Genomic DNA, 56,746 nt, shown 5'->3' on the forward strand with positions numbered 1-56,746 from the left:
CCATTTCATGCGCTTCATCGTTTCCAGCTTCTTTTTCCAGGAGCTGCGCCTCAAAACGTTCCCGTTGGTCAATGGGATCGTTCAGCTCGGTAAACGCATTCGCATGCTCCCTTGCGACAATAAACAGCTCAAAGCGATCGGTAAACCGTTCATCCTGCTCGTTTTTCTTGGCCAACGGCGAAATCTCTACCGGATGGCCGTATACGAAAGTAGGCTGGATGAGTGTCTCTTCGATTTTTTGTTCAAAGAACTCGTTTACCACGTGGCCGAAGGTATGGTGCGGTTCGACCTGCACACCATGCTCCTTCGCCAGAGCACGCGCTTCTTCATCGCTCATATGCTTCCAGAAATCGACCCCGACGTGTTCCTTGACCAGATCAACCATGTGTACACGGCGCCATTTCGGTGTCAGATCGACTTCATGTCCTTGATAGTGGACCTTGGTCGTTCCCAATACTTCCTGCGCGATATGGGCGATCAACTCTTCTGTCAATTTCATGATGTCTTCAAAGTCAGCATACGCCTGATACAGCTCGATCATCGTAAATTCCGGGTTGTGACGGGTAGAGATCCCTTCATTCCGGTATACGCGGCCGATCTCATACACTTTCTCCAACCCGCCGACAATCAGCCGCTTGAGGTGCAGCTCAATGGCAATGCGCATATACAACTGCATGTCCAACGCATTGTGATGGGTAATAAACGGACGAGCTGCTGCTCCCCCGGCGATCGCATGTAGCGTTGGCGTTTCCACTTCAAGGAAACCGAGGCTGTCCAGATAACGGCGCATCGAAGTCAGGATGCGGCTTCGTGTGATAAATGTATCGCGAACCTCGGGATTGACGATCAGATCGACGTAGCGCTTGCGGTAACGGGTCTCGATGTCCTTGAGACCGTGATATTTTTCAGGCAATGGACGAAGCGACTTCGTGAGGAACGTAAGCTCTTTCGCCTTTACGCTGAGCTCGCCCGTTTTTGTCTTGAAAACAACACCGCTCACGCCGATCAGGTCGCCAATGTCGCTGATGTTAAACACTTTAAAAGCTTCTTCGCCGACTGTGTCCAGCCTTACGTAGATCTGGATTTGGCCGGAGCGGTCCAAAAGCTGGGCAAAGTTGGCTTTCCCCATATCCCGTTTGGCCATCAGGCGTCCGGCAATGGAGACCGTCGGAGCTTCTTGTTCCAGCTCTTCCTTTGTCTTTTCGCCAAAGCGGCTGACAATATCGGCCGCGTGATCTTTCTGTTCAAACTTCTTCCCAAATGGGTCAAGGCCCCATTCTCGAAGCTGATTCATTTTGTCATGGCGCACTTGCAGCAACTCATGAAGACTTTCCTGTTGCTGTTCTTGCTGCTGTTGGTCTTGCTCGTTATTCATAGCCTCATTCACTCCTTACCATACCTTGGTGACGATTTGGGCGGCTGGATAAATAGCGATACGGCGTACCCTTTTATCAAGGTACGCCTTGTTTCAGCCGATTACAAGTTAATATCGAGAATTTCGTACTGGATAACGCCTGCCGGAACTTGCACGTCGACAATGGATCCTTTTGCTTTTCCGAGCAACGCCTGACCTACCGGAGATTCGTTGGAGATCTTGTTGTTCATCGGATCGGATTCAGCCGACCCCACGATGGTGTACATCACAATGTCCCCGAACTCCAGATCTTTCAGCTTCACTGTCGATCCTACGCTTACGACGCCGGTGTCCACGTCTTCGTTCGTAATGATGCGAGCGTTGCGCAGCATCTTTTCCAGGGTAAGAATACGCCCTTCGATGAATGCCTGCTCGTTCTTCGCCTCTTCGTACTCGGAGTTCTCGCTAATATCTCCATAGCTGATCGCTTCTTTAATCCGTGCTGCAACTTCCTTGCGTTTAACCGTTTTCAAATCTTCAAGCTCTTGTTCGAGTTTTGCCAAACCTTCTGGTGTGAGAATCACTTCTTTTTCCGACATGGTTCAATTCCCCCGTTTAAAATAATTCCTTTCGCACTGGGTAAAGTACAAAGGATTATATGTAGATGCTCTATACAATATACAGGCAGAACGTGAATGCCAAGCTGTCGACTCCAATTGTCATAGGGAAAGCTGCCAGAGTGAACTGGCAGCTTACGTCCCGATAATACGACGTATTATAGGATATGAAGGAACCCTTGTCAATGTTTAGGATACCGTTAGTAGCTCACTGCTTCTTCCTGGGGCAGAGCTGCTTCTTCATCCACATCGTCTGCATGGTTTTCGACCCATTCCACATACTCCGTCAGGACGCGGCGAAGCTCTTCTTCTGTCTCGACAGCGTTGATCAGGTTTTTCGTATGGGTAGAACCCTTTAAGCCTTTGAGGTACCAGGCGGCGTGTTTGCGCATTTCCAGCACGCCTACTCGCGGCCCTTTCAATGCGATCAGCCGCTCGGCATGCAGCATGCAAATCTCCATCTTTTCACGCGGAGTCGGCTCAGGCAGCAATTCTCCCCGGGTGAGATACTGGACGGTCCGGTACAACATCCACGGATTGCCCAAAGCTGCACGACCGATCATTACGCCATCGCAGCCGGTTGTATCCAGCATGCGGCGAGCGTCTTCCGGCGAAGCCACGTCACCGTTCCCGATGACCGGAATGGAGACCGCTTCCTTGACGCGGCGAATCCAATCCCAATCCGCTTTCCCCTTGTACATTTGAACACGGGTGCGTCCGTGAACGGCAACGGCCTTGGCCCCTGCACGTTCTATCGCCTGGGCGTTTTCAATCGCGTACATGTGCTCCTCGTCCCAGCCAAGCCGCATTTTGACGGTAACCGGCTTCTCTACGGCATCCACTACAGCGGAAACCACTTCGTAGATTTTGTTCGGGTCCAGCAGGAGCCTTGCACCGGCATCGCAGCTGACGATTTTCGGAACCGGGCACCCCATGTTGATATCAATGATATCGGCGTTTGTATATTGATCGACATGTTTCGCCGCCGCTACGAGCGTTTCCTTGTCGCCGCCAAAAATCTGCAGGCTTAGCGGTTTTTCGCGCTCATCGACAAACAGCATATCCATCGTCTTCTTGTTTCCGTGCACGATCGCTTTGTCGCTTACCATTTCAGCGCAAACGAGACCTGTGCCAAACTCCTTTGCAATCAAACGAAATGCAGGGTTGCATACCCCTGCCATCGGAGCAAGAACGACGTTGTTTTTCAACTCAATGTTTCCGATTTTCATTTATCATTCAACCTCCTTTTCCCGCAGTTCCGCAGGGAGTCATACACACACCACGGCCCGACGAGTGGATGGAGAGGCTAAGCCCCAAGAAAAAAGTTATTTATTATTTATAGCACATAATTCCTCATAATCAACCTGTAAAGTGCTGGCGATCTTCCGCAACACAGGCTCGGTCGGCATTCGCGTTCCTCTTTCCAGCGATCCGACAAAAGAGAGCGAGACGCCCATCTTTTCTGCCAGCGACTGCTGTGTCAAGCCTTTCAGTTTGCGGAATGACCGGATCCGGTTTCCCAGACGATTGTTCCCCATTTTTGTACCCCCTTGTCATCTTGCGGCAACAACCTGAGGAAATCGTCTAAAGGCCGGTTAAATACAGGCAGCAAGCCACCCTCCAAGACGTCGCGCAAAGGAACGAGCACGAAAGCCCGCTCTGTCATTGCAGGATGAGGGATGGTCAAATGCTCCTGATCCAGCGCTGTGTCTCCGTACAACAGCACATCGATGTCAATGGTCCGTGGCCCCCAACGAATCGTTCGCACACGTCCCAACTCCTGTTCGACTGCCAGTGCACTCTCCAGCAGCTTCTCCGGAGTCAGATCCGTTTCTACAGCAACAGCCATATTCAGAAACGCCTCCTGATCGACAAAGCCGACCGGAGCGGTTTCGTATACAGGTGAAATGCGGACGACCGAAATCCCTTCTCGTCCGTGCAGCTTTTCAACTGCTTGTCGCAAATTATCCGCCCGATCGCCCATGTTGGAGCCGAGCGCCAAGTACGCACGCACCGTCATTAGGCACTACCCTCTCTTTTGCGGCTCATCTCGATGGCAACGGAATCATAGTGGCCGTTGATCGGAGGATCAGGCTTTGTCACCCTGACTTTTACTTCTGAAAACGGAAACGCCTGCAGCAATCGATCCGCAATCCGCGCGGTCAATGCCTCCACCAGGTTGTAACGCTCTTTTTCTACTATTTGTTGCACACAATGAAATACATCGGCGTAATTCACGGTATCGTTTAGGTCGTCGCTTGCTCCTGCCCGGGACAAATCCATAGACAGTTCCAGATCGACATAAAATCGCTGCCCCAGCTTGGCCTCGGCTTCAAACACTCCATGATAACCGTAGAACGCCATTCCATTAAAATAAATTTTATCCAATTAGGCCGCCCCCTTTCAACATCGCGTCCATCATGGCGGTCACTCGCTTCATTTCCTTGACGTCGTGGACACGAACAATCTGGCAGCCCTTCGCTACGCCTAAAGCTACCGTGGCGGCAGTCCCTTCGAGGCGCTCCTCCACCGGCAGATCCAGGACGCGCCCAATCATCGATTTGCGCGATGTTCCCAGCAGGACCGGATAGCCAAGCGCCACCAGGTCATCCAATCGGCGCATCGCCTCGAGATTTTGCTCCAGCGATTTGGCAAAGCCGATGCCCGGATCGAGAATGATCATCTCGTCACGGACCCCCGCTTCCCTGGCAATCGCGACGGACTTACGCAAATCTCTGACCATATCGCTGAAAAAGTGGGTGTAGGCGGTATCCTCGCGGTTGTGCATGAGAATAATCGGCACCTCATGCTGGGCGGCCACTTCTGCGATTCTTCTGTCTTTTTTGGCTCCCCAGACGTCATTGATGATATGGGCGCCGGCACGAATCGCCTGTTCGGCTACCTCGGACTTGTACGTATCGACCGACAACGGAACGGAAAGCTCCTCGACCAACGCACGCACAACCGGAATCACCCTGTCCAGCTCCTCGGCCAGCTCTACGGGAGCCGATCCCGGACGGGTCGATTCTCCGCCGATATCAATGATGTCCGCGCCTGCTTCTACCAGGGCACGCGCCTGGGCTATCGCCCGCTCGATGTCCGTATAGCGGCCGCCATCGGAAAAGGAGTCAGGCGTGACATTTAAAATCCCCATGACGAGCGTCTTTTGTCCGAGCGGCAGCACATGGCTTTTGCAGTGAATGGCTTTTCTTTGCCGAAGCTGGCGACGCATCGCGAGCAGCTCCCGCACTTCCGCAGCCGCTACCCGCAGTCCGTCTGTCTGATCCGGGATGCGTTCGAGCAATGCCTGCCACTGTCCGTATGTACCCTTCATATATAGGTCGGTTAAATCGGGAAGAGCCGGATTGTCGTGCATGACAGCGTCTCCGCCGAGAAGCTGCATCTCTTTTCGCAGCAATGCCGCCTCTTCAAAAGCAAGCCTCTCGACATGAATCTGCAATGGCTCTCCCGCATCGGCAAAACGCTCCCTGTCGGCAGGCTTGACTCCTTGGCAGGCGAGCTCTTCTTCTACTTCCATGCGGTTTTGAGCGTGAATCACGAATGGATTATGAATCATGAGCCTTGCTTCCTTTCGCGTCTTGAATCTCTCGTTGACATGTTGTCTGATAGCATACCATAATTACCCACCACACGCTACAGACTCACGGTACGCCAGGTGCAGCGCCTGCGTATAGCTTCCATAAGCGGCAGGAAGTACCTTTCCATTCACCTCTGATACCGAAACGATCTCCTGGATGGAATTCGTCACAAACGCCTCGCTGGCACTCTCCAGCTCCTCCAGCCGATAAAAGCCCTCTTGCACAGGGATGTCCAGCTTTTGGGCCAGATTCAGCACGTGCCTCCTCGTGACCCCGTCCAGTATGCCCGTTTCGACTGCGGGCGTAAACATGCTGCCGTCTCGAATCCAGAAAAGATTGCTCACGATCCCTTCGGCCAGATAGCCGTCATGGGTCAAAAACAGGCCTTCGACGTCGGTTTGGTTCCCGACCTCCAGACGGGCCAGGGCATTGTTCAAGTAATTGTGCGACTTGAAGCGAACCGGGCCTTCCGCTGTCTGGCGGGGAATCGACAATACTTGCAGCCGCTTCGGACGAGGGGGCAGCGCGATCGGCGGAACGCTTTTTGCAAAAATAAACAGGGACGGACGAGCATATCCTTCCGTCACCAGTCCTACACCCTCGTTGCCTCCCGTTATGCTGATCCGCACGTATGCATCCGCAAGGCCGTTCGCTTTGGCTGTTTGCAGGATGGCCGCCTCCAGCTCTGCGGAGCTCCAGGCATTCCTTATGTGCAACGCCAAAAGCCCGGCGGATAACCGGGCGAAGTGTTGATCCCACAGAAACAGCCGTTCCTGATAGACACGCACAGTCTCAAACAAGCCGATCCCGTACAAAAATCCATGGTCCAAAACAGACACCGCCGCCTGCTCGGCAGGGACGATCTGTCCATTCACATACACGTACATGGCATTCTCTCCCGCTATCCTTCTTGGAGAGCATCATACCATATTTCTCAGCCGATCTGCGCGGTCTCCTCCAGCCGTTTGCGGTGGATGAAACGGGAGATGGTGATCGACATTTCGTACAGAGCGATCAAAGGGACGATCACCAGCACATCGGAGACCAGATCAGGCGGTGTAATCGTGATGGAAATGACCGAAAGGAGAAAATACGCCGGCTTTCGCAGCTTGGCCAGCCGGTGCGGATTGAGAATGCCCAGATGGCTGAGAAACAGCACGATTACAGGCAGCTCGAACAAAAGTCCAAACGGAACGCAAATATTGAGCATGAATGTAAAGTAGTCATTCGCCGTGATGACGAGATCGAAATTGCCGTTGGACAATCCGAGCACAAATTGATACATCAAGGGAAACAATACGAAGTAGGCAAAGCCGAGCCCGATCAAAAACAGGAAAAAGAGCGCCGGTATATACAGCATGGCTACTTTGCGCTCCTGCTCGGTCAGTGCCGGCACGACAAAACGCCAGGCTTGATAAGCGATGATCGGGATGGTGATGGCAATCGCTCCGACTGCGGAAAGCTTGATGTAGATCGACAAAATGTCGTTGGGACCGAGAATCGCCAGCTTTTCCTCCGAACGGCTCGCCAAAAAATGATAGATGTGATCTACGAACAAAAAGCACGTCACGAGACTGATGACAAAGGAAGCCAGAACGATGATCAGTCGGCGGCGCAGATCGGTCAGGTGTTCGAGAAACGGCATGGCTCGCCCCATGGCTCACTCCTCCTCCTCGTGAAAAAGTACACAAAGCCCGGTAAAAATGGCACAATGCGGCTTAAAACGACCGGGTTTTCTCAATATATCCTGCCGGGCAGCGGCAAAGGGCAGTGCGCGCGCGGCACACCACCCTTCTCCCTGCAGATGGTTTAGTTAACTCGATTCAAGGATTCTTCACCGTTTTTGCCGGCAAGGACGACTGCCTTGTCAGGCGTATCCTTGTCCTTCTGCTTTTTCTCGTCGTCCTCGTCCTTGGTCAGATCTTTGGCAGCCGACTTGAATTCGGTCAGGGTGCGCCCAAAGGCTCTCCCGATCTCAGGAAGCTTGCTCGGACCGAAGATGACGAGGGCAATGATCAAAATGAGGATAAGCCCGGGAATACCGATGCTGGACAACATAGCTGGCTACACTCCCTTTTTTAGAAGCCGGTAACAGCGATAACACCCGGCATGGCGACAGCATTGCCGCCTTTTGGCCAGTGGCTGGTCGGCTGATCGTAGGATTTCAGGTTTTCACCAGGATGCTGGACAGACAAAAACAGAGTCGTTTCATCCGGAGTAAACCACGGTCCGGTCATTTCCGCTCCTACTGGCGCAGAAGCAAATTGTGCCACTTCTCCTTTGTTTGCCCCGGTTGTCGGGATAAAGAAGATGCCGTTGTTGCCAAACGATTTGTAAATGCCGCTGTTCATGGACGAGGAAGAAATGTCCGTCACAACCCACAGGTTGCCTGCGCTGTCGAACGCCATGTTGTCTGGAGCAGCAAATCCGCTTTGCGGTCCGCCGGCGGCAAAGATTTCAAAGGTGAAGTCCAGACCGGCATGGTTGCCGTCTTTTTCAAACAGGCGGACAATCTGGCCGTAGAAATTTCCGTGCTTGGAGTTGTTCGTCATGGCGATAAAGACACTGCCGTCGATTGGATGCACTTCTACGTCCTCCGGGCGATCCATCGGAGTCGCTCCCACTGCTTTTGCAGCTTCGCGGCAATTCACGAGCACATCCGCCTGAGAGGCAAACAACGCTTTGCCGTCACTGTCGGTCGCTTTTTGCAGCGCTTCGTTGGAGGCGAAATCAAGTGCGATCCACTTTCCTTTGCCGAAGTTGGCTACATACAACGTGCCTTCCTCCAGCAGCTTGGAGTTTTGTTTGCCGGCGCTTGGATTGAACTTTCCTTTGGAAACGTACTTGTAGACGTACTGGTCGTTGGCGTCATCGCCCATGTACACGACAAGCTGTCCGGTAGGAGCGATGACCATCGCTGTATTTTCATGAGAGAACCGTCCCAGGGCCGTGTGCTTCTTCGGTGTCGATGCGGGATCAAAAGGATCGACCTCGACAACCCAGCCATAGTGGCGATTATCCTTCAGTCTGCAATCGTCGACGACATCCTGGAAGTTTTCTTCGCAGGACAATATCGTGTTCCACAAGGTCACTCCGCCGGAGCAGTTGGCGAAGGTACCGATTACTTCTTTGGCAAGGGAAGCGGCGGGGCCCGTCAATTCATGCTTGGTCAGCCCGCTCACACGGCGGCCGTATTTGGAGTCTGGAACCAGCTTCCATCTGCCGCCCTCGCGTTTTACCTCCACGACCGAGCCGCCCAGTGCGTACAGATACTTCTGGACTTGCTCTGCGGTGCGCTTGTTTTGCTTCGGATCGGCATTCAGCACATCGTAGCCGGTAACGTAGTACTCCAGCTCGCCCAAGTATTCATGATTGACCCAGAGGAGGCCGTGATCGGCGCTGCCGTCGATCGGCAGGAAGCAGGTGAAATCAGCATTGAACCCGAATGTATCCCCGTTCTGATTGATCCTGTCTCCGTAGACTGCGATCACATCATACTTGTACCCGCTAGGCAGCACAACATCGTCCTTGGTGGATGGCTCAATCGGCTTGAATTTCGGATTGAACTTGTGCTTCTTGTCTTCCAGCCCAAACAGATGATCAGCCGTTTTCCCGGAGATCGATTGCCCTGCAGCCAATGCAGGAATGCCTGTAGCCAGAGAGGCAAGGGCTGCCGTACCTGCACCCAGATAGGTCAAAAATTGTCGACGGTTCACGTCCATTCGCGTTCGCTCCTTTGTCTCTTTACTCACCTCCCGATTGTACAAGCCGTTCGTCTAGTTACTGTGAAAGCATGATTAAGAATGCGTAAAACTGTTTGTATGTTCTGTAAAGAAACAAAAAAGACCGCTCGCAATTTACGAGCAGTCTTGGACTATCGTGTTGTTGTACTCTATTTCACAGGTTCCTTTGCGTATGCTGTCAGGAAGTTTTGCAGCAGCTTCTTGCCGTGTTGGGTAATGATCGACTCCGGGTGGAATTGCACGCCCTCGATCGGATATTCGCGATGGCGCAGGGCCATGATTTCCCCTTCTGCCGTTCTCGCGGTCACTTCAAGCTCGGGAGGCAGCGTCGCTTCCTCCACGATCAGCGAATGGTATCGCGCAGCAGTAAACGGCGACGGAATGCCGGCAAAGATCGTCTTGCCGTCGTGGAACACCTCTGACGTCTTGCCGTGCATCAGACGTTCCGCGCGAAGCACCTTGCCTCCGAACACCTGACCAATCGACTGATGGCCCAGGCATACGCCCAGGATCGGAATTTTCCCGGCGAAATGGCGAATCGCCTCCATGCTGATGCCCGCTTCGTTGGGCGTGCAAGGCCCGGGGGAAATCATCAAATAGTCGGGGGCCAGTTGTTCGATTTCTTCCAGCGTGATTTTGTCATTGCGGCGGACCTGCAGCTCCTGCCCCAGCTCGCCTACATATTGCACCAGGTTGTACGTAAAGGAATCGTAATTGTCAATCATCAGAATCATACGCTCTTCTCCTCTCGACTCTTCTTTCTGTTCTCGCTCAACTCCAAAGCCTTCCACAACGCTTCCGCCTTTTTCAGCGACTCGAGATACTCCGCCTGCGGCTTGGAATCAATGACGATCCCTGCACCTGCCTGTACATGCGCCATACCGTCCTTGACGACCATCGTACGGATCGCGATGTTGGTCTCCACGTCACCGTGAAAGCCAAACCAGCCGATGGAACCGGTGTAGACGCCGCGTTTGACGGGCTCCAGCTCCTCGATGATTTCCATCGTCCTGACTTTGGGCGCTCCTGTGATTGTCCCGCCCGGAAAAGCGGCTGCCACAGCGTCAAAGGCATCCTTGTCCTCCGCCAGCTCCCCTTCCACGTGAGAGACGATATGCATGACATGCGAGTATTTTTCCACGACCATGAACTCGCTGACGTGCACGCTGCCATAGCGGCTGACCCGCCCGAGATCGTTTCGCTCCAGGTCGACCAGCATGACGTGCTCGGCCCTCTCCTTCTCGTTTTCGACCAGCTCTTGCACGAGCGCGTTGTCCTCTGCCTCATTTTTCCCGCGGGGTCTTGTCCCGGCGATCGGGCGCGTGCTGACCTTTCCGCCCTTCGCCTTGATGAGCAGCTCCGGCGAGGCGCTGACCAGCTGAAATTCGGGAAAATGGAGGTAGCCCATGTAAGGGGACGGGTTCAGCTTGCGAAGGACATCGTACACTTCCGGGGCCGACACTTGCATCGGCTTGCTCTGGCGTACAGAGAGGTTCACCTGAAAGACGTCGCCAGCCGAAATGTAGGACTGGACCCGGCGTACCGCTTCCTCAAACTGCTCCTGGGCAAACGATACCTGCACAGGTTCCTTGGACTCCAGAGGGCGTTTTCGCAAGGCATCCCAATCGCTGCCGTCCTCGCCTTTTTCCGCCAAGGCAACGCGATCCAGCTCCTCGGCCATCCGTTCCAGCCGAATCCGCGCAGCGTGGTACGAATCTTCCGTCAATGAACCGGAGGGCAAATGCGTCAGACAAAAGCATTCACGTGTCGCATGATCAAAGACAAAAACGTCTTGCATTATCATAACATACAGATCGGGCAGCTGTAAGTCGTCCAGGGCAATCTGCGGCAGGCCCGGTTCAAAAAAGCGGTTCATCTCGTAGCTGAGGTAGCCGACTGCTCCTCCGTAAAAGTCGGGAAAGTCCGGGATGGCCGGTGTCCGGTAGCGGGCCAAAAAGCGCCGCAGCGCATCCAACGGATTTTCTCCCTCGAGAGCCTCAGTCCGCTCGTCCGCATAAGCAACCACCGTATGGTTGTTCCTGCTGCTGACTGTTGCGATCGGCTGACAGGCGAGATAGGTGTAGCGTCCTGCACGGCCGCTTTCCAGGAGTACAGCCCCCTCCAAGGATGGCTGCAGAGCTTGCAGAAGGTCCCAGGGGTCCAGGCTGTCCGGCCATGCCACACGCTTTGCTAACGGGACGTAAGGATAAGAAGCTGCATATTGGGTCAGATCGGAAAAGGAAGGCACGATCACAAGGTTCACACTCCGGTATGCATACTAAAAACATCTAGCACTAGCATATCATAACCGCTGCCCTTGTCCTTAGCTGTTTGTTGCCAACGTCCTTAGCTGTTTGTTGTTGCCAATGTCCTTGGCTCCTGTTTGTTGCCAAACGGCTTGCTTCTAGGCTGCGGTTGCCGTCGTCACTTTGCACGGGAAAGCCCGCCCCACTGTTTCCAAACAGAGCCTTTTCGGTACATAAAAAAGACGCCGGCCGAAGCCGACGTTCTGTTTGCCATTTTGTGATGTCCTTATTCTTCGAATTGATACAGCGGAGTGGAGAGGTAGCGTTCTCCGTTGCTCGGAATGACGACTACTACCTTTTTCCCCTTGCCCAGCCTTTGGGCCACCTTGAACGCAGCATAAATGGCCGCCCCCGAAGAAATACCGCCGAGAATTCCTTCGTTGCGGGCTACATTGCGGGCCGTTTCAAAGGCTTCTTCGTTTTCGACCTTGATAATCTCGTCGTAAATCTCGGTATCCAGCGTATCGGGGACAAAACCGGCACCGATTCCTTGAATCTTGTGAGGACCTGGCTTGCCTCCAGAGAGAACAGGGGAAGCTGCCGGCTCGACTGCGATGATCTGCACGCCCGGAAAATTCTCGCGCAGCACTTGACCTACGCCCGTAATCGTACCACCGGTCCCGACACCGGAGATAAATGCGTCGATGCCGCCAATCTCTTTGCCCTGCTCCAGCAGCTCTTGTCCCGTCGTCTCACGGTGAACCTTTGGATTGGCCGGATTTTTAAACTGCTGCGGAATAAAATAGGAAGGGTTCTCCTTAACCAGCTCCTCCGCTTTTCGGATCGCTCCGCCCATTCCTTCTGCGCCAGGCGTCAGTACCAGCTCAGCTCCATACGCCCGGAGCAGATTGCGCCGTTCCATACTCATCGTCTCAGGCATGACCAAAATAGCCCGATACCCTTTGGCAGCTGCTACCATTGCCAGGCCGATACCGGTATTTCCGCTCGTAGGTTCAATGATGGTATCGCCCGGTTTCAGTTTCCCCTCTGCCTCGGCTGCCTCAATCATGGCCAGTGCAATCCTGTCTTTGACACTGCTGCCCGGATTGAAGAACTCCAGCTTCAGGTAAATGTCTGCCATGTCTTCGCTGACAACCCGGTTCAGCTTTACCAGAGGTGTATAACCGATCAAATCCGTAATCGAATTGGCAACACGCATGTCTCCGTCCCCCTTTTAATAACCGAGTAAATTGGTAGGTTTTATTGGTTAATTATATCAATGAAAGCCCATCAGGTCAATTGGGCATTTGCCCATTCTTCACCCCGACGGATTGGCGCAATCGCTCCAGTACGGCATCGAGGGATTCAACCTGTGCCAATGCCATTTCCCTGCGAATGTCTTCCTTCGCCTGCTCGAATGTAATCTGCTCCGCTTCTTTCCGGTCCGAAAGCCGATAAATGTAGTATTTCCCGCCGCTCTCCACCGGAGGGCTGTTTTTCTCCAGCTCCAGAGAAGAGAGAATGGTTTTGGCCTCGTCGGTGAGGCTGCTGTCTGTAAGCGAGACCCAGCCCGCATCCCCGCCGTTTGGCGCCGTGAGCGGATCGATGGAGCGTTCCTTGGCGAGCGTGGCAAAATTGGCCCCGTTTTTCAATTTCCATTTCTTTGCTGATTCGTTTGGGATCAATCGTGATTCCCAGCCGCTTCGCCTCCTGAAAGACGGCCTCCCGATTGATCATATCAGCAAGCACCTGCTGGCCGTGCTTTTCCTTCAACATCTCGATCCAGTCGGCCTCGCTGATCGTCCGATCTCCCACCACGGCTGCCGTATGCAGCTTGGCAGCGGACTGGTACCATGACCAGCTCACTGCCAAAAGCAGCAGCACCAGGGCAGCAATCAATCCCCACAGCGTCTTTGTATTGTTCACGCCATCTCCTCCCTTGCTTTTCCAAACGATTCAAAAACAGAGCTGAGACTTGTACCGCCGCAAAACGGATACGGCGGAGCGCAAGCAGGACAAAGTTAGCAGGACAAAGAGGACGGACCGCAAACGCACGAAGTCACCAACCCCTGTACCTCGGGACCGACTGCTTCTCTATCCCGGAGTGCCAGAAATGAGGCTGCCATTTACATGTTCCTGCGAATTTCCTCCAATTCCGGCTTCTCGAATAGGTATCGCTCGTTGCAGAAATGGCAGTGAGCCTCTGCTTCGCCCTGTTCGGAAATGATGCTGTCCATCTCATCTTTTCCGAGGCTGATCAACGCGCTTTTTACCTTTTCGTGAGAGCAGGAGCACGTAAAGTGAATTTCGGTACGGCTGAGAATTTTCGGCTCATCCAACACTTTTGCCAGAATTTCTTCAGGTGACAGCTGATCCGCGATCATCCGGGAGATTTGCGGGATTTGGCCCAAGCGCTCTTCGATTTGCGCGATCACATCATCTGGCGTGTTCGGCAGCAGTTGAAGAATAAAGCCGCCCGCAGCCAGTACGGAGCGGTCTTGCGGATTGACCAGCACCCCTACGCCGACCGCGGAAGGCGTCTGTTCCGAGCTCGCAAAATAGTAGGTGAAATCTTCGCCAATCTCGCCGGATACGATCGGAGAGCTGCCGCGGTATGGTTCTTTCATGCCCAGATCCTTCGCCACATTGAGAAAACCATCTGTTCCTACCGCGCGGGCTACGTCGAGCTTCCCTTTCTCGTTCAGCTCAAAGTGCACGTGGGGATTCGTCACATAGGCAATTCCTTCCCCGTGGGCATTGGCCTCTGCCACGATCTGCCCGATCGGACCTCCGCCTTTGATTTTTACAGAAATTCGCTCCTCGCCTTTCAGCATCGCCCCCATCATCAGCGTTGCGGTCAAGGTCCTGCCTGCAGCAGCAGCTGCCGTATTCCACATGTCGTGGCGTCTGCGCATTTCCTCGACGGCATTTGTCGTCCGGGCAGCAAAAGCGCGGACATGTCCGTTAAATCCGGTTGCTCTTATCAAATAATCGCTCATAAAGCGATCCTCCTTCTCATAGATGAAATGAAGAGTATGTTCCTACCAGTTTACCACAAGAAGGGCCGGACTTCTCAAGCGAGCCCTGCTTGTAAGTGTACCCCTTTTACCAACACGCAAAAAAACCCCCTTCTTCCAGACAAGGGGGTGAATATGCAAAGTGTGTTTTTTAAGTAAGCTCGTCAGGTCAAATAATCCTTCAGGACGCGAGAGCCTTTTTGCTTGCGCAGACGATCAATCGTCGTCGCTTCGATCTGGCGAATCCGCTCGCGGGTGAGGCCAAACATCTTCCCGACCTCTTCCAAGGTGTACACCTGATCGTTGTAGAGTCCGTAGCGCATGGCGATAATCTCCTGTGCGCGCGGGCTGAGCCTTTCCAGCGCGGCATGCATCTGGGAGCGAAGATCGACCTTTTCAATCCAGTCGTCCAGCGACGTCTCCGGGTCGTCGACAATTTCCGCATAGCTGAGGTATTCATCCTCATGCTCTGCCCATAAGCTGTCGGAATCCGGCTCGTCATCAATCGACTCCATTTTCAGCATCAACGCAAACTCAATCGCCTCCACTTTTTCCAGAGGCAGCTCCAACAAGGCGGCAATCTCCTGTCGGTCCGGCGTACGGCTGAGCAGATGGGCCAACTGAAGCACCTGTTTTTGGTACTGCCGAATTTGCTCATGCATGTGCACAGGAATCCGAATCAATGCACCCTTGTCATTGATCGCCCGGGTAATCGCCTGAGAGATCCACCAGTGCGAATAATGGTAAAGGCGAACACCGCGTTCCACGTCAAATTTGTCAATGGCAGTAAACAGACCAATCGTTCCTTCCTGTATCAAATCCAGGAAGGGCATTCCCTTTCGAAGATGGCGCAAAGCCGTGCTGACTACGTACCGAAGATAGGCACGAACGAGTGTCTCACGAGCAGCCAGGTCTCCGTCACGCTGATAGCGAATCAGGCAGTCCAACTCTTCTTCTTTGTCCAGCATGGGTGTTGCAGCGACGCCTTCCAGAAACAGCAGAGCCGACGTGTCTGACCGCAAGGAGCGCGGCACGGCGATACCCAACTGAGCTTCAACTTCCCGCCAGCGACGGGGAGTGGACTGGAAAGTAGATGTACTCACAGTCATATGCAACCCTCACTTCTCTGAGAGAATATTCAAAAAGCAAAGCGTGGTCAGCCTTTTGAACAAACTCTTTTGAATGAATTTCCACGATGAGGTTCAGCCTGTTGAATGCTTGCAAAAAAGATCATGCTGTTACACGATGGTACTGTAAACGTATTTCGACAAAAAGCAGATCATTCCTGCCTGTTTACAGAATATTAACGGAAATGTAAGCAAATTATTGCTGGTAGCGCTTCCATTATCAGGCGTTGGCTCATCTGTGTTTGTTCCATCAAAATAGCTTCTGCTCAAGAGATTGAGAGGGGCAGAACAATCCGTCGAATCATGACGAAACCTGTAGAAACAGAGTGGATCTCCACTGTTTATAGAGTGAGGCTACTGGGCCCTCCCTCCTGGGCCATACCGGATACCATTTTGATGAAATGTTCGGCGGTTTTCCCCAGATAGGCATCCTTGTTCCAGATAATCCCGTAGCTCGCTGCCAAATCGGTCTCCTTTATTTCGTACGCATGAATATGATTTCTCTGCAAGTACTCAAACACGCTTTTGGGGACGATCGAGCTTCCGAAGCCCGCTTCAACCAGTTCTCCCAGCAACAGAATATCTGAGCATTCACAGCGTACATTCGGAGTGATATTCTGTTTCGCAAATTGCTCCATAATATAATGAAAGAGACCGGAGCCGGAGGTGCTCGGCAAAATAAGCGGCTGAGCCCTGATGGCCTCCAGCGTGACCGGTTCGCTCATGTAAACGGCTTTCTTCACTAGAGGTAATATAATAGAACGTATCTGTTTGATAATGCAGGACAGAAAAATCAGAAAGATCGATCGGAAAACGAATAAACGCAAGATCGATCACTCTGTCTCGCAACAACTGGCATAGATGCGTAGTCTCATTTTGCTGAATTTTGTAGGTGACATATGGATAGGCTCTCTGAAAGTCCATCAGAAGCCCTGGCAGTTCCGGCACGGACAATGTATTTACCCCGATGCGCAGCCTTCCTCTTACACCCATTCCCGCTTCCTTCACTTTTACAGCAGATTCCTCCATCTGCCTGACGATCTGCAAGGCATGCCGGTATAGTTCCGCACCCGCTTCAGTCAGCTCCATCCTCCTTCCCTTGCGAATCAATAAGGGGACCCCGAGCTCCTCTTCCATTTGCGCGAGCTGTTGGCTGAGCGGGGGCTGGGACATATGAAGCCGCTTCGCTGCAGCAGTCAGATTCTCTTCCTCCGCAATGGCAATAAAGTAACGCAGCTGCCTGACATCCATGTTACGTTTCTCCTTTTACCCATCACTTCTATTCTCTCTCCTTACCATATCATATTGGGGCTTGCTTACAGGTGCTTCGTTCGATCGCTCAGAGTTGTTTATTTTGATCCTCAGTCTTGTTTATTGGCTCCCATGGGCTTGTTTATTTAACCTCGGTCTTGGTTATCCGCTCCTACAGACTGTTTATAATCCTCGGTCTTGGTTATTCGCTCCTACAGACTGTTTATAATCCTCGCTCTTGGTTATTCGCTCCTACAGACTGTCTATTTCGGTCCCTTCAGTCCGGGCTGTAAAAAAAGAAAAGCCGCTTACGAGCGGCCTGCTTCTTGTTTGACTTCGATTTTGGCAAGCAATTTGTCCCAGTCGACCAGCTTTTCCATCAGGATGGATAAAAACACGCCCATGATCAGACCATTGGAGATGACGGGCTGAAGCAAAACAGGCAGGCTGCCGAAAAAGGCTGGCTGAACATTCATGATACTGACGCCAATCAACACCGGAGCGGCAATCCGAAAGATCGTCTCCGACGTAAAGATCGTACCTTTGATGGTATGCAGCGCTGTCCCGAACAATTGAAGGTAAGCAACCAATAAGACCGCATTGCCCACGGTCAGAGGCATCGTTCCGAGAAAAGCGCTGAGTGGCGGGATAACCCCGAGAAACGCAAACATGATTCCGCTAATAATGAACGGCTTTCGGTTCAGCAGCTGGGTGCTTTGCAGAAATCCGATGGAAGACGTAAAAGGAGTATACGGCACCAAGCCAAAAATAGCCGAAATCAAAGCAAAAATGCCCGTAACGAGAGTAGATCGCCTGTATTGACGATTGTCCGCCTGCTCCTTGTAAATGTCGGCAGCAGCTTGTATGGAAACAAACGTATTGGTCAGATTCAGCAGTCCCGCAAAAAATGAGACAGCAATGATTCCGTACTCCAGATTGGGAAAGCCGAAGGGGAACATGCGGAAAGTAACGTCCGCATTGCTCGGAGTCGGAAGATCGGACGGAAACAGCATCCGATAGAGAGCCCAACCGACAACCATGCCGATGAGTATCGAAAAATTGCCCAATCCTTTTTTGCCTTTGATCTTCAAGACACTCACGAAAACGACGACCCCGATGGAGAACAGCGCGACTGGAATGTCCACGGTGCCCTGCGCGGTTGTGATAAACATTCCTTTGAAAAAAATAAAAATGAGCTGAAAGGTCAACAGGAAGAGATAGACACTCATCACCATGGGTGTAATGATTTTTTGTACGAGCGGAAGGAGGTTGAATACAGCCAGCAGGATGATCGTGGCACCTGCCAGCAAAATCCCCGTCGCGATTCCTCCCCCGACCGCATGTATATCCATTCCAAGCGCCGATGCGGACAGACCCATATTGAGGATGAGTCCCCACATCAGGCCGGAATGGCTCTCCAGGATCGGATAGCGATGTCCGATCCACCCTTGCAGAATGCAGGCGATGCCGGTGAATAAAAAAGAGCACCGGATCGTCGCCTCAATCGCTTCCGCAGAAAGCTGAAACGCCGCTCCGACCGTTATGGGCACGACAACTGTGTTGGCAAAAATAAAAAAAAGCCACTGCACCGAGGACAAAAGGGTTACGGCAGCTTCTTTCTTTTTAACGAGCATGAACACCGCCTCCGCAATCAGCCATACATCATGACAGCGATACTATGACGTTATGCTAACACAGGGGCTCCGTTCTCAGAAGTATTGATTTCCTTGTTATGGTATATGGAAAGGATATAGATTCGTAGCGGGACAAAGACGGGATCTTGGGCTGGGACCCTGGCTAGGTACTCTGTGACTGGGTGCTTCGTGCTGGGTGCTTCGTGCTGGATGCTTCGTTGCTGGATACTTCGTGACTAGGTACTTCGTGACTGAGTATTTCGTAGCTGGGTACTTCGTGGTTGGAAGCATTTGTAGCTGGGTACTTCGTGGCTGGGTCTTCGTGCTGAATACCTTGTGAAGGGGGACCTCAGACTGGGGATTTTGGTGTTGGGTACTTCGTAGTTGGATTGGTCAGATAAAAACCTCGGATGAAAAAACAAAGCGACCGCATTTGTTTTGCAGTCGCTAAAATGGAGCCAGCTCTATATGATTTGGATCAGGAAATGCTCTCTCTCGCCAACTCTTTTTTCACCATTTGACCTCCTCTACGCTGACCACCGGAAAAGCATGTGCTGGCAGCACGGGAACAAAAGGGCGTTCATTCACATAGGCAACGACGATATGAGAGGGGCCTACCATCGTTTTTGGGGCCAGCCGGAGCTCTTCTCCTTTTTCCGTCATTACCGTGATTTGCAGGAGTCCTCCCGCTGGCCTTCTGGCTCCTGTAACAACCCTGTCGAGCGAGAAGTCCGATCCATTGAAACGGAGAAATAGCTGGTGGTCGTTTCGCCATGATACAAAATCGATGTAATGCCGTACAAATGACAATGAATCCGTCGTAACGCTGTGCCCGGACGGAAGATACTTGTTGCCTTCCCGACGATATCCGCCGTTTTCCAGCATGCGCCTGTCGAACCGATCTAACGCTTCTTTTTCTAGTAAGTCAATGACGCCTTCGGTCTTCAAAACCGGATTTATCGCAAAAGTGGCGTGATGATTGGACAGTTCCAACAACATTTTGACTTCCGTTTTTTTCTGCATCGCCAGATCGGCATCGACCACAAATACACCTATTAATAGAAAGAACAGCAGCGCCGAAATGGACAATATATTTATTCCCGTACAAATCCCCTCCGGAATCGTATGCAAAATACGCCGCAGATCTAGCATCACCAAACAATCTATTGGTCGATGTTTCATTCAGTGAAACGATCAGCGACCACGATCAAACGCCGTAAAGCTCTGAAGTGTACAGAGTGACTACAAATCATAGTCCATCATGTTCACCGTCCCATGCCGCACAACTCTCATCGTTTTCTCGACGGGAAGCCAAGATACAAAGAGAGGAAACGGAAGCTCTGCCTGAAGGACAAATTCGTCTTCGTGGCTCCACAGAACAGGGTCTGCTGCCCGACTCCGCTGAATGTGGATGATCAATTCCTCTTCTGAAAGGGTTAACGATTTTTCTGCGAGTTCCTGTGACATAAAGGCACGGACTTTCCCCAATACCTCCGCATCCCCTCGGCCTCCGTGATTACTGATGTATTTTGTTGCGGCGGCGCTTACCTCCAGTAATTCGTTATGCGTTTGAACCACTGTGTGGACCTGCAAAATGCCCATCGGAACCAATAGCAGCACCATCACCTGCAAAAATACTGTGATGACTTGTCCCATCACTCGGTACCGAACCTTGTCACATTATGCAGAAGCTTTTCGAAAAACTGCATACTCACAGCCAACAGATTATCGGGACCTGTCATTAATACGTGGACGGTCAGCGGCAGTACCAGTACCATCAGTCCCAGGATTGCAAGGATTTTGTTCATAGTTACCACCCCGGGTCAAAATACTCGGAAGGACGGCTTCCGGTAAACGTAAAGGCCTTCTCCCCCTCCACAAACCGATTCATCCACTGAGAAAGACGTGATGGATAAACAGAAAGCGAGAGGGTGACCATTTCGTTTCGTTCCTTTCGGGCCCGTATGCCTTCCATCCGCGGATGACTCCCGGAGAAGGCGTCCCCAGAGACGTCCCACCCCAAGTCTCGCATCCTTTGAACATAATAATCAGCAAGTTGCGGCTCCAGATAGCCAATATCCTGCATGTCATCAAAGGCGTCCGCGTAAATGCTGCGGGCAATGGCTCGTTCCATGGCATACATCTCGTATGCCCCAATAGCGGAGAAAAGGATCAGCATAACAGCCAGGCAGATGAGAAAAACCTTCAATTTCAGCATGTTTTCTCCGGCAACGACCAACGCTGCCCATCATAAGACTCGGCTAATGAAAGCTGACGGTCGCCGCCTTGTACACCCTTTCCTTGTGGGATTGCTTCAACTGACCCTGGGGATCGCTCCCCCATAAAAAAGCGCACAGACTCCCTACCATGACCAATATGATTAAAAAAACTTGTAGTTGGAGCATAATCGATAGGAGTAGATTATCGACTTGAGTAGGAGTTGCCGTTTTGCATCTTGAACTGAACGTTTTCGCCTTTTGTGTCATAGTTGAGGGAAGTCACAGAGTTGTGAATGTTCTCGGCGGATTGGATCGCGGAGGGACTTAGTTCATTGCCGTAGGAGCTCACTCCGATCCCCAGAACCATCACGCATGCAAGAAAGATAAAAAACATTTTTGACATAACAGACACTCTCCTTGTTTATTTTTGTTTGAAGCAATCAAAATTTTGGCCATACCTAACACATCTGTTTTTTAATCGCATTTCACTTACGGAATAGCTTGATCAATCCAGTTGACCGCTCGATCGCGCAAACCGCCATCGCTGACTATTGACTCGTTAACCGACGACATGCTTGCTACGATGATTCCCAGTGTGAAAACAATACACATCAGAATCGAAAACAACTTGCTCATACCTATCCCTTCCTCAAGTCAGGTATTTGTCCAAAATTTCCGTAAGCAGCTTATACCAGGGAAACATAGCTACGAGTAATCCCATATAAAATGCCGGATAAACAATGACGCTGTAGCCGATCCCCAGTGATTTGATTTTCTTTCGATGCCGAAACATCCGTCGATGATCGACAGCCCACTCCAATCGCTGCATGGTCAGGGCAACCTGACTTTCACTCAAGTTTTCAACAGTTCTCATACTGGACACCAGAATAACCGCATCTTCAACTCCCAGTTTTCGCTTGAATGTTTCCAAAGCTTCATCAGGATCCTTGTTCCATTCGGAAAGACTAGGAACATATTCCTTTAACAGACGGGTCGGCCGTGCCGCCTTTAGCATGGCACTGTATACGGGGACCTGATTCTCCAACAAATTGACGTATCTGTTGATAAAACGGGCAATATCGGTACTCAGCACCTCCTCCCGGTACCCGGCCCACACTTTCAATCCGATATACGGCAGCATAAAGCTGAGGGTAGAAGCGATCAGCAGCGTCCATAGTGGAAACGACTGCGAGCGGCTAAACATTGCAGCGAACAGAATCAATAAGCAGACAGTTGTTCCACTGACCAACTGGGAGAACACCCACTCAGGCTTGCCCCATCCAAACGGCCGTCCGGCGCGTTCGAGAAGCTTCTCCCATGCTTGATCTTCAGTTGCGTTCACCGTTTTTGTCCAAATATCTCTCCAGGGAACGGAGACAAACAGCTTGGGACGTTGAAGGCCAATCAAGCACCTCCCTATAAACAGACAACCAATAAAGACAAAGACTGCACCCAAGGTCAAAGTGACATACATGTAAACCTGTGGCATTAGCGATACCTCCTTCCCCAGATGAATGCCAGCAGGATGGAGATGGACCAGACGGTAACTGCCAGCGATAAAATCGCTTGTCCATCATTGGTAAAGAAGTATAGTCTGTAAGAATCTTTAAGCAGACTCTGATTGTAAGGAATCAAACAAATACAAATGATGATCACCACAATCAAACTAATCCAGATCGCATGAATTTCGCTGTTTCTTTCCTCTTTTTCGTCCTGTTGTATAAACATTTCATTCGTAAGCCGGTTTAACGCGGTTTGAATATCTTCGGTTTCTCCCTCCAGTCCGCTTGCCACATAGGTTGCGAAATCAGAGGCCCACGGATGGTCCAACCGTTCCGCAAACTGATTCAAAGCAAGGACAGGATCTCCCCCATCCGACAGCTTATTGGTCAACAGCAAAAGGTCCGGCAATAAGTCTTTCGGGCATTCCTCAACCATATCCCGAAAAGAGAGAATAATGTTTTTTCTGCTGCTGTAATAGCGAGAGAACAGGTCGACAAAGCGACAAAATGACATGATTTTTCGGTTGATAAGTACGGTATAACGGGCGTACAGCAAAAGAGTTGGAAGCAATAACAGCAAAACAAACAGCGAGAGTGAGACGACGATATTTCCAAGGAGGATGCCGGAAGCAAAGCCCGCCGCAGACCCAACCACGGAAAGAATCAGGTATACTTCTGGAACTCCCCCTGCCACCTGACACCATCGTTCGTACTGGTTGTATATGAATTGATTGGTTTTTCGCTGAAGCATTTTTTCCCGCCACGCTGCTACCGTTTTGGAAAAAAACACGGGGGGCGCGGACCATTTCTGATACAGATACAAGCCTAGCAAGTAAAACCCGATCAAAAGGCAAACAAACATGGGGATGAACAAAAATAGCTTCATATCAACCTTCCCATATCCGTCAGGCGCAGCTCTTTCAGGGTGTCCAAATCGGCCCTTCCTACATAGCACATGTATTCGACCAGGTGCCCATCGAGCTGCTTCCCTGTCCATTCGTACTCTCCGCTAATCCTGTTGCGATATACGAGCGGTACGGACTCGACTCGATTCATCAGATCATTCCATTCCGTCACGTGAATGGCATCAATAAAGCGATGTCCGTTGTTTCGATAAGTGAGCGAATTCACGAAATTGACGGCACGGCTGATCCTCTCCTGAGTCAGTTCGACACTTCGCCCGCCGTACTGATAAACCAGATCGGTCAAATCGTTTAGGGCTTTATGGGGAAACCGTTCATGCATCGCAGCGATCGTAGCGTCTGTTCCTCGCACTCCTGCATTGATAAAGTGATAGGCCTCGATCGGCTCCCTGATTTCTCCAATCAGGATCGTATTGGCGGTAGAACGATACATATCCTTAAAGGAATTCGCAAGTTCGATACCGATTTCTTCAACATTTTGCAGCTCAATGACTTCCCCGCTCCACACGTCTCCAAATCTCATTTCATGTTCGCTTTCAAAAATCGTAATGTACTCGGTTCGCGGGTCCTTTAGTTTGAGCATGCACAGCATTAAGGTCGTCTTTCCGGCTGCCATAGGACCAATGACCAACACATTTCCCCGGCCGTGCACTTGCTGCTCGATCAACAGTTGTACCTTTTCATCAAAGGTTGGCATCTCCTGTTTGCGGAGATCATCCAGCGAAAAGGCAAGAGTCGCAAAACGCCGTACAATGATGACAGGGACTCGGGAATACGGGAAGGTAAACATGGTCAGCCGCGCTTTTAAAGACTCCAGGTAACCACTAAGGCGCGGCTTCTTTTCATGGAAAGAAAGGCCTGCCGTATTAGTCAGCTTCTGTTGAAGCGTCTCTACCTCTTGCCATGTGGGCATATAGTTTAACGTCTTCTTCACTCCCTGCTCAATATAGGCAACCTGGCGGCCCGCAGAAACCCTCACTTCCTCTACCCACGGAGAGAGATGTAGTGTTGCGTCGATGATTCCCCACCCGTATGTCGAGAAAGCAAGCCCTTCATAAGCATTGACATGAGGAAGAATTTCTTCTTTGACGGGGCGTTTCAGCACTTCTTCAAAGTAGTGTTGCAGACGAAGGATAATATGACTATGGCTGTCACGGTCGCCTTTTTCCGCTAACGTTAAAATTCGCTGCATTTCAACCTTTTCTTCACGTGTAGAGCCAAAGTGGTTTAAATAATCGCGTGCCGCCTGTTTGATATCTTCGATGGTCTTTATCTCCGATGGATTCCATTGTCTGACCGCCTTATTCATCAACACACGACCGCTCCTCTTACCATTTTTTCAGTTTCCATAATGGCTTGCAGGCTCATGACATAAGGCTTGGGAGGAAGAAATTCCTCTACCAACACACTATGGGTTCGGTGTGACTGCCGCAGACGATCATCGGAAATGCGTGGAACCACTCCGTATACAGAAATACCTTCACCGATACGATGATTCTGCCCCTTATCGATATGGCTAAGCATGACCTGATACTCTACCCCGCGCTTCTCCCAGCTTTTTATCCATTCTTTTGCTCCCTCGATGCTAAACGGGTCCGATCGGACAAACAGCAAATTGCGATCGGCGGTGTAAATCAATCTCTGCATCGCATCTGTCTCGGGAAAGCTGTAGCCCCAGTCAATGTAGATGTAGTCAAACTGTTCCCGCAGCGATGACATCAAATTGGATATCTCCATGCTTCTCCAATTGCTTGTGGCGTTTGCATAAAACAGGTTGGGCAGTTGGTTGCTTTGTTTGCAAATTTTTCGCCATGTTCGCAAACGAGCTGTACGCAAATCCAACAGGTCCGGTCTGAACTGGCTTAGTTGATGTTGCTGCAGCTTGAAAAACCGGGTCAAATCCTGCTTGTGAACATTCATATCAAGAACGAGAATCTGTTTATCAGGGTTTTGCTTCGCCAATAAAATCGGGTAGTTGATGCAAAAGGTCGTTACCCCTGCACCTCCGTGACTCATCAAAGCGTATATCATGCCCCGGCCTTCATATGGGCCAGCCGTATCGTCTTCATCGTCCAGGCTCAGGATTTGTCCAATCCCCTTTCGTATCTCATCCTGGGTCAGATTGGCGGAAAGTATGTAAACACCGCTCAGATCAGCCTTCTGTACCACTTCCTTAATCAAGCTTTCATTTTGGTAAAGTGGTACGACAACAATCGGTGTTTGAGGATCCAACGTACTCCTTGCCAAGGGCAGCCACTCCCAGACAGGTGTCTCAAACATCTCGGCAAACAGTACCGCTGCTTCTGGTTGATACAGTTTAGCCAAACGATAAAAATCGGCAGAAGACTCTGACACCAGAACCTGGCAACCCATGGGCATATACGTGTGAACAAGAGATTTTACCGGATAGCAGACGATCGTCTTCATGATGTTATCTCCACCTCCTGATTCGATAATTGACCAATCTGGACGATCCCGTATAAAAACGCCTCACTAATCGCGGAAAATTGTTGATCGGTCAGATTCAAACCGATAAAGGATGCAAGCGCAGTCGGCTGTGAACGGTAATCCTGGTAACGCTTTTCACCGTTTAGCAACGGTTTCTCTCGTGACCCATTAAAGATCGCATCCATATGGTCGGGAGATGGAAGGGGATTGGGCCTGATCGTATAAATTTCTGTACCATTGCTGTCTCTCACCGTTGCCAGCTGGGTCGTGAACAGTAAATCCGCAGTTCCATTGCTTTTCCTGAAATGACTTGGTTCAGGCAAATGTTCCAATTCGGAAGGTGGTTTATACGTGACCCATACCTTCACATAGTCGCCTTTTCTCAATTCTGTGACGGGATTAAAAAAAGTGAGAGGAAATTCATAGCGGGCCATTCCTTTTTCCGGGAGAAGCTGATTGTCCGTCAGCTTGCTCTGTAAAATCTGTTCACCCGAAAAGATCGTTTGCGTGCTGCGTTTTCCAAGGACACTCTCCAAGTCCCTGATTGCATCGGGCAGTATGTTGTCGATTCCCTCCTGAACCAATACGAGATCAGCTCTGGTTATCGGTTCGTACGGGGCAATTACCTTGCCTGGGGCTACCTTTACCACCGGGGCAAACAATCGCTTGAGAGCAATTGCATCAATATATCGAGTAGCCGCATAAAAGCAAGAGCCAGCCAGTATAAAAGAAATGATGCTAATAATGATTAACGTCTGTTTTTTCATAGCCCTCTTCCTTCGCTAATGTAAAAGTGAGGCAAAACCGCTCTCCTCTTCTGGAAACTGCTCTAGCAGCAGCATAGCCTTCGAGTGGGCTGCAAAGGTTTTATCACCATCAAAAAGCGGGATTACTGTATGGACTTGAGCAGAATTGCCCTCGTTCCAAAGAGACAGGGTTCCAGCCACTTTTTTCATAATGGCTGTGCGATTCCACTTTTCATTCCATTTATTCGCAACCATCCTGATCTTGCTTTGATTGCCTTGCCACCAGCTCGGAGCTTTTTCCGTCAAAATCATCCGGGTGAGCCGTGCTATATCAGAGTCAAATACGACCCAAATCTCATCAAGCATCGTCAGCAATCGCTCAATCTGATGATTTTTCCAAGATGAGGATATATCGATCAGGACAGTGGAGCTCTCCTTGCTCAAGCGAAATAGCCAATCAACAGCATCGCTGCAGGAATCCTTGTTTTTCAGCGGGGTATCAACATGGATGCGAAGACAATCATTTTGCATGTAGAGAGTGGAGGACAAGTCTTCTTGTGCAGCTTGATGTGCCCTCCGTTCAAAGTCGAGAGCAAAATACAGGTAGGAGCTTGTGCCAGGCAGTTCGCAAAGAGTAACAGCCGATCCGCTGCCTGCCATAGCAAAGGCGACATTGCCAGCCAAAAAACTGGCGCCAGCTTGAGGATACAAGCTCAAAACTGCAATGCATCGGCGATCCTGTCTACGCGTCTCTTCGATTGCCACGCTCGTCAGTTTCTCCTTCAGCTCTTCAAGGCGTCGCTCTTCTTCCGTGGTACGGATCAAATCTCTTTGCTCCAGTTCGCGAAACTTGCTGACAAATCGGTTTACTTGCTGAAACATCATTAGCCTGCCTGCGTGTCATTTTCGTTTTGTTTTGCTCGCAGGTATTCTTTGAATTTTTCTACCATCTCTTTCATCGTGAGATTTTTACGATGGTAGTAGTATATTTTCCGCAGCCTTTCTCGTTCCTGAAAGGTGAGATTTTGCTTGATCTGGCCGACCATTTCTTGCAATTGGGCCAGCTCGGCATTGTTTGGTCTGCCTCTTCGTGGAGGTTTGGCAAACAGCTGCTGCTGTTTTTTGCAAAACGCATGGGGCTGCTCCACCAGCCACATATCTACCAATGATTCAATATCCGCCAATGAACGTATTCCCAGCCGGAGCAGGTATTTAAAGTAGGCGGGGAGGTTTCGCTCACCGAGCTGTCCAGATCTCCAGCGGCGATAATAACCAGTCGGGGAGGTTAACATTTTCGTTACATCACGAACGAGGATATTGCGATCACCGGATTGATAATGTACGATCGTATCCTTTACCAAAGTGAAAAGGAGATCATGGTAATCGGCCTGCTGTTCATTTTTGCCGTGCTCGTACGTGTACCACTCTTCGACGGCCCGGTCAAAGTCTTTTCGGCAATTCGTGAGATTGATGCTGTCCAAATGTTTGTAAAAGTACTCCAGTCCATAGCGGGAAACAATCTCATCTTGATAGGGACCGAAGACAAACAGGATAAATCTTTCTTTTAATTCCTCTACTGACATTAGGCAATTCGTTTGTTCGTAGCAGCGATTAACCAGTTCTCTTGCGTTTTTCACTGTCACTTCAAATTACCCCCAATTATTACATATTTATACATTAGTAGACATTTTGCTACATATTTCACCATACGTCAAACCATTTTTGCTTCAATGATAGGGGCCCGCCTTGGACGCATCCGTACAAGGCGAGCTTGCGGGTTACTCTACGAAAAAGTAGAGCTCTTCCCCGGTTGCGAGCAGAAGAGCAATTCTTCCCCCGCGCTCAATGACAGTCGGAGCACTCTCCATAACCACGATCCCGTCATTGAGGACAATCCTTTCTCCGAATCGGTTTACGGACTCGATCCGAAAGGTTCCCTGAGGCATGCGGTCCACTGACAGATGCCTGCCGGGTTTGTGCTTTTGGTAACGCACGCGACGTCCCAAAAGCACATCCACTCCTGTAGAGCGGTCTTGGTGAGCTTCAACTGTTGCCAATTGCAACTCCTCCTTTTCTCACCAATTTTTTACGGCCGTTTCATACGCTTATAAGCTCATGAAACTATCCTTACCGTAAAAAAAGACAGCGTATGGATGCAAATAAATTTATCCATCTTCCCACAGGCGGGGATCGGCAAGCTCCGGGTACATGTCCGTAATCATGTCAAACGGGGAAAAGTACAGCGTATCTACAAGAATCTTGAGCTTGTATTTCCGCAAATAGTGGTAAGCCTGCTCCGTTTTTCCAAATATTCGCGGCAATTCGCGCAAGTCTTTAATGTTCATCAGTTTGTTGCACATATAGTCAAAACAAATTTTTGCCCTCTCCTCCCCCTTTACGCTTTGAAAGTACAGCGGGGGGAAATGGCGCCGAATGCCCGCAAGAACCTCCTCGTAAACCCATAGTATTTTTTGCTCCTCCGACGGCTTCGGAAGATACGGGTAGGCGTATTCCACGAGGTAGTAGACATCCTGAGCCTTCGCTTCAATAGGAGGTTCAACATATTCCCGAATCAAATGGAGCTTTAGTTCCTTTACATCTTTTATGCTCATCTCACGACGTGCCTGTTCCGGCGTCCACATTTTTACTTGCTCTATCGCATATCGAATGACTAGCTGAACTTTTTGTTTGCGATACTGCATATCCTCAAATTCGTACGGCGAAAAGCGCTTTTGTGCTCCACTCAGGATGCGCTTGTACCGCTCGACGATTGTTGACGGCACGGCTCACTCACTCCCACACTTTTGTAATTTGGAATTTGAATCCAAATTACCATGAAAAGGTAGGACAAAAATAACAGGGTTTACAATATCGACCAATCTAAAAGTCATACATTCCGGATTGCGACACCCTTCGGAATGTCACATCCGACTCTCCCCACAGATGATGCAGCTTCTGTCTGGCCTCTATTTTTACATGGTAGATTCCTTGTCCATACAAGCTTTTCCGTTCGCCCTTCTGATGCACCACGGTCGCTGACTCCGCCTGCCGCTCCACTGCCGGGCGATTCAACTCCCATAGCAGTCCGGCCTCTTCGCGAGCTCCCCGGACAATATCGGCCTCGTACCGTTTGGCCTCGCTGCTAGTCGCGACCAGTATTTTCTTCGTTTCCCCGTCCGCATCCTGGTACTCCCATGCTCCCGCCGCTCGCGCTCCTTTTGACACAATGTCAGCCGTCTGCTGGACGCGCATGCTCGCCAGGCTCGCCTGGCCTTGTATGAGCATGATCGACAATAATCCTCCCATGCAGATGAGAAAAAAGAGCGCGGTAACCGTCATTGTCCCGCGCTCCTCAGCCAGCTGCTGTATCATCCAATTTTTCTTTTCCTCGCCCTTTCTCCTCATTGGCTGCCACCCTTCTCCGCATTTTCAATCATCAGATGATAGCTCTCTTTCAATTCAAAAGGCTTTCCGGTAGCGAGCAGATGAAACTTCATTGTCGCCTCAGCTTCAAAATGATTCCCTTTCTTCCATCCCCCTTGCACATAGAGGCGAACGCGGCTATCCGTCATACCGATCCCCTGCTTCAGCTCCGCTTGGCCCATCTCTGCCGCGTGATAGTTGGCTAAGCCGAAATTCGGCTGGACGGCAGCGATTCTTCCTGCCTCATAGGCTGCAGCCAAAACCTTTTGCCGGTTGTACAGGATGGAAAATTGATCAAATGAAAAGATAAACACAAACCAGAGCAGGGGTAGTGCAAGGATGAGCTCCAATATTTGCGTCCCTCGCTCATTGCGGATCAAGCCGAACCAATTTCTTTTCATTTGCTACCTCCACAAGTGCTGCACCAGATACGCACCCAAAAGGGGCACGGCATAGGGAAAGGACAGGGCTGCTTCTTTATTTCGGGGAAGCCAGATTTTCCGATGTGCGACCCAGCCTGCAAAGATTGCATGCATATTTCTGCCTAAACGCCTCCAGGTTCCAGGGAGAAAAACAACCACCGCCAGACAAACCCAGAACGAGTGTAAAAAAAGCGGGTACACTCCCGACCAGCCCACCCAAGCCCCTACCGCCATCAGCAGCTTTTGGTCGCCCATCCCCATGCCGCGCAAAACAACCGGGACCACCGTCAGCAAAAAGGCTCCCGCAACTCCTGCAACGGCTGTCCACCCCATCCCCGCCTGCCATTGATAAACAAGGCCGGCAGCCAAGGCCGGAAACGTTACCGTATTTGGAATCTTGCGGCATTTCCAATCAAAGTATGCGGCGATACCCAGAAGCAAAAAGATTACAGCTTCCGTCATTTGCTGAGTTGGGTCTCCAGTTCCTGAATCCTCGCTTCCTCTACGCTGCCCAGATTTTGCAGTGTCGGAATCAGGACGATCAGAATAATGGCGATGATAATCACCATCTCCACAATCGTCACACCGTCTTCCTCCTTTGCAAACCGACGGATGTAATCAGTGATCAAGGTCATGGCAATCACTCCTTTTCAATTTGTACTTTTACTTTGTCAAAAGACAGAGCCCTCGGCAAAAAAACTTTACAAGCGTTCCCCGATTCCGATAAAAATAGGGCCCATGACCAGAAACAGCAACGGAACCCCCATCAGAACGATCACGAACGGAAGCAGACGCACATTAAGCCGATTCATGTGATCGGATGCCTCGTCCTCCTGCTGGCGGACCTGCTCCTCCACCTGCGCCGCGATCATCTTGGCGATGCTGACGCCCTTGCTCATCGCCTCATTTATTTCCATCGAGATCGCCGACAGGGTATCTACCTCCCAACGAAAAGCCAATTCCTCCAGCGCTTTTCTCCAGGTCCCGTAGCGTCTTTCCTCCACTTCCAGCCGCGCCAGCTCCCTTCCCAGTCTTCCGTCAAAACGGCGTGCCGTCTGCTTTACGGCTGCCTGGATCGGCATGCCCGCCTCGACCAGAGACTGTACAATGCCAAAAAAAATCGGAACCTGCTCGCGAATCTCAGCCTTGGCCCGTTTGTCTGCCACGTCCAGCAGCATCGTCGGCAGCAGAAACAATAAAACCGCGATGATCAGCGGCAAATAAGCCGTAGTATTCAATGACTGACCCCCTGTGTACGCAATCGCCAGTTGGATCACGACCGCCAGCATCACGATTCCGCCAACCGCCTTTGCCAACGCGACCTCTGCCAAGGAATAGCGCGAATTCAGCCGGAAGAGGATATCGGCTGTATGGGTACGGTTGATTCCGGTCCACTTGCAGACAAGCTCCAATAAATCATCATGCTGCTCCAGATAGCGGGCCAGCTTCCAGGGGGAGATCGTCTTGCCGAATGCACTCTCCAGATGTGAGTGACGTTCCTGCTCAATCCGTCCCAAAAGAGTCGGGACACCCTCCTCCCTTCTTTCCAAGCAAGCGGGCAATCCCCAGAACAATACCGCGATCCCGGCCAGCGCTCCCAGCCACCACATGGCTTCACCCTCCTCTATGAATGCCTTTATGGGCAAGGTGGCGTACGACCTCTCCGCCCATCAGTATCGACCCGAGGGACGCCAATATCAAAAATCTCCCGGAAAGGGTGGCTGTCAGCGGGTCAAAATGACTTGGGTTGTTCACGTACAAAGCGATGATAAACACGAACGGCATCACACTGAGCAGATTCACCTGGGCCGTAATTTGCGCCATGGCGGCTCGCTGTCTTCGCAGCGCCTGCTTCCTTCGGAGTATAGTCGATGAAGCTAGATCAAGCGTTTTGGCCATGTCCCCGCCCATCTCTCGCTGGATGTAGACGATCGTCGCCAGGTAGCGGACATCTGCTGAACCTGTTCGCTCGTAGAACATGTTCATGACTCGCTCCAGCGGCACTTGAGCACGCAACAGCTCCACGATTCTGCTGTATTCCGTCGTTACGGACTTGTCCAAATAGAGACTCGCTGCCACCTGCTCAAATGCATGCAGATAAGAAGGCGATGTCCGCAGAGAACTGGCCATCAAACGAATCGCCTTTACGTTGTCCACCTCAAATCTCTCTTTTCTCCTTGCCCCCAGAATGCTGACGATCCGCTCTACGAAAAGAACACCGGCGAATAAAGCGGGCAGCGCCAGAATCCATGACTGCAGGAGCTTTTGTGTCACGCCAAAGGAAACAAGTCCCAGCACAAACGCAAGTCCAACGTAGTGATTGACGCCTAATCCGGAGCCAGATTGCTGCAGCCTGACGCCAAGCCTGTCCCAGATCGTCTGTCGGTCCCGCCGAAGTTGGTGGACAATCTCGTGCTCGTCCTGATGCTCCCGGTAAATAAAAGAGCGCGGCACAGCCACAAGCACAATTCCCGCTCCCAGCCCTGCCGCAACCAATGCACTCTCCAATGCCACGTGCAACCTACCTCCTACATCGGAATCGGCGTCGAAAAGAAAACCCGTTCCCACTCTTCTGGCTGCAGTCCTTTTTCCGCCCAGCGCCGCACCAGTTTCTCCGGTTTATACCCTGTCCACCTGTACTGGCCTACTACCCGTCCGTCCTTTACTCCCGTAGGCTCGTATACGTAAATATCCTGCAAGTAAACGCGGTCCGGATGGATTTGCCTTACGTTGCAGGCTTGGCGGATGCGGTCCTCATGTGACTGGCCCGTCCCGATCACTTCGGTAATCGCCACCACTTTGCGGCTCCCGTCTTCTTCGAATCGCTTCACCTGGACGATCAGGTCCAGCGCCGACCCGATCATCAGATTTCTTTCCGTCGTATTGTATGACTCCTCCGCCTTGGCGAACAAAATCGGCAAGGTCGAATCGATCAATGCCCGCGGGGAGTTGGCGTGAGCGGTACTCCAGCTGCCCGGGTGGTCCGTGTTCATCGCCCAAAGCATATCCACGATTTCTCCTCCTCGCGTCTCCCCGACGATGATGACATCCGGCCGTTTTCTCAGAGAAAGCCGCACGCAATCTTTTATAGAGAAGCCTCCCTTGCCCTCATAGTTGGCAGGCTTGGCCAAAAAGCGCCGGACAAACGGATGCTGCAGCTTCATTTCCAGCACGTCTTCAATTGTAATAATGCTGAGGTGATGCGGGACGTACTGCGAAATCAGGTTGAGCAAGTGCGTTTTCCCTGAACCGGTCCCCCCGCTTACGATGCCGGAAGCGCGAGAGAGACTGATCGCCCATTTTAAGAACGTAAGCATAGGCTCGCAGATCGAGCCATATGCGAGGTAATCCGCCTCTGTCAGCAAATCGCGGTGCTTTCGAATCGTCAGCATGTGGCCATCCGGAGAAATAGAGCGATGGGTCGCCGCTACCCTGGAACCATCCGGCAGTTGGGTATTCAGCTCTGCCTTTGTCTCGTTAAACTCGCGGCCCATAGTGGCGGCCATCTGTTCGAGAAGCCGCAGCATCTCCTCTTCATCGCGGAAGACCGGTATATCCGGTACTTCCAAACGCCCCGTGCTCTTTCGCTCGACGACCAGGTGATCGTAGCGATGAAACATGATTTCCGTAATATCGGGGTCCTCCAGCAGCGGATCAAGCGGCCCCCAGCCAGTCAGGGAGCGGATCAGCCGCTCTACCTCCGCCTCAATTTGAACCGAAGCGAGCGGAGTTCCCGTTTCCAAAAGGAGGCGAATATCCCGTGCCAGCTCTTGCAGATAGGCTGCTTGTCCTTTTTCCTCCCACAAACGCTTTCCGTGCTTCTCCACGATCTGCGTTCGAATGGCTGCCTCTGCCTCGAAAGTCAGCCTTCTATCTACAGGAGCATGCTGCTTCATCTGCATTCTCTCCTGCAGCGTTTGCGATTCACGAGCAGATTCCTTTGCCTGTGTTCGCAGATCAAGGCGTTCACGGGTGACAGCCTGAATTCCGAGCAGAGTCTTTTTGTCAAAGTTCATCCAGCTCTCTTCCTCCTTCCTATCTCCTCAACCACTTCCACAGGGAGGCGCGTTCCTTCTCCTTCTTTTTTCCCGAACCGTCGGCCTCTTCTTCCAGAGGCAAAAGGGCTTTGCCCAGCGCTTCAATGGCATCCTTGGCCGCCAGCTTTCCCGGATGCAGCATGACAGGATTGCCCGTGTTGATCGATTTTTTCACTTCCTGGTCATCGGGGATTGGAAATATCTTTTTGCTGGGATGGAGTTGAAAATAGGCGCGTATCTCATCCAGGGTAAACATCTCTTTTCGCTGCAAACGGTTCATGCACAGAGAAATGCGTTCTTCCGGATAATCCGCCTCCCGCAAGAGTTTTAATATACGTTGAATATTTTCAATAGAATCAACTACGGGATTCCCGACCATCACGACCTGCTCGGCAAAAAACAGCGCCTGGATCGTTGCATCCGTCGTATCTGGAGCCGTATCGATCAGGATGACATCATAGTGGCTGTTCTTGAGCGCATCCAGGATCAAATACAGATGGTAGTCTTTGATCTCAAAGCTGTGCCGGATATCGCGCGGAGAGGTCAAAACATGCAAGCCGCTTGCCTCGTGGACAACGATATGCCTGTCCACTTCCTGCGGCGAAAGCTGTACACTACCGATCTGGACCTGCCACTCCTCCTGGCTCAAATCACCCGGTTCCCGGCCTTGGGAGCGAATCCAGTCATGCAGCCGCTCGTCGATATCCTGGACCCACGAATACAGATTGGGAGTACGCGGCAAATTCAATGCAGTCGCAAAGGTTCCCAGGTCCAAATTGAAGTCGACAGCCAGAACCTTCAGAGGATTTCCGCCAAGCTTCCGTTGTGCAAAATAGATGGCGAGCTCGCGGGAAAGAAAGGTTTTTCCGACGCCCCCTTTTGGACCGTATACGGTAATGAGCCGTTTTTTTGCCTGTTGGCCGCTTCCTGCAACATAGGGGTGGTGGGGCTTGGCCTCCGCGACTCCAGAAAATCCAGCCGCCTGCATACCTGCTTCCACGCCCGGAAAAGCCGCTCCGCCCATACCGTTGCTTGTCGTTCCGATACCGGTCAGACCTGTTCCCGTCCCGCTCATTCCTCCCATCGCCGCACTGCCTGCCGGCATGCTGGCATGCATCGAGGACATGGCTGTCATGGAAGAGAGCTGCATCGCGAGCGCTTCCAATTGGCCAGAATGGATCGGCTTGGCGATCACCCACATGCCCAAATTGCGGAAAAATGGCTCCCATATCAGCTCCTGTTCACTGCAAGCGGCGATAAACAACAGGTGCGGAAAAGCAAGTCTGAACTGCTGGCACAAAACCCCTCTTTCCGCTTCCTGCACTCCCCCGAGCAGCACGATGTCCGGTTTGTTTTCATGAAGGGCCCGCCACGTCTCCTCTACCCCTGTCGTTTGTCCGCACACCTCCAGCCACCGGCTTCCGGCCGTCTGTGTTTGCAAGGCTGCGCCGACAGCGGGATCATCATCCACGATCAGCAATCGCTTTTTCACTTACTGCTCCTCCTCTCCCCACCGTTTTTTCGTTTTCATCAGAGCCGCTGCAAAGCTCGCGTCACCGACTCCCGCACTGTTTTCTTCCTCCAGGAAAGACGCCTTTCCCAAGCGGATCTTTCCGTAATGAAGGGCGTGGGTAAGCAAAACGGCTTCCCTCAGCTGCAGCGAAAGCGTGACCGCCTCCAGTCTGGGAATATCGCCGTCCATCTCTCTCTGCACCCCGATCACCGGCATGTTCCGCAGGAGCAATCCGGTATGCGCGCCGCTGTCGTCTTCAAACGATGCGTACACATGCACCCGCTCGCCAATCGCTACATGCGGATTAATGCCCGTGACGTTGTTAACCGGAATGCTGATGCCCGTCATCGACCGCTCCAGCTCCCGCCCTTTCGCAACTTCCCCCGCCTCCTCAACGTCTCCCGGCAAAAGCGGTCTTCCTCCTTCTACCCTGCGGGACAAAGGGCGGTTCAGATAACGCGGAGCTTCTTCCCACGGGATCAAGCCGAAAGCCTCCGCAGACTGCTCCCGGGCAAGGCCGCCCACCTGAATCTCGCCGCGCTCAAGATCGGATGCAGTCAGCTTTTCTCCGCTCTCCTTCGCCACATTTCCCCTCAGCTTGACAAAGACAAAGGTTTGCGGCTGCAAAAAGTGATACGCTCCCGCCGCCACGCAAGCAGCCAAGAGCAGGATGGCAACCAGCCGCAGAGGATGGATGGACATGCCTTTGCCTCCTTTCTCTGTTTTTGCCAGCGTACAAAGGATGGACGGGACAAAAAAAGCCGGCTTTCCAGCAATAGGGAAAGACGAGTCTATCTCCTCGGACTTTTGCTTCGCATATATGACATTAGATGTCATACCTTGGAAGCTACACTTAGTTCCATCTAGGGAATGAATGGGGGATTCAGTATGAAAAAATGGCTTCGTATTGCAAAATGGACTCTGTTATCTGTAACCTGCTTTTATTTTCTTTTCATTGGTTTCTTTAAATTAAATGGAAATCCGGACATTACACTCGCTTTTCAACAGTATGGATATCCTTATTGGTTTCAGATCATAATCGGTCCTGGCGAAGTGCTGGGGGGCCTCGGATTGTTATTTCATAAGCTTTTCCGCTACGCAGCCTTCGCATTGGCTGTGATAACGCTCGGTGCTTCCCTCACACACCTTTTTCACGGCGAACCACATCTTGCTGTGCTGCCATTTGTCATGTTCATCGCTTTCCTGTTCGCCGCTATTAAAAAACCAAGAAAGGAACAGTACAGTAACCTACCATTCCAATCGTAATTATTTTTTAACCTTACTCGGTTCCGGTCTTACTGGCTATGCTGCAAAACGCAAGGAAACCTTGCGAGAACCTGGCTGTGTCGGGTATGGAATAAGATGGATTTTTTCTATCCAGGCAACAGAATGTGAATAAAGGCACATCAGTGCGATCCATGCATTCGTGTGCCTTCTTCAAATAAAAGAGGAGGTTCAAATGCATATCCTCAGGCCGTTGCCCGTATCCATATACTGGGATATAATTAGTTGGATTATCTCAGGGGAGGACATTCTTAGATGAAACAAAGTAAATGGAGCAAACTGCATCGCTTGCTCGCCAGCGGCTTGCTCGGCATAACCGCGTTACTCGGAAGCGTATTGACCGTACAGGCGAACGAAGCGCCTGCCGCAGCGCCTGCAATCAGCCCCTGGTCCGTCCAGACCCTTCACGAAGGCGAAAAATACGGAATTTATCCGCTTGCCTGGTATCAAGACGGCACCTTTCAGCAGCCGATTACCACGGACAAATTTCAAGCTTTGCTGACCAACACGGCAGCGAAACTGGATAAGCTGGGCTTCAGCAAGAAGACTAATTTCAGCGGCCCGAAAGCAACAGATACAATAACGAGAGAAATGGTCCTGAACTCGCTGTACGGCGTCCTCACACAGTACGAGCTGCCGGAAGCTTTCGAAATCGGCAAGCTTTCCCCGATTGATTATTTGCAAAAGAAAGGCATCGTGAGCGGAACCATTGGCAGCCTGGGACTGAACCAGCCATGCACTGTCGAGCAAGCCGCCGTCTTTGCAAGCAGGCTTGTAACCTATGCATACGATACCGCCCAGGGAGGGGCAAAAGGGCTGCTCTGGAAGGCCACCAAGGGGGGCAACACGCTTTACCTGCTCGGTTCGATTCACTATGGCACTCCGGATATGTACCCGATGCAAAAAAACGTCAGGGACGCGTTCGCCGCATCCGATACCCTTTGGGTGGAGCTGAATCTCCTCTCTGACGATGAAGAGGCGTTGGAATACTTTAAAGAATCCATGATGTACACCGACGGCACAACACTGAAGGATCACGTATCCAAAGCGACGTATGAGAAGCTGCAGAAGGTTACCGACAAGCTGAAACTTCCCCGGGATGCCTTCGACTCCTACAAGCCTTGGGCCGTATCCACCGGCCTGTCCCTGAATTCCACCAGAGTCTCGCCAAGCGAGCAGCCTCAGTCTTCGGCTTTGGGGGTCGACATGTACTTCCTGCAAAGCGCGCTTCTTTCCGGGAAACCGATACACGAGTTGGAAGGCATAAAGCTGCAAGCCGATCTTTTCAACAACGCACCGCCTGACCTGCAGGAAAAAGAATTGAATGAACTGCTGGACTCGGTTTTGAATCCGGATGCCGCCTCGCAGAACACGGCGAAACAGCTTATCGAGTGGCAGCAGCTATGGGCAAAAGGGGATCTGGACGGCTTTACGAAATCATTTACTTCCTCCCCGCAAATGATGGAGAGCGCTCTTGCGAAGGGGTTGTTCGGAGAACGGGACAAGAACATGGCCGCGAAGCTGGCTTCCTTGCTTGAAAAGGAAGGCAAATCGACTGTCTTTGTCGTCATTGGTGCCGGGCATTTTGTGGTCGAGAATATGGTGATTGATCAATTGAAGCAAAAAGGCTATAAAGTGGAGTTTATTCGGTAGCTTTTTTGCGGGTAACAGAGGGCGCATGGATGTCATGCGCCTCTTTCATTACCGTATATAGGATCAAGCTAGTTTATATTTTCAAGGTATTTAATAAATTCGGGTAAAAATTCAGTGTTATGTAAATCTCTGGAGTGGTCTGCGATAAGTACAATACTCGCATTTAGTTCTTTACCTGAAAAATTATAGATAAGAAAATCAGTATTTGGATATATCTCACTGTATCCTTTTGTGATTCCGCTATCTTCATTCGTCGCATTATAAAAACCAGATGAATAGGATAATGCATTTTTCCATTGGAATTTTTCTTCCATACCGGGAGAAAGCCCAACCATAACAACGATTCCTTCACTCTCATTTTTATATACTAAAGTCTTGTTGTTTTCTTGAAAAAGGCTATGCTCTGAATCGGAACTGTCTTTAAATTTACGAACGAGATTCGTAATAGCCCAGTCTTCGGTTATTTCAATATAACCATCTAGTGAAAAATTAGTCTTAATATCCAGATACCTTTTGTTAAATTTGTCGATGTCTATAACTGTTGAATTACTGCTAACATGATTACTCTGGCATGATATTAGCAGAAGGATTATGGATAAAAACATTAGGTATTTTACGTGCACTCTTTTTCCAATTTCCATACAAACCACCCTTTTTTAGAGGCTGGACACGCAAATAATAATCGAGAGACATTATAGTTTGCTTACTAAGAACATATCGCTAAAGTGCCCTTAAAACCTTACTCCGAGATCAATAGCTAGTTGGTCCTAAAGCCATCCGCAAAGTAATTGCAAACAACATCGGTTATGTCTCGCTCTCTCTTCGCAAACGGAGTCCGTAAAGGGCTTCCCCAGCCTTATGTAGTTCCTGCGTTGGAAGATCCTTCAATATTTTGCAATCGTAACATTCCCTGCCCTTCTGAGTGCTTAACAATGCTCTCGAACGCAAGCTATGCGTTCTTTATTTGTGTCGGTTTTTTGGTCACTGCTGAACCTGTATTCTTGGGAAAAATGGGTATAGAAGTAGAATATATAGCAAGCATAAGGCAAATATACCATGCATTGGTAATCTCTGAATATAATTTTTAGTTTACAGAAAATGCCTATATATTTGCATTCGTCTGTCATCTATCAATAAATCTTTCACAATCTCCTTGGCGAAATTAAAAGAATGTAGACTTGTCTTTAAAAACAAACAGACGCTTTTCTATTTTATAACAGGCTTAAATCGAACCATTCACGCATATGGACTTAACAAAGGGGGGACAGGTGAAACCAGGTGAGCAAATGAGGAAAACAAGGGGGAGACAAAATGCCTGAAGTGCTGTTCAAGGTGGATTTGACCAAACCGATGGAGGAGCAGGATTTACCCGGACACAACCGCTGGCATCCCGATATTCCTGCCGTGGCTGCGGTCAACCCGGGGGCTGTGTTTCGCATCGAGTGCAAGGACTGGACGGATGGACAGATCCAGAACAACGACGATCCGAGCGACATCCGCGACGTCAATCTAAAGCGCGTCCACGTGCTCAGCGGACCGATCTGGGTAAACGGGGCAGAGCCGGGCGATTTGCTCGTCGTTGACATCCTCGACATCGGCCCGCTGCAGGGGGCGGAGTGGGGCTTTGCCGGCATTTTCGCCCGGGAAAACGGCGGCGGCTTTCTCACAGAGCATTATCCCGAGGCAGCCAAGTCGATTTGGGATTTCCACGGTATCTACACCACCTCGCGCCACATACCCGGAGTCAGATTTGCCGGGATTACCCACCCCGGACTGATCGGCGTTGCCCCTTCCCACGAGCTGCTTGCGAAGTGGAACAAGCGTGAGAGGGAGCTGGTCGCGACAGACCCGCATCGCGTGCCGGAGCTGGCTACTCTTCCCGATCCGACGAGCACTGTGCTCGGTTCGCTTACCGGTGCCGAGTATGAGCGAATCGCAGCCGAGGGGGCCCGTACCGTGCCGCCGCGGGAAAACGGAGGAAACTGCGATATCAAAAACCTGTCCAGAGGCTCCCGCATTTACTTCCCCGTCTTTGTCAAAGGGGCGAAGCTGTCGATGGGAGACATCCACTTTTCCCAGGGCGATGGCGAAATCTCTTTCTGCGGCGGGATCGAAATGGCGGGCTTCATCGATCTGCACGTGGACATTATCAAGGGCGGCATGGCCAAATACGGCATCGTCAACAATCCTGTTTTCAAACCAGGTCCGGTCGAGCCTCACTATTCCGAATTCCTTGTCTTTGAGGGCATTTCCGTCGACGAATTCAGCGGCAAGCAGCACTACCTTGACGCTCATCTCGCCTATCGTCGTGCCTGCCTGAACGCCATCGAGTATTTGAAAACGCTGGGATATACCGGCGAGCAGGCCTACATGCTGCTTTCCACCGCACCTGTGGAAGGGCGGATCAGCGGCATCGTCGACATTCCGAACGCGTGCTGCACGCTCGCCATACCGACGGCGATCTTTGACCGTGATATCACACCGAAATAACAAACCTTCACTTTCTTTTTAGGAGAGGATGCAGTCATGCCGACCTACTCGTTTGTATGTGAAACCTGCGGCGTCTTTGATCTGTACCGCAGCATGGCACAAGCCGGGGACCCCGGGCATTGTCCGGAATGTCAAAAGCTTGCGGTCCGGCTCTATTTGCCCACCGGGTTGATCACGTCGTCCAAAGCGCTGCGGACCCGCATCGAGCAGAGCGCGGTGCCGAAAGTGGTAAAAAGGGAGACTCCCGGCTGTTCCGGGGAAGGCCAGAGACGCGGCAGCGCTCAAGCTCACGGGCATGCTTGCGGATCGCATGGACACAGCCATGCGGGCCATGCCTCTCGTCCCGGCAAGCCGGCCTATCGTTCGCACGCACCCAGCCGTCCGTGGCAGGTGGGGCATTAATCCGTTTGAGAAAAACATCTGCGAGCGTACCAAGCCAAGCCCAGCACCGTGGCGTGCTGGGCTGTTTTTGCTTACGTTTGACTCATGCATGTTTTTTATTTGATTGACTTAATTTTCATTCTGTTTTGATACTGGACAATATACTGGTCCAGGCGCTGGCTCAACTCTACAACTTCCCCGTTGTCAAAGCCTTTTTCCTGAACAAGTTCAACTAATTGTCCCCGCAAGCTCTCTATAATCCTTATTAAGTCCTTCTCATTATGCCGATTTTGTTCTTGTTCACCTACCAACCGGATCATGCACCTGCCTTTAGGAGCAAGCGATTCCCCTTTTGTAGGCATTCCTTTTAACGGGCACATAAGGGGAACGTCCCATTCTAGAATTTTCACAGCGATCGGATATCACACCTTCCTTATTATGTAATACAAGGACATTTATAACTATACTAGATTCTCCAATAAATGCCGCTTTGAAAAAATAAGGAAATATAAAAAGCCAGCACCCGTTTGAAGGTACTGGCCTTTTGTTTTACCCACCTACTCCATGAGTGTAGGTCTGCACTGTTTGAATTGTTGTAGAAGATGATGTTTCAGTGTTTGCAATACCGATACACAGGCTAACAATTAACGCGAGTGATAACGATACCAACTTTCGTTTCATTCTTTGAACCTCCCTATTATTTCTTGATATATTCGTTCATGCTGCTCCGATGCATGATGCCGATGTTCCCAAAACAGTGCAGTACATCGTTTAAATGCTTCTTGATTCTTCAACTTATCGGCTAGGTCCAAACAACATAATATTTCTTCAAGTGCATTGGTAATGCGCCCTTTCTTTAACTCATAGACGACTTTATTATACCTGAAATTATAATGTCTGCCAATATTAACCGGATCTTCATATTTATAAAAACGTTCTATTTCTACTGAATACTGTTCCAAAATAGGTTCGATAAAAATGTCATATTTACTGGCCGCTTCCATGAGAGTCAAAAGCCCCGCTGGTATTTCCGCTGGATGCTTGGCCAAAAACTTCAGATACTCGGGCAAAATAGTAACTTCACCCATCAGCAAATCATACGTATAAAAATTGGCTTTTGCCCATGTCTTAAACTTCTCAACCTCTCTTTGTCCCACATCATCTAACAGTTCAAACCACCCAAGATCAGCATAGCCATGAACATATTTTTTTGCTTCTTCATGCAAATCTTGCATTTGTAATGCGGCGCCTTTTAATAGAAATCCTTGTCCATAGTACGTAACCAAATGACGCTCTGTTTTTAACGGCTCACAGTTCTTGTTGCTTTTCCGTTTACGCAGCTCGTCCTGATAGACCTTCATGGCAAGTGTTCGTAATTCGTCAGCATACTTTTCCATTTCACTCCATCTTTGCAACACAAAACACACATTCGCCAATTGCAGCAACCCGTCCAACTGAAAATTTTCCGGCAAACGCTTCCGATAAGGTTCAAACCGAATAACCGCCTTCCAGTTCTCTTCGGCATCTGTCCCTTGCGCTGCCCGGAACAACCGGTACTGACTGATCAAAAAACGGTCGGAATGACTGTCCTTCTCATTTTCAATCACGAACTCATAGAAAGGAACGGACTCCTTCCGCTTCCCGCTCTCAAAGAGCTGCTCTGCCACTGAAAAAAGGATCCCTACATTTTTGGGGTCATCCAACAATTTGGAAACGACATGTTGAATACAATCCTGCAGGCCAATTTCGGCGCACCGGATCAGGTAAGGAATCACTCGCGGGCGAGATACCCTCTCTTTTGCGAAACACTCTTCTGTGTAAAACTCATAGAGCCACCCTAAAGGCTTCCCAAAAACTTTAGTCAACGCATCCAATTGTCCTATCGTCATCGGGCGGTTGCCACGTAAAATATCACTAAGGTGTCCGTGATTTATACCGGACAATTCGCTGAGCTTGCTTAATGTATAACCGTTTTGCTTCTGATGCGTTTCTATCTCTGACCGCAACGACCGTTGCACCGTCTCTTGCAGCCTCATAGAAAAACACTCCCCCTACTCCCAAAGTGATTACTATTCAGTACGTTAAGTCACTCTTGATAAAGAGATATCTTTTTGATATTTCTATATTTTACCATATGATACACATAGAGGTAAACTATAGAAGTATTTCTCCCAACATATCTTCTCATTTTGTTGGAGATTACCCCCGGCAGACAAAGAAAGGGTATCGAGCGCCTGTCTCTTCAGTCGAGGCGAAAACAAGAAAAGCAGTAGGACTCGATCAATCTTAAAGGCTCCCATTATAAAAGAGAGCAACCCTCCTGCCGATTTCCCTGCAAGAGAACTGCTCTCTTTTTATGAACAAGCTTACATCTCACTGATTCCGTTCGTAAATCAAACGAAGGCCCTTCAGCGTCAAGTCGCCATCAACAACATCGATGCACTCTGCTTCGTTAGCAATCAAAGGAGCCAAGCCCCCTGTCGCGACCACAGTCGGCTGTGTGCCGTACTCGGCCTTGATCCGGCGGACAATGCCCTCCACCTGACCGACAAAGCCGTAGTAAATCCCGGCCTGCATCGCTGATATCGTATTTCGCCCCACCACGGACGAAGGCTTCGCGATCTCGATGCGGGGCAGCTTGGCAGCGCGGCTTACCAGCGCCTCCGTGGAAGAGCCGATCCCCGGGGCTATGGCACCGCCCCAGTACTGTCCGCGCTCGTCCACATAGCAAAAGGTGGTGGCCGTGCCAAAATCGACGACGATCAGCGGGGTTCCGTACTCGTGAATCGCGGCCACCGCATTGACGATGCGGTCTGTCCCGACCTCGCGCGGATACTCGTACTTGATGTTGAGGCCGGTCTTGATTCCGGGTCCCACGATCAAAGGCTTATGGCGCAAGTACTTCTCGCACATCCGCTCCATCATCACGTTGATCGGAGGCACGACTGAGGAAATAATGACACCGTCCACGCTGTCCAACGTCAGGCCGACACTGTCACACAGGCTGCGGACGAGCATGCCGTATTCGTCTTCTGTTTTGTTGCGGTCCGTAGCCACGCGCCAATGATGACGCAGCGTTTCTCCCTCATACAGTCCCATCACGATGTTGGAATTTCCGATGTCCATCACCAGTAGCATAAGGCTTCTCCTACCGTTTCCGGGTGTTTAAATCGAGACTGATATCGAGCGCTTTTACCGAGTGCGTCAGCGCTCCGACCGAGATGACGTCCACCCCAGTTTGGGCAATGCCCCCGATCGTCTCCAGCGTGACGCCGCCGGAGGCTTCCACGACAGCCCGGCCGCCGATCATGGCGACGGCTTCACGCATCGTCTCGTTTGGCATGTTGTCCAGCATGATGATATCGGCTCCGGCAGCCAGTGCCTCCTGCACCTGCCCCAGCGACTCCGCCTCCACTTCGATTTTCATCGTATGCGGAATGGCGGCACGGGCCGCCGCGACTGCCTGAGCAATTCCGCCCGCTCCCTTGATGTGGTTATCCTTGATCATCACGGCATCGTACAGTCCGTAGCGGTGGTTGTGTCCGCCCCCGACGCGGACTGCGTATTTTTCCAGCATTCTCAGGCCCGGGGTGGTTTTTCGCGTATCCACCACCCGCGCCTTCGTTCCTGCGACTGCGTCGGCATACTGCCTGGTCAGCGTCGCGATGCCGGACATGCGCTGAAGCAGATTGAGCGCCAGACGCTCACCGCTCAAGATCGAGCGAACCGAACCGCTGACGTCTGCGATTTGCTCTCCTTTCTCGACACGCGCCCCTTCCTGGACGCGGCTTGTAAAGGACAAGGCTGGATCTACGGTCGCAAACACCTGCTCCGCCACGGACAATCCGGCAATAATCCCTGCTTCCTTGGCGTACAGAATGCCCGTCCCTGTCTCCGTCCCGGGAATCGTGCTCATTGTCGTCACGTCTCCGAAGCCGATGTCCTCTTGCAGCCACTCTTCAATTTTGCGTTGCAATTCCCGCTTATTCCACATCGTACTGGTCACTCTCCTCACGTACACCCTCATCCATCGACTGGATGATGTGCTTGCGCCAAATCAAATCGTCTTTGTTCGGGAAATCATTGCGATAGTGTCCGCCCCGGCTTTCCTCCCGCCGCAATGCCGCGCGTGTCGTCAGCACGGCCGTACCGAGCAGGTTGAGGAATTCGAATGCCTCGATTTCATGGTGCTCGCAGGCGTAAAACCGCTGCATGCGCTCCAGCTCTTCCAACGCCTTTTGCAGTCCCTTTTCCTGCCGCTTTACGCCGACGTGGCGCAGCATCAGCTTTTGCAGCTTGACCCGCTGCTCTCTCGTGTTGACGGTCCGATTCCCCCGTTTTTCTGCCTTTGCCTGCAACGGACGTATTTCGGGCAACGGCGGAAGCTCCCGGATGCGATGAACAATCCGGTGGCCAAACACAACCGCTTCCGACAGCGAGTTGCTCGCCAGGCGGTTCGCTCCGTGCACACCCGTGCAGGATACCTCGCCGCAGGCAAACAGGCGCTTGGTAGAGGTCTCTCCGTTCAGATCGGTCTGAACTCCGCCCATGATATAGTGGCAGGCAGGCGCGACCGGAATCCAGTCGGTTACCATGTCGAGCCCGTATTGGAGGCAGAACTGGTAAATGTTTGGGAAGCGATGCTTGATCAGCTCCTCCGACTCATGCGTGATATCCAGATAAACATAAGCCGAATGCGTGCGCTCCATCTCGGAAACGATCGCCCGGGCTACGACGTCGCGCGGCGCCAATTCCTTTTGCGGATGGTACTTTTCCATGAAGCGCTCCCCGCTCGTATTGCGGAGAATCGCCCCTTCCCCGCGTACCGCTTCCGAGATGAGAAAGCGCGGCGCACCCGGATAATACAGCGCTGTCGGGTGAAACTGGATAAACTCCACATCCTTGATCCGCGCTCCGGCCCGATACGCGATCGCGATTCCGTCCGCCGTCGCGATCTCCGGGTTGGTCGTGTAGCGGTAGAGCTGACCCGCTCCCCCGGTCGCGAGCACCGTCGCCTTTGCTTCCAGGAAAAAGCGTTCGCCGTCCGGCTTCATGGCGATCACTCCGACGCATTCGCCGTCCTGCGTCACGACATCAATCGCAAAGTGGTCTTCCAGTACGGTGATGTTGGACTTCTCCCGAACGCGTGCGGACAAGGCCCGGACGATTTCCGCTCCCGTTGCGTCCCCGTGGGCATGCAAAATACGACGTTTGCTGTGCGCCCCTTCTTTGGTCAGCTCATACCGCCCCTCGGCGTCCTTGTCAAACTCTGTACCGTAGGCGATCAGCTCTTTTAAGCGTTCAGGCCCTTCGTGGACGAGGACTTCCACCGCTTCGTACGAGCACAGGCCCGCACCTGCGATCAAGGTGTCTTGACGGTGCAGCGCGGGCGAATCGGACTTGGCCGTGACCGCGGCAATCCCGCCCTGCGCCCAGCGCGTATTGCTGTCGTCGAGTTTCTTTTTGCTGATCAATACCACTTCATTTTGTTCACTGGCTTGCAGGGCCGTATACAGCCCGGCGATGCCAGCGCCGATGACCGCCACTTCCGTTTTCATCCGCGGCAATGTTTGCAAATCAAAGTCAGCAATATAGCGGGGGATCATTCCCTGTGTCCCTTCTCTCATCCGTGATCAAATCTATGTTTCACCCATTATAACAAATACGTCTTGGTAGCAAAATGAGTTGGCGCAGCTCTTTTGTAAGCCTGAAGCTTTGCGAGTCTTAGCAAGCTTTACGAGGCTTTCGGGTTTTGGGCAGCGTTGTCCGGGCTGCGGTGGCGGAGATGAAACAGGAGAAAAAGGCTCCAGTTCGGTGGGACACTTGCTTGGAAGCTTATACTGTCCGGCTCCATTCCAAAAGGGGAACCGCGTCCAAAAGCAGCCTGCCCGAGGATGCGTCTCAGAGGTTGGACGCGAAAAGCGTGTTCCCCTTTTTCCATTCCTCCTGGGCCGGTGTCCCAAAGACCTTCGCCTTTTTCTCCTGTTTCATCTCTACAGCGATTGTTTTCGCCCGGTCTTCCTAAAAGCAAAAGATAAAAAAGCCTTTGCTTCGATGAACTTGTCATCGCTGCAAAGGCTGAAAGGGAGTCTGTAGAAAGTTTATGAATGAGACGGCACGGACGCACAGTCGGAGCAGGTGCCGTATACTTCGAATTTGTGGCCGGTGACCTGGAAGTCCTCGGGGATCGACGACATGATGTTCATCGGGCAACCGGGGAGTGAGGAGGTCTTGCCGCATTCGGTGCAGATGACGTGGTGGTGATGGTGGCCGTCTGCCGAACAAGCGAGCCTGTATTTTCCTTCCCCATCCAGCTCCGTCTCCTCCAGAATGCCCAGATCGACGAATGTCGAGATGTTGCGATAAACGGTGTCAAAGCTGAGATTGGGGTAGTCGTCCTTGATCCGTTCCATGATATCCTTGGCTGACAGGTACCGTCTCTCTGCCGCGCAGATGCGGATCAGCTTTTCCCGTTTACCCGTGTATTTATATCCTTTTTCCTTCAATATCTGCAACGCTTCTTCTACCTTCATCATCCTTGCTCCTTCCCGCATTGGTCACATGCTATCGCAGAGCCGCTTTGATTTTCTTCACACCGAGCACGATCAACAAGATGCTTACGGCTACCAATACAATTGTACCACCAGATGCCCAATCTAGCAGATAGGCAAAATAGAGTCCGGCCAAAACGGATGTTTCGGCGAAGACAATCGCGTACAAAATCGTTTGGCGGAAGCTTCCGGCAATCTGCAGACTGGCTGCTACCGGCAGCGTAATCAGGGCGGAGATCAACAGCACGCCCACGATCCGCATGGAGGCGGCAATCGTCAGCGCCACCAGAACCATAAACCAGAGGTTGATCGAGCGGCGTGCCACTCCGGAGACGCGGGCGAATTCCTCGTCAAACGATACGGCAAACAGCTCCTTGTAAATGAGGAAAACGGTGCCGAGAACGACTGCCGCCACGCCGATCAGGGCGTACAAATCTTCCTTGCTGACCGTCACGATTTTACCGAACAAGTACGAATACAGGTCGGTGTTAAAGCCTTTGGCGATGCTGATCAGAACAGTAAACAGCCCGAGTCCGGTCGAAAGGATGATCGGAATCGCCAAATCCTGATACGATTTGTACACCTTGCGCAGCCGCTCGATAAACAGAGAGCCGATCACCGAGAACAGCATCCCGAAAAACAGAGGATTAACAGCCTGAAACAGCGCAATCTTTTTTGAGATCAGCATGCCTGCCGCTACACCTGAGAGCGTTACATGCGAAAGGCCGTCCGCCATCATCGACAGGCGGCGCACAATCAAAAAGGTCCCGAGAATGGGACAAATCAGTCCAATCAGTATCCCTGAAAACAGGGTATACCGCAAAAAGTCATACTGCCACCAGTCAGCCAGCATGGTTCTACTCCTTCTTTCGTTCCAAATCTACTCAATGGTGGTGAGCGAGCATTTTGATCGAATCACCGTACATCTGCTGTAAAATCTTGTCGTGATTGTGGGCAAAGTCGTGCGCGGAGCCGTGGAAGTGGAGCTTCCGCTGCAGGCAGGCTACCTTGTTGACCCACTGCGTCATCACGCCTACATCGTGGCTGACGATCATCATCGTCATGCCGTTTTCTTCTTTCAGCGAGCGTAGCAGCTCGTAAAACTGTTCAATTGACTCCTGATCCACACCGACGGTAGGCTCGTCGAGGATCAACAGCTCCGGCTCCGCCACCAATGCCCGGGCGATAAAGACCCGCTGAAGCTGCCCGCCGGACAGGTTGCCGATCCGCTGGTCCAGCTTTTCTGTCAAGCCGACGCGTTCGACGACTTCTTCGACTTTTTGGTGGTGCTTGCCTTGCAGGCGGCGGAACAAACCGACCTTTCCCACCAGACCGGAAGCAACTACCTCCCGTACGGTAGCCGGAAAGCCGCCTGCCCCGTGAGCGACCTGCTGGGCCACGTAACCGATCTTGCTCCAGTCCCGGAACTTGGACAAAGGCTGCCCAAACAGCTCCACCGTCCCCTTCGTGGCCGGAAGCAGTCCGAGCAGCAGCTTCATCAGCGTCGATTTGCCCGAGCCGTTCGGTCCGACAATGCCGACGAAGTCTCCGCGTTCCAGAGAGAAGTTTATGTTTTCCAGCACGACTTTCTCTTCATATTGAAAGAATACCGACGTCAGCTTGACTACGGCATCCTCATGTTTCGCTTTCATGACGCCATCCTTCTTCCTTTAAATCGGATTTATTCTGATTTACTACGTTACATCGTACTACGATTCGGCAAAAATCTCAAGAAGTCAAATGCGGCATTCCGCTTTTCCGCCGTCAACTCCCAGAACATCCTCTCCGCTCTTAAAGACCCGCACGTTCTGACGGCGGGTCGCAGAGCGAACGCCAAACACAGTACGGCAAGCAGGCATTAGAAGCCGCCAGAATCAACGGTCAACTGATTCGTGTTGACATATCGGAAATCGTCGATATAATGATGATTATGGAGCCAATCGAAGTGTTTAAAGCATTGTCTAACGAGTCGAGGTTGCAAATTTTGCAATGGTTAAAGGAACCGGAAAAACATTTTGTGCCCCACGAAGGGATTGATATGAGAAAAATCGGGGTTTGCGTGAGTCAGGTCACAGAGAAGCTGAAGATGACTCAATCAACGGTTTCCCAGTATTTGTCCATACTTCAACGAGCCGGTCTGATAAAAACAGAACGGATCGGCAAATTTACGTACTATAAAAGGAATGAAGAGAAAATACGTGAATTCGCTGCTTTTTTCAATAGTGAGCTCTAATTCTATAACTGAATGCCGAAAATGTATTCGGTTTTTGTTTTGTTTGTCAAATCGACATATCGCGATATGTATTATCATATAGTTTTGTCTTTTGTATCTACATTTTTCAATTTATCGATCTAAAATCGACAAAGGAGTTGTGATCTCATTGACCAGTACGTGGAAGGTTTACTTTTTGGCATTAGTCAGTTTTTTAGTCGGCACATCCGAGTATGTCATTTCAGGCATCTTGGATAAGATTTCGGAGACCCTGGGTATCTCCGTCACTTTGACTGGGCAGCTTGTGACGATCTTTTCATTTGTTTATGCTGTCTGCACGCCGCTACTCATGGCTTTGACGGCAAAATGGGAAAGGCAAAAGCTGCTGGTTTCTGCAATGGGCATCTTCGTGTTAGGGAATGTTTTGTCTTTTGTCCTGCCTGGGTTCGAGCTTTTTGTTGCAGCCCGTGTCATCATGGCTTTAGGCGCGGGAATGGTGGTTGTCACCGCCTTGGATATTGCCGCTAAAATTGCCGCCCCGGGCAAACAAGCAAGTGCCCTTGCCACAGTGGTTATGGGATTTACTGCTTCGTTGATTATCGGGGTTCCTCTTGGACGAGTTGCAGCGGCCGCGTTCGGATGGCGGTCTGTGTTCGGCTTCCTGGCACTGGCAGGCTTGCTGGCGATGTTTGTTCTCTACACAGTATTGCCTCGAGTCAAAGGAGACGATCCCGTTCCCTTGTCCAGGCAGCTTGCTTTTTTGAAAAACGGAAAAGTAGCGCTAGGGCTTGCCATTACCTTCTTCTGGTTGGGCGGATACTCCATCGCCTATACCTATATCTCGCCTTATCTTCTCGATGTCGCCGGCTTGAAGGAAGACATGCTGAGCGCAGCTTTATTGGCGTTCGGAATCGCCAGCTTGGCCGGATCCAAATTCGGCGGGTTCAGCACGGACAAGTGGGGCGTGTTCCCGACGCTGACCGGGGGCATGCTCCTGCACGCAGCAGCCCTCATCTTGCTATCCGTTTCCGTTTCCTTGCCCCATTCGTGGCTTCTTGTTGCTGGCTTACTGGTTTTGTGGTCGTTTGCGGCCTGGTCTACCGGTCCTACGCAGCAATTTAATCTGGTTCGGATTGAACCAAACTATTCGGGAATCATGCTGGGCCTTAACCAATCCATGATGCAATTGTCCATGGCGGCTGGTGCAGGAATGGGAGGCATCATTATCGATCAAGTGTCGTTGTCATCGGTTACATGGTTCGGCATGATCGGAGTGGTCCTGGCGATCCTTGCAGCGTTTCTGTTGAGGCTGCGGATGAGTGAAGGAAAGCAGATGGCTCAAGCAAACGAATAAACGAATACAACCGGAATCAGGAGGGCCGAACCGATTCCGGTTTTTTTGTGCTTGGCAGCTCTACAAGCCCATCCTTCGTGAATCAGGAAATTTTGAGGATTATTTATCTCTCTTTTGCGAAACAAACCGGTGTAATTACCGTCATACTAATTGTAAATACAGGGATAAATACCAGAATTGAGGGATTATTATCGAACAAAGGTGATTATCGTAAAAATGAACTCCCCTTTGTTTGTTATATAAAACAGGTGTTTTGGCGACAATAACCATCCGTAAAACAAAACGTAAAATTTCGAAAATACATGGGGTGAGATTTCGCTGTGAGTATATTTCGCCTATATACTCTTGGAATGCTACTGCTGGTCATATTGGTTGGATGCTCTCCCCCAAAGCCGCAAACGGAAATGCCAGATCATGCACCCCCGCATTCAACTCCTGCCGGGCAAGTCAAACAGGGCAAGCCCTCAAGCGAAGACGACGCGCTTTTCCCCATTAGACAAAGGGACCATGCAGGATATATCAACCGGAGCAGACAGGTCGTTATCGAGCCGTCATTTCTCCAAGGTTTTGCCTTTTCAGAGGGTCTCGCCATTGTAGAAAATGACGATCGGAAGCTGGGGTACATCGATAAACAAGGAAGCGTTCGAATCGATTTTCAATTTCCCGATGCACAGGATTTTTCGGAAGGGCTGGCTGCGGTACGGGTCCCGAACGGAGAAGGATGGGGTTATATTGATCGGACCGGCAAAGTCGTCATCACACCGCAATTTAAATTCGCCGGAAGCTTTCACGAGGGGCTGGCTGCTGTCCATGATCACGACTCCTTCCGCTTTATCAACCGATCTGGAGAACCGGCTTTCGAGATCCCGTTTCCGAATGTACAAGAACTGGGGGATTACTCCGAAGGCTTGGCTTTTATAAAAACAGGGAATCTATACGGCTTTTTGGACAAAAGCGGAAAGGCAGTCATCCCGCCCACCTTCCAGAGTGCACATTCTTTTCAAGAGGGATTCGCAGCGGTGAAGCTCGACGGCAAATGGGGATTTATCGATCGACAGGGTACGATGAAAATAGCCCCCGCGTACGAATTGGCCCATGCTTTTTCCGAAGGATTGGCCGAGGTCAAGACAGGGCAAGGGTGGGGATTTGTCGACAAGACGGGAAAGACAGCCATTGCCCCGCAATTTGCGGAGGTGGGTTCCTTTTCCGAGGGGCTTGCCGCAGTAAAGCTTAACGAAAAGTGGGGGTTTATCAACGCACGCGGAGAAATCGTCATTCCGGCTCAATTTGATTTTGCTTACGACTTTCATCATGGCCTGGCTAACGTGCAAACGGGTACAGCATGGGGCTATATCGATCAAAGCGGTGGAGTTGTCTGGCCCCCGCAACAGTAAAATCCGGATATAAAAGATAGAAAAAAGGAAGCTGCCCCTTTGGCTCTATGGATCGCCAAGGACAGCTTCCGTTCCTGTTTCCTATTTCAATGCCGCACGCAGCATTTCGAGGTTGTCTTTCATAATAGAGAGATAGTCTTTCCCCGCCTTCGCTTCTTCCTCCGTCAAGCCTTCCAGAGGATTAAGCGTTCCCGTTTGGACGCCTGCTTCTTTGGCGATGACCTCGGCTACCTTCGGCGACGCCAGGGTCTCAAACAGGACATACGAAATGTTGTGTTCCTTCACATGCTCGACCAGCTCCTTCATCTCTGACGGCGACGGCTCGTCGGCTGGATCAATCCCTGAGATTGCTACCTGCTCCAGTCCGTAACGCTTGGCCAGATAGGCAAAGGCGCTGTGGGCGACCATAAACTCTTTTTTGGAGGATTTGCTTACCATATCCGCAAAGTCTTTGTCCAGCTGATCCAGGTCGGCGGCCAGCTGCTGGTAGTTCTTCTCGTAGGCTTCAGCATGCGCCTTGTCCTTTTCAACCAGAGCTGACTTGATTTTTTCCGCCTGTGCTTTCAGCATGGTCGGATCGAGCCACACGTGGGGATCGGTACCGCCGTGATCATGCTCGTGCTCATGGGCATGCTCCTCGGTAGAGCCAGTGGCAGCAGCCGCATCCTGCTTGTGTTCTTCGTGACCCTGGGCTTCGGAACCTTCCTTGTGTTCTCCATGTCCTTGAGCCCCGGAGCCTTCCTTGTGGTCGTCATGTCCTGCTTCGGCTGCCTCGCCCTCGTGTCCGTGATCATGGTCATGTCCCCCCGCAGCTTCCAGCAGGGAAAGTCCCTCCGTTGTATTGACCACTGTCGTCTTGTTTTTGTCCATGCCTTTTACCGCGTTGTCCACCCATGCCTCAAACCCGCTCCCGTTGTAAATGAACAGGTCGGCACTGCTCAGAGCGACCATATCCTTGGCAGTCGGCTCAAAATCATGAGGCTCCACTCCGGCTGGTACGATATTCGCCACGTCGGCATATTCGCCAGCGATCCGCTTGGCCGCATACTCCAGCGGGTAAAGCGTCGTATATACTTTTATTTTGGATGTTCCCTCATCCGTTTGCGGAGACGTATTGGCAGTATTTGCTGTGCCGCAGCCAGCCATAGCCAATGCGGTCACAATCGTCAGCGTAGCCAGCATCGTTTTTTTCATCCTTCTTCCACTCCTCTTCCAATTCATAATCATTCCGATTTGTATCTCAACCGTTTTTTATTATACGGGCAGCTGCCCATAAAGTAAATAGGATTTATTCCGATTTGCGCCGGTTTCTTCACAATTTCTTCATCGCATTATGATATGATACCGGTAAGGAGGTCTGTCCAGGATGAAACGGAAACATTTCTTTGTAATTGGTCTTTTGGCTGCAGCCCTTGTCTCCGGCTGTGCCTCTCAAGACAAAGCCCAGGGCGATCATGCAGCGCATCAGCAGCACGCCCCAAATGGAGACCTGCAGGAGATGACCGCTTCGGTGGATCAACTGCCCAGCTTTTTGGACAACCAAGACCCGCAAATCGTCGCAGCCTATAAAGTCGCTGCAGCCAATCGCGAGCTTCTCAAGGTGATTCCTTGCTACTGCGGCTGCGGTGAAAGTGCCGGCCACCAGCACAATGGAAACTGCTTTATTAAAGAGGAAAAAGAAGACGGCTCCATCGTCTGGGACGATCATGGCACCCGCTGCGGCGTATGTATGGAAATCGCCGTCGTCTCTGCCAAGATGAAACTGGATGGAAAAACCGATAAAGAAATCCGCACGTTTATCGACGATACGTATAAAGACGGCTATGGAAAGCCGACTCCGACTCCCATGCCGTCGTAAGATTCGGTTGCAGGAGCATATGACAAAACCCCTTCCAAGCGCAGGAAGGGGTTCTTGTTTTCCGCTAGTTTTCTTCGCCGAGGTTCTTGATGCCATTTGCCAAAAGCGATGCGTAAACCTTGGCTCCTTCGGTGGTGAGATGAACGCCGTCTTTTACAAAATACTCATCGTGGTTGGCGCTGGCCTCATGCCAGTTGATCAGCGAAATTTGCGGAGAGCTGTCGGCCCTCTCTTTCAGTGCTTCGTTGACCGTACTCTCCCATGGACGAGGGACACGGGTGTTGATCAGGACGATCTGCCGGTTTTTGCCGAGTGTGTGCAAGAGTGAATCCATCTGCTTCTTCGTGAAAGCACCGTTTGAACCAAGCTCCAGCACCACGGTTTTGCCCAGTTTCCCTTCCGCATGGAGGCGGTTGGCCACTTCCAGCGCTTGGGACATCTGTCGGCCAACCTTTCCGTCGATGACGATTCCCGGCAGCATCTCTTTTAAGTAAGGCTCCGCGTCGAGAATTACGGAATCCCCAATGACGGTAATGCCATGGCCGTTCCCGATGACAGGTGTTTCCGCTTTTCCCTCCTGGCCCTTCTGCTGTTCCGCAGCCGAACCGTCGGGTTGGTCTGTGCTCGTGCCTTGGCTGTTGCCCGCTGATTGCTTGTCGCCCGTTGCGGCATCAGCATTCGGAGATTTGTCTGCTGCTGAAGGGGTCTGCTTCTCCTTTGACGCATTCTTTCCACCAGCAGGAGATTGCTTGCCGTCCTTGGCGCCGTTCTTTCCGGCCGCCACCGTATCCTTCGCGCTTTCTCCACTGCCGGGCTGATTGGTTTGCTTTCCATTCACTGCCTGATTGCCTGCCGGCTTTGTTGCATGTCCGCTTTTATCAGCAGCAGCACTGTCTGCACTGCCTGGGGTTTGGGGTCCCTTTCCATCGCCGGGCGTTTGTGCTCCCGCAGCAGCTCCAGACCCATGCGCTTGATCAAGGGACGCTGGATCTGCTTCCGTTTTGCCATAAACCTTGTCAGGAGTAGACGAACTCGCGGTAGCTATCGGGAACAGATGCGTCATCCCGGCAAAGGAAAGGCTGATCACGAGCAAGGCCCCAATCGAAGCAATCCATGCGACGCGTCTGCTCCTCCCCGACCGTCCTTTGATGCGTTTCCACAACCGTCCCAACCCGCCGTGGCGAATCGGTTCTTCAATGAATCTCCACGACAGGGCAGCGAGCAGGACGCTTGCCGTTACCTGAACAAATGCCAGCGGGACGTTCACTCCCCCTGTATTTACCTCTGGGCTGGTCAGCACAATGACGGGATAATGCCACAGGTAGATGCCGTACGAGCGAACGCCAAACCACCGCAGAGGCTTTGCGCCCATCAGCTTGCCAAGCAAAGAGGCGGGGTGGGCAAGCACAGCTACTACGACAGCCGTTGCCAGAGAAAGTACGACCAATCCGCCTTGATAGAGAAACTCGTCATACTCATTTATATGGAAGATCATCGAAATGACGACCAAAAGACCTGCTCCCCCGACCAGATCGAGGGCCAACCGTACGCCAGCCGAGACGTTGTGGGAAAGCTTCCTGCTCGGCCATACCATCGCGAGCGCAGCCCCGATGAGCAAACCGAAAACTCTGGTGTCAGTCCCGTAATACACCCGGCTCGGATCAGCCCCCGGCTCATAAAGCAGCCCCATCGCCAGTGCTGAAGCGGCGGCTCCCGCCAGCGTCAGTCCGAGCAGCTTTCCCCGTTTT

Annotated in this window: 62 protein-coding genes (2 of these 62 cut by a window edge); 8 read left to right on the forward strand and 54 right to left on the reverse strand. The window is 51.4% G+C overall.

Annotated elements, in window-relative coordinates; translation table 11 throughout:
* From lysS to V5G20_RS00295, 43 genes are all read right to left on the reverse strand, one after another.
* On the reverse strand, positions 1-1,375 hold the 5' portion of the coding sequence (lysS, locus tag V5G20_RS00085) for a lysine--tRNA ligase (protein WP_003390348.1). The gene continues 146 nt to the left of window position 1, outside the view; 1,375 of the gene's 1,521 nt are visible here — the first part of the coding sequence; it begins with the start codon at positions 1,373-1,375; its stop codon lies beyond the left edge, outside the window.
* A gap of 101 nt (positions 1,376-1,476) precedes the next feature.
* The gene (greA, locus tag V5G20_RS00090) at positions 1,477-1,953 is read right to left on the reverse strand and encodes a transcription elongation factor GreA (RefSeq protein ID WP_003390347.1); all 477 of its coding nucleotides are present in this window, start codon (positions 1,951-1,953) and stop codon (positions 1,477-1,479) included.
* A gap of 218 nt (positions 1,954-2,171) precedes the next feature.
* A complete protein-coding gene (dusB, locus tag V5G20_RS00095) occupies positions 2,172-3,200 on the reverse strand; it encodes a tRNA dihydrouridine synthase DusB (RefSeq protein WP_003390346.1) in 1,029 nt (342 codons plus the stop codon).
* Between the two features lie 96 nt (positions 3,201-3,296).
* Entirely contained in the window at positions 3,297-3,509 is a 213-nt protein-coding gene (locus V5G20_RS00100; protein ID WP_003390345.1) for a helix-turn-helix domain-containing protein, read from the reverse strand.
* Complete coding sequence (folK, locus tag V5G20_RS00105; protein ID WP_003390344.1) at positions 3,461-3,991, reverse strand: 2-amino-4-hydroxy-6-hydroxymethyldihydropteridine diphosphokinase; 531 nt, start codon at positions 3,989-3,991, stop codon at positions 3,461-3,463. Before folK ends, V5G20_RS00100 begins: the two co-directional genes overlap by 49 nt.
* Positions 3,991-4,359 (reverse strand): dihydroneopterin aldolase, encoded by a 369-nt coding sequence (gene folB, locus V5G20_RS00110; RefSeq protein WP_003390343.1) that lies wholly within the window; start codon positions 4,357-4,359, stop codon positions 3,991-3,993. Before folB ends, folK begins: the two co-directional genes overlap by 1 nt.
* The gene (gene folP, locus V5G20_RS00115; protein ID WP_174768866.1) at positions 4,352-5,548 is read right to left on the reverse strand and encodes a dihydropteroate synthase; all 1,197 of its coding nucleotides are present in this window, start codon (positions 5,546-5,548) and stop codon (positions 4,352-4,354) included. The genes folB and folP overlap by 8 nt, the downstream gene beginning before the upstream one ends.
* Positions 5,549-5,611: 63 nt before the next feature.
* On the reverse strand, positions 5,612-6,457 hold the full coding sequence (gene pabC, locus V5G20_RS00120) for an aminodeoxychorismate lyase (protein WP_338462913.1): 846 nt from the start codon (positions 6,455-6,457) through the stop codon (positions 5,612-5,614).
* A gap of 47 nt (positions 6,458-6,504) precedes the next feature.
* A complete protein-coding gene (gene tatC, locus V5G20_RS00125; protein ID WP_024984120.1) occupies positions 6,505-7,227 on the reverse strand; it encodes a twin-arginine translocase subunit TatC in 723 nt (240 codons plus the stop codon).
* Positions 7,228-7,379: 152 nt separating this feature from the next.
* Complete coding sequence (gene tatA / locus V5G20_RS00130) at positions 7,380-7,628, reverse strand: twin-arginine translocase TatA/TatE family subunit (RefSeq protein WP_003390338.1); 249 nt, start codon at positions 7,626-7,628, stop codon at positions 7,380-7,382.
* A 20-nt stretch (positions 7,629-7,648) separates the two neighbouring features.
* A complete protein-coding gene (locus tag V5G20_RS00135) occupies positions 7,649-9,292 on the reverse strand; it encodes a PhoX family protein (RefSeq protein WP_003390337.1) in 1,644 nt (547 codons plus the stop codon).
* A 170-nt stretch (positions 9,293-9,462) separates the two neighbouring features.
* Positions 9,463-10,047, reverse strand: a complete 585-nt coding sequence (gene pabA, locus V5G20_RS00140) for an aminodeoxychorismate/anthranilate synthase component II (protein ID WP_003390336.1) — start codon at positions 10,045-10,047, stop codon at positions 9,463-9,465.
* On the reverse strand, positions 10,044-11,567 hold the full coding sequence (locus V5G20_RS00145; protein WP_422387987.1) for an anthranilate synthase component I family protein: 1,524 nt from the start codon (positions 11,565-11,567) through the stop codon (positions 10,044-10,046). Before V5G20_RS00145 ends, pabA begins: the two co-directional genes overlap by 4 nt.
* A 278-nt stretch (positions 11,568-11,845) precedes the next feature.
* Positions 11,846-12,778: a cysteine synthase A gene (gene cysK / locus V5G20_RS00150; RefSeq protein WP_003390334.1), complete on the reverse strand. Its 933-nt coding sequence runs from the start codon at positions 12,776-12,778 to the stop codon at positions 11,846-11,848.
* A 76-nt stretch (positions 12,779-12,854) separates the two neighbouring features.
* On the reverse strand, positions 12,855-13,244 hold the full coding sequence (locus V5G20_RS00155; RefSeq protein WP_338462917.1) for a peptidylprolyl isomerase: 390 nt from the start codon (positions 13,242-13,244) through the stop codon (positions 12,855-12,857).
* A gap of 441 nt (positions 13,245-13,685) precedes the next feature.
* Complete coding sequence (gene hslO, locus V5G20_RS00160) at positions 13,686-14,558, reverse strand: Hsp33 family molecular chaperone HslO (RefSeq protein ID WP_003390331.1); 873 nt, start codon at positions 14,556-14,558, stop codon at positions 13,686-13,688.
* Positions 14,559-14,740: 182 nt separating this feature from the next.
* A complete protein-coding gene (locus V5G20_RS00165) occupies positions 14,741-15,685 on the reverse strand; it encodes a sigma-70 family RNA polymerase sigma factor (RefSeq protein ID WP_031933451.1) in 945 nt (314 codons plus the stop codon).
* A gap of 359 nt (positions 15,686-16,044) precedes the next feature.
* A complete protein-coding gene (locus tag V5G20_RS00170; RefSeq protein ID WP_338462920.1) occupies positions 16,045-16,380 on the reverse strand; it encodes a LysR family transcriptional regulator substrate-binding protein in 336 nt (111 codons plus the stop codon).
* Positions 16,295-16,954 carry a LysR family transcriptional regulator gene (locus tag V5G20_RS00175; RefSeq protein WP_338462922.1) on the reverse strand — a complete coding sequence of 220 codons (660 nt, stop codon included), beginning with the start codon at positions 16,952-16,954 and terminating at the stop codon, positions 16,295-16,297. Before V5G20_RS00175 ends, V5G20_RS00170 begins: the two co-directional genes overlap by 86 nt.
* 308 nt (positions 16,955-17,262) lie before the next feature.
* Positions 17,263-18,588, reverse strand: a complete 1,326-nt coding sequence (locus V5G20_RS00180) for a uracil/xanthine transporter (protein ID WP_024984077.1) — start codon at positions 18,586-18,588, stop codon at positions 17,263-17,265.
* A 510-nt stretch (positions 18,589-19,098) separates the two neighbouring features.
* A complete protein-coding gene (locus tag V5G20_RS00185; protein ID WP_227278039.1) occupies positions 19,099-19,740 on the reverse strand; it encodes a hypothetical protein in 642 nt (213 codons plus the stop codon).
* Positions 19,741-19,830: 90 nt separating this feature from the next.
* Positions 19,831-20,244: a hypothetical protein gene (locus tag V5G20_RS00190; RefSeq protein ID WP_024984075.1), complete on the reverse strand. Its 414-nt coding sequence runs from the start codon at positions 20,242-20,244 to the stop codon at positions 19,831-19,833.
* Positions 20,244-20,396, reverse strand: coding sequence for a hypothetical protein (locus V5G20_RS00195; protein WP_003390325.1), 153 nt, complete (start codon positions 20,394-20,396; stop codon positions 20,244-20,246). Before V5G20_RS00195 ends, V5G20_RS00190 begins: the two co-directional genes overlap by 1 nt.
* A 2-nt stretch (positions 20,397-20,398) precedes the next feature.
* The gene (locus tag V5G20_RS00200; RefSeq protein ID WP_024984074.1) at positions 20,399-20,806 is read right to left on the reverse strand and encodes a hypothetical protein; all 408 of its coding nucleotides are present in this window, start codon (positions 20,804-20,806) and stop codon (positions 20,399-20,401) included.
* A gap of 203 nt (positions 20,807-21,009) precedes the next feature.
* Entirely contained in the window at positions 21,010-21,210 is a 201-nt protein-coding gene (locus tag V5G20_RS00205; protein WP_003390323.1) for a hypothetical protein, read from the reverse strand.
* A 246-nt stretch (positions 21,211-21,456) separates the two neighbouring features.
* Positions 21,457-22,296: a hypothetical protein gene (locus V5G20_RS00210; protein WP_039070442.1), complete on the reverse strand. Its 840-nt coding sequence runs from the start codon at positions 22,294-22,296 to the stop codon at positions 21,457-21,459.
* A complete protein-coding gene (locus V5G20_RS00215; RefSeq protein WP_003390320.1) occupies positions 22,296-23,195 on the reverse strand; it encodes a hypothetical protein in 900 nt (299 codons plus the stop codon). Before V5G20_RS00215 ends, V5G20_RS00210 begins: the two co-directional genes overlap by 1 nt.
* Complete coding sequence (locus V5G20_RS00220; protein ID WP_031933447.1) at positions 23,192-24,541, reverse strand: ATPase, T2SS/T4P/T4SS family; 1,350 nt, start codon at positions 24,539-24,541, stop codon at positions 23,192-23,194. The genes V5G20_RS00215 and V5G20_RS00220 overlap by 4 nt, the downstream gene beginning before the upstream one ends.
* Positions 24,541-25,659, reverse strand: a complete 1,119-nt coding sequence (locus V5G20_RS00225) for a hypothetical protein (protein ID WP_327956768.1) — start codon at positions 25,657-25,659, stop codon at positions 24,541-24,543. The genes V5G20_RS00220 and V5G20_RS00225 overlap by 1 nt, the downstream gene beginning before the upstream one ends.
* Positions 25,656-26,447: an SAF domain-containing protein gene (locus V5G20_RS00230; protein ID WP_327956770.1), complete on the reverse strand. Its 792-nt coding sequence runs from the start codon at positions 26,445-26,447 to the stop codon at positions 25,656-25,658. Before V5G20_RS00230 ends, V5G20_RS00225 begins: the two co-directional genes overlap by 4 nt.
* 15 nt (positions 26,448-26,462) lie before the next feature.
* Positions 26,463-27,191 (reverse strand): hypothetical protein, encoded by a 729-nt coding sequence (locus V5G20_RS00235; protein WP_227278040.1) that lies wholly within the window; start codon positions 27,189-27,191, stop codon positions 26,463-26,465.
* 119 nt (positions 27,192-27,310) lie between these two features.
* Positions 27,311-28,069 carry a hypothetical protein gene (locus tag V5G20_RS00240; RefSeq protein WP_024984069.1) on the reverse strand — a complete coding sequence of 253 codons (759 nt, stop codon included), beginning with the start codon at positions 28,067-28,069 and terminating at the stop codon, positions 27,311-27,313.
* Positions 28,070-28,204: 135 nt separating this feature from the next.
* Positions 28,205-28,483 (reverse strand): hypothetical protein, encoded by a 279-nt coding sequence (locus V5G20_RS00245; protein ID WP_003390314.1) that lies wholly within the window; start codon positions 28,481-28,483, stop codon positions 28,205-28,207.
* Positions 28,484-28,591: 108 nt separating this feature from the next.
* Positions 28,592-29,209, reverse strand: coding sequence for a hypothetical protein (locus V5G20_RS00250; RefSeq protein WP_003390313.1), 618 nt, complete (start codon positions 29,207-29,209; stop codon positions 28,592-28,594).
* Positions 29,210-29,306: 97 nt separating this feature from the next.
* On the reverse strand, positions 29,307-29,831 hold the full coding sequence (locus V5G20_RS00255) for a hypothetical protein (protein WP_003390312.1): 525 nt from the start codon (positions 29,829-29,831) through the stop codon (positions 29,307-29,309).
* Positions 29,828-30,250: a TadE/TadG family type IV pilus assembly protein gene (locus tag V5G20_RS00260; protein WP_003390311.1), complete on the reverse strand. Its 423-nt coding sequence runs from the start codon at positions 30,248-30,250 to the stop codon at positions 29,828-29,830. Before V5G20_RS00260 ends, V5G20_RS00255 begins: the two co-directional genes overlap by 4 nt.
* A gap of 3 nt (positions 30,251-30,253) precedes the next feature.
* On the reverse strand, positions 30,254-30,733 hold the full coding sequence (locus V5G20_RS00265; RefSeq protein ID WP_338462929.1) for an A24 family peptidase: 480 nt from the start codon (positions 30,731-30,733) through the stop codon (positions 30,254-30,256).
* On the reverse strand, positions 30,730-30,906 hold the full coding sequence (locus V5G20_RS00270; protein ID WP_003390307.1) for a hypothetical protein: 177 nt from the start codon (positions 30,904-30,906) through the stop codon (positions 30,730-30,732). Before V5G20_RS00270 ends, V5G20_RS00265 begins: the two co-directional genes overlap by 4 nt.
* Positions 30,907-30,972: 66 nt before the next feature.
* Positions 30,973-31,881: a type II secretion system F family protein gene (locus V5G20_RS00275; protein ID WP_003390305.1), complete on the reverse strand. Its 909-nt coding sequence runs from the start codon at positions 31,879-31,881 to the stop codon at positions 30,973-30,975.
* Positions 31,882-31,885: 4 nt separating this feature from the next.
* Positions 31,886-32,785 carry a type II secretion system F family protein gene (locus V5G20_RS00280; protein ID WP_243014859.1) on the reverse strand — a complete coding sequence of 300 codons (900 nt, stop codon included), beginning with the start codon at positions 32,783-32,785 and terminating at the stop codon, positions 31,886-31,888.
* 14 nt (positions 32,786-32,799) lie between these two features.
* Positions 32,800-34,287 (reverse strand): CpaF family protein, encoded by a 1,488-nt coding sequence (locus V5G20_RS00285; RefSeq protein WP_243014860.1) that lies wholly within the window; start codon positions 34,285-34,287, stop codon positions 32,800-32,802.
* A 19-nt stretch (positions 34,288-34,306) separates the two neighbouring features.
* The gene (locus V5G20_RS00290) at positions 34,307-35,800 is read right to left on the reverse strand and encodes an AAA family ATPase (RefSeq protein ID WP_243014861.1); all 1,494 of its coding nucleotides are present in this window, start codon (positions 35,798-35,800) and stop codon (positions 34,307-34,309) included.
* Positions 35,801-36,523 carry an RcpC/CpaB family pilus assembly protein gene (locus V5G20_RS00295; RefSeq protein ID WP_122958273.1) on the reverse strand — a complete coding sequence of 241 codons (723 nt, stop codon included), beginning with the start codon at positions 36,521-36,523 and terminating at the stop codon, positions 35,801-35,803.
* A 186-nt stretch (positions 36,524-36,709) separates the two neighbouring features.
* On the opposite strand from V5G20_RS00295, the gene V5G20_RS00300 reads away from it, so the two are divergent.
* A complete protein-coding gene (locus V5G20_RS00300) occupies positions 36,710-37,087 on the forward strand; it encodes a DoxX family protein (RefSeq protein WP_338462933.1) in 378 nt (125 codons plus the stop codon).
* Between the two features lie 273 nt (positions 37,088-37,360).
* A complete protein-coding gene (locus tag V5G20_RS00305) occupies positions 37,361-38,758 on the forward strand; it encodes a TraB/GumN family protein (RefSeq protein ID WP_338462935.1) in 1,398 nt (465 codons plus the stop codon).
* A 68-nt stretch (positions 38,759-38,826) separates the two neighbouring features.
* Here the strand turns inward: V5G20_RS00305 and V5G20_RS00310 are convergent, their stop codons facing one another.
* Positions 38,827-39,399, reverse strand: coding sequence for a hypothetical protein (locus V5G20_RS00310; protein ID WP_039070450.1), 573 nt, complete (start codon positions 39,397-39,399; stop codon positions 38,827-38,829).
* A gap of 670 nt (positions 39,400-40,069) precedes the next feature.
* On the opposite strand from V5G20_RS00310, the gene fmdA reads away from it, so the two are divergent.
* Both fmdA and V5G20_RS00320 read left to right on the forward strand, forming a co-directional pair.
* Positions 40,070-41,248 carry a formamidase gene (fmdA, locus tag V5G20_RS00315; RefSeq protein WP_122958270.1) on the forward strand — a complete coding sequence of 393 codons (1,179 nt, stop codon included), beginning with the start codon at positions 40,070-40,072 and terminating at the stop codon, positions 41,246-41,248.
* 36 nt (positions 41,249-41,284) lie between these two features.
* Positions 41,285-41,650 carry an FmdB family zinc ribbon protein gene (locus V5G20_RS00320; RefSeq protein ID WP_024984720.1) on the forward strand — a complete coding sequence of 122 codons (366 nt, stop codon included), beginning with the start codon at positions 41,285-41,287 and terminating at the stop codon, positions 41,648-41,650.
* Positions 41,651-41,745: 95 nt separating this feature from the next.
* On the opposite strand, the gene V5G20_RS00325 is transcribed toward V5G20_RS00320, so the two are convergent.
* The 8 genes from V5G20_RS00325 to V5G20_RS00360 form a co-directional block, all read right to left on the reverse strand.
* On the reverse strand, positions 41,746-42,009 hold the full coding sequence (locus V5G20_RS00325; RefSeq protein ID WP_171506494.1) for an aspartyl-phosphate phosphatase Spo0E family protein: 264 nt from the start codon (positions 42,007-42,009) through the stop codon (positions 41,746-41,748).
* 297 nt (positions 42,010-42,306) lie between these two features.
* Complete coding sequence (locus V5G20_RS00330; RefSeq protein ID WP_251238162.1) at positions 42,307-43,665, reverse strand: helix-turn-helix domain-containing protein; 1,359 nt, start codon at positions 43,663-43,665, stop codon at positions 42,307-42,309.
* A 337-nt stretch (positions 43,666-44,002) separates the two neighbouring features.
* Entirely contained in the window at positions 44,003-44,767 is a 765-nt protein-coding gene (locus V5G20_RS00335; protein ID WP_311067887.1) for a type III pantothenate kinase, read from the reverse strand.
* 10 nt (positions 44,768-44,777) lie between these two features.
* Positions 44,778-45,623: a carboxylating nicotinate-nucleotide diphosphorylase gene (nadC, locus tag V5G20_RS00340; protein WP_024984723.1), complete on the reverse strand. Its 846-nt coding sequence runs from the start codon at positions 45,621-45,623 to the stop codon at positions 44,778-44,780.
* Positions 45,613-47,235 (reverse strand): L-aspartate oxidase, encoded by a 1,623-nt coding sequence (gene nadB / locus V5G20_RS00345; RefSeq protein ID WP_003390284.1) that lies wholly within the window; start codon positions 47,233-47,235, stop codon positions 45,613-45,615. Before nadB ends, nadC begins: the two co-directional genes overlap by 11 nt.
* A gap of 495 nt (positions 47,236-47,730) precedes the next feature.
* Positions 47,731-48,162, reverse strand: a complete 432-nt coding sequence (locus V5G20_RS00350; protein ID WP_024984725.1) for a Fur family transcriptional regulator — start codon at positions 48,160-48,162, stop codon at positions 47,731-47,733.
* Between the two features lie 31 nt (positions 48,163-48,193).
* Positions 48,194-49,033: a metal ABC transporter permease gene (locus tag V5G20_RS00355; protein WP_003390281.1), complete on the reverse strand. Its 840-nt coding sequence runs from the start codon at positions 49,031-49,033 to the stop codon at positions 48,194-48,196.
* Between the two features lie 31 nt (positions 49,034-49,064).
* On the reverse strand, positions 49,065-49,832 hold the full coding sequence (locus V5G20_RS00360; protein ID WP_003390280.1) for a metal ABC transporter ATP-binding protein: 768 nt from the start codon (positions 49,830-49,832) through the stop codon (positions 49,065-49,067).
* Positions 49,833-50,110: 278 nt separating this feature from the next.
* On the opposite strand from V5G20_RS00360, the gene V5G20_RS00365 reads away from it, so the two are divergent.
* From V5G20_RS00365 to V5G20_RS00375, 3 genes are all read left to right on the forward strand, one after another.
* A complete protein-coding gene (locus tag V5G20_RS00365; RefSeq protein ID WP_003390278.1) occupies positions 50,111-50,413 on the forward strand; it encodes an ArsR/SmtB family transcription factor in 303 nt (100 codons plus the stop codon).
* A gap of 148 nt (positions 50,414-50,561) precedes the next feature.
* Complete coding sequence (locus V5G20_RS00370) at positions 50,562-51,746, forward strand: MFS transporter (protein ID WP_122958266.1); 1,185 nt, start codon at positions 50,562-50,564, stop codon at positions 51,744-51,746.
* Between the two features lie 404 nt (positions 51,747-52,150).
* The gene (locus V5G20_RS00375; protein WP_024984727.1) at positions 52,151-53,140 is read left to right on the forward strand and encodes a WG repeat-containing protein; all 990 of its coding nucleotides are present in this window, start codon (positions 52,151-52,153) and stop codon (positions 53,138-53,140) included.
* Between the two features lie 81 nt (positions 53,141-53,221).
* Here V5G20_RS00375 and V5G20_RS00380 read toward each other — a convergent pair whose 3' ends face one another.
* Complete coding sequence (locus tag V5G20_RS00380) at positions 53,222-54,334, reverse strand: metal ABC transporter substrate-binding protein (protein WP_251238161.1); 1,113 nt, start codon at positions 54,332-54,334, stop codon at positions 53,222-53,224.
* A gap of 172 nt (positions 54,335-54,506) precedes the next feature.
* Here V5G20_RS00380 and V5G20_RS00385 point away from each other — a divergent pair, with 172 nt between their 5' ends.
* Positions 54,507-54,998, forward strand: coding sequence for a PCYCGC motif-containing (lipo)protein (locus V5G20_RS00385; protein ID WP_003390273.1), 492 nt, complete (start codon positions 54,507-54,509; stop codon positions 54,996-54,998).
* 64 nt (positions 54,999-55,062) lie between these two features.
* On the opposite strand, the gene V5G20_RS00390 is transcribed toward V5G20_RS00385, so the two are convergent.
* Positions 55,063-56,746 carry the 3' portion of an acyltransferase family protein gene (locus V5G20_RS00390; RefSeq protein WP_024984729.1) on the reverse strand. The gene runs 503 nt beyond the window's last position, so 1,684 of the gene's 2,187 nt are visible here — the last part of the coding sequence; its start codon lies off the right edge, out of view — the gene reads right to left on this strand; the stop codon is at positions 55,063-55,065.

The organism is Brevibacillus borstelensis, from assembly GCF_036700025.1.
Lineage (GTDB): Bacteria > Bacillota > Bacilli > Brevibacillales > Brevibacillaceae > Brevibacillus > Brevibacillus borstelensis.

What these genes read in the sequence shown, in the direction of transcription:
- hslO (WP_003390331.1), bottom strand. Translation starts at nt 14,558, where the DNA reads ATGAGCGATTATTTGATAAGAGCAACCGGATTTAACGGACATGTCCGC.
- V5G20_RS00300 (WP_338462933.1), top strand. Translation starts at nt 36,710, where the DNA reads ATGAAAAAATGGCTTCGTATTGCAAAATGGACTCTGTTATCTGTAACC.
- V5G20_RS00285 (WP_243014860.1), bottom strand. Translation starts at nt 34,287, where the DNA reads ATGAACTTTGACAAAAAGACTCTGCTCGGAATTCAGGCTGTCACCCGT.
- V5G20_RS00380 (WP_251238161.1), bottom strand. Translation starts at nt 54,334, where the DNA reads ATGAAAAAAACGATGCTGGCTACGCTGACGATTGTGACCGCATTGGCT.
- V5G20_RS00180 (WP_024984077.1), bottom strand. Translation starts at nt 18,588, where the DNA reads ATGCTCGTTAAAAAGAAAGAAGCTGCCGTAACCCTTTTGTCCTCGGTG.
- folP (WP_174768866.1), bottom strand. Translation starts at nt 5,548, where the DNA reads ATGATTCATAATCCATTCGTGATTCACGCTCAAAACCGCATGGAAGTA.
- V5G20_RS00360 (WP_003390280.1), bottom strand. Translation starts at nt 49,832, where the DNA reads ATGAAAGCGAAACATGAGGATGCCGTAGTCAAGCTGACGTCGGTATTC.
- pabC (WP_338462913.1), bottom strand. Translation starts at nt 6,457, where the DNA reads ATGTACGTGTATGTGAATGGACAGATCGTCCCTGCCGAGCAGGCGGCG.
- V5G20_RS00100 (WP_003390345.1), bottom strand. Translation starts at nt 3,509, where the DNA reads ATGGGGAACAATCGTCTGGGAAACCGGATCCGGTCATTCCGCAAACTG.
- nadC (WP_024984723.1), bottom strand. Translation starts at nt 45,623, where the DNA reads ATGTGGAATAAGCGGGAATTGCAACGCAAAATTGAAGAGTGGCTGCAA.
- pabA (WP_003390336.1), bottom strand. Translation starts at nt 10,047, where the DNA reads ATGATTCTGATGATTGACAATTACGATTCCTTTACGTACAACCTGGTG.
- nadB (WP_003390284.1), bottom strand. Translation starts at nt 47,235, where the DNA reads ATGATCCCCCGCTATATTGCTGACTTTGATTTGCAAACATTGCCGCGG.
- greA (WP_003390347.1), bottom strand. Translation starts at nt 1,953, where the DNA reads ATGTCGGAAAAAGAAGTGATTCTCACACCAGAAGGTTTGGCAAAACTC.
- V5G20_RS00325 (WP_171506494.1), bottom strand. Translation starts at nt 42,009, where the DNA reads ATGTGCCCGTTAAAAGGAATGCCTACAAAAGGGGAATCGCTTGCTCCT.
- V5G20_RS00190 (WP_024984075.1), bottom strand. Translation starts at nt 20,244, where the DNA reads ATGGGACAAGTCATCACAGTATTTTTGCAGGTGATGGTGCTGCTATTG.
- V5G20_RS00385 (WP_003390273.1), top strand. Translation starts at nt 54,507, where the DNA reads ATGAAACGGAAACATTTCTTTGTAATTGGTCTTTTGGCTGCAGCCCTT.
- V5G20_RS00185 (WP_227278039.1), bottom strand. Translation starts at nt 19,740, where the DNA reads ATGCTAGATCTGCGGCGTATTTTGCATACGATTCCGGAGGGGATTTGT.
- V5G20_RS00200 (WP_024984074.1), bottom strand. Translation starts at nt 20,806, where the DNA reads ATGCTGAAATTGAAGGTTTTTCTCATCTGCCTGGCTGTTATGCTGATC.
- V5G20_RS00295 (WP_122958273.1), bottom strand. Translation starts at nt 36,523, where the DNA reads ATGTCCATCCATCCTCTGCGGCTGGTTGCCATCCTGCTCTTGGCTGCT.
- dusB (WP_003390346.1), bottom strand. Translation starts at nt 3,200, where the DNA reads ATGAAAATCGGAAACATTGAGTTGAAAAACAACGTCGTTCTTGCTCCG.
- V5G20_RS00255 (WP_003390312.1), bottom strand. Translation starts at nt 29,831, where the DNA reads ATGAGGAGAAAGGGCGAGGAAAAGAAAAATTGGATGATACAGCAGCTG.
- V5G20_RS00320 (WP_024984720.1), top strand. Translation starts at nt 41,285, where the DNA reads ATGCCGACCTACTCGTTTGTATGTGAAACCTGCGGCGTCTTTGATCTG.
- V5G20_RS00375 (WP_024984727.1), top strand. Translation starts at nt 52,151, where the DNA reads ATGCCAGATCATGCACCCCCGCATTCAACTCCTGCCGGGCAAGTCAAA.
- V5G20_RS00230 (WP_327956770.1), bottom strand. Translation starts at nt 26,447, where the DNA reads ATGAAAAAACAGACGTTAATCATTATTAGCATCATTTCTTTTATACTG.
- V5G20_RS00165 (WP_031933451.1), bottom strand. Translation starts at nt 15,685, where the DNA reads ATGACTGTGAGTACATCTACTTTCCAGTCCACTCCCCGTCGCTGGCGG.
- V5G20_RS00310 (WP_039070450.1), bottom strand. Translation starts at nt 39,399, where the DNA reads ATGGAAATTGGAAAAAGAGTGCACGTAAAATACCTAATGTTTTTATCC.
- V5G20_RS00330 (WP_251238162.1), bottom strand. Translation starts at nt 43,665, where the DNA reads ATGAGGCTGCAAGAGACGGTGCAACGGTCGTTGCGGTCAGAGATAGAA.
- V5G20_RS00225 (WP_327956768.1), bottom strand. Translation starts at nt 25,659, where the DNA reads ATGAAGACGATCGTCTGCTATCCGGTAAAATCTCTTGTTCACACGTAT.
- fmdA (WP_122958270.1), top strand. Translation starts at nt 40,070, where the DNA reads ATGCCTGAAGTGCTGTTCAAGGTGGATTTGACCAAACCGATGGAGGAG.
- tatC (WP_024984120.1), bottom strand. Translation starts at nt 7,227, where the DNA reads ATGGGGCGAGCCATGCCGTTTCTCGAACACCTGACCGATCTGCGCCGC.
- V5G20_RS00350 (WP_024984725.1), bottom strand. Translation starts at nt 48,162, where the DNA reads ATGAAGGTAGAAGAAGCGTTGCAGATATTGAAGGAAAAAGGATATAAA.
- V5G20_RS00205 (WP_003390323.1), bottom strand. Translation starts at nt 21,210, where the DNA reads ATGTCAAAAATGTTTTTTATCTTTCTTGCATGCGTGATGGTTCTGGGG.
- folK (WP_003390344.1), bottom strand. Translation starts at nt 3,991, where the DNA reads ATGACGGTGCGTGCGTACTTGGCGCTCGGCTCCAACATGGGCGATCGG.
- V5G20_RS00335 (WP_311067887.1), bottom strand. Translation starts at nt 44,767, where the DNA reads ATGCTACTGGTGATGGACATCGGAAATTCCAACATCGTGATGGGACTG.
- V5G20_RS00270 (WP_003390307.1), bottom strand. Translation starts at nt 30,906, where the DNA reads ATGACCTTGATCACTGATTACATCCGTCGGTTTGCAAAGGAGGAAGAC.
- V5G20_RS00220 (WP_031933447.1), bottom strand. Translation starts at nt 24,541, where the DNA reads ATGAATAAGGCGGTCAGACAATGGAATCCATCGGAGATAAAGACCATC.
- tatA (WP_003390338.1), bottom strand. Translation starts at nt 7,628, where the DNA reads ATGTTGTCCAGCATCGGTATTCCCGGGCTTATCCTCATTTTGATCATT.
- V5G20_RS00135 (WP_003390337.1), bottom strand. Translation starts at nt 9,292, where the DNA reads ATGGACGTGAACCGTCGACAATTTTTGACCTATCTGGGTGCAGGTACG.
- V5G20_RS00265 (WP_338462929.1), bottom strand. Translation starts at nt 30,733, where the DNA reads ATGACGGAAGCTGTAATCTTTTTGCTTCTGGGTATCGCCGCATACTTT.
- V5G20_RS00355 (WP_003390281.1), bottom strand. Translation starts at nt 49,033, where the DNA reads ATGCTGGCTGACTGGTGGCAGTATGACTTTTTGCGGTATACCCTGTTT.
- cysK (WP_003390334.1), bottom strand. Translation starts at nt 12,778, where the DNA reads ATGCGTGTTGCCAATTCGATTACGGATTTGATCGGTTATACACCTCTG.
- V5G20_RS00260 (WP_003390311.1), bottom strand. Translation starts at nt 30,250, where the DNA reads ATGAAAAGAAATTGGTTCGGCTTGATCCGCAATGAGCGAGGGACGCAA.
- V5G20_RS00275 (WP_003390305.1), bottom strand. Translation starts at nt 31,881, where the DNA reads ATGTGGTGGCTGGGAGCGCTGGCCGGGATCGCGGTATTGTTCTGGGGA.
- V5G20_RS00195 (WP_003390325.1), bottom strand. Translation starts at nt 20,396, where the DNA reads ATGAACAAAATCCTTGCAATCCTGGGACTGATGGTACTGGTACTGCCG.
- V5G20_RS00305 (WP_338462935.1), top strand. Translation starts at nt 37,361, where the DNA reads ATGAAACAAAGTAAATGGAGCAAACTGCATCGCTTGCTCGCCAGCGGC.
- V5G20_RS00215 (WP_003390320.1), bottom strand. Translation starts at nt 23,195, where the DNA reads ATGAAGCTATTTTTGTTCATCCCCATGTTTGTTTGCCTTTTGATCGGG.
- V5G20_RS00365 (WP_003390278.1), top strand. Translation starts at nt 50,111, where the DNA reads ATGGAGCCAATCGAAGTGTTTAAAGCATTGTCTAACGAGTCGAGGTTG.
- V5G20_RS00175 (WP_338462922.1), bottom strand. Translation starts at nt 16,954, where the DNA reads ATGGATGTCAGGCAGCTGCGTTACTTTATTGCCATTGCGGAGGAAGAG.
- V5G20_RS00210 (WP_039070442.1), bottom strand. Translation starts at nt 22,296, where the DNA reads ATGCCACAGGTTTACATGTATGTCACTTTGACCTTGGGTGCAGTCTTT.